Annotated in this window: 49 protein-coding genes and 1 tRNA gene (1 of these 50 cut by a window edge); 29 read left to right on the top strand and 21 right to left on the bottom strand. The window is 37.2% G+C overall.

What is annotated here, in order from left to right; all coding sequences use genetic code 11:
* Positions 1-10 precede the first annotated feature (10 nt).
* The 5 genes from ilvG (at position 11) to ilvA (ending at position 6,491) form a co-directional block, all read left to right on the top strand.
* Entirely contained in the window at positions 11-1,687 is a 1,677-nt protein-coding gene (gene ilvG, locus J3T98_RS07050; protein ID WP_267331725.1) for an acetolactate synthase 2 catalytic subunit, read from the top strand.
* Positions 1,688-1,690: 3 nt separating this feature from the next.
* Positions 1,691-1,921: an acetolactate synthase 2 small subunit gene (gene ilvM, locus J3T98_RS07045; RefSeq protein ID WP_065563395.1), complete on the top strand. Its 231-nt coding sequence runs from the start codon at positions 1,691-1,693 to the stop codon at positions 1,919-1,921.
* A gap of 141 nt (positions 1,922-2,062) precedes the next feature.
* Positions 2,063-2,992, top strand: a complete 930-nt coding sequence (locus tag J3T98_RS07040; RefSeq protein ID WP_065563394.1) for a branched-chain amino acid transaminase — start codon at positions 2,063-2,065, stop codon at positions 2,990-2,992.
* Between the two features lie 114 nt (positions 2,993-3,106).
* Positions 3,107-4,957 (top strand): dihydroxy-acid dehydratase, encoded by a 1,851-nt coding sequence (gene ilvD, locus J3T98_RS07035; RefSeq protein WP_065733774.1) that lies wholly within the window; start codon positions 3,107-3,109, stop codon positions 4,955-4,957.
* Entirely contained in the window at positions 4,950-6,491 is a 1,542-nt protein-coding gene (gene ilvA / locus J3T98_RS07030) for a threonine ammonia-lyase, biosynthetic (protein ID WP_267331726.1), read from the top strand. Before ilvD ends, ilvA begins: the two co-directional genes overlap by 8 nt.
* 298 nt (positions 6,492-6,789) lie before the next feature.
* Here ilvA and J3T98_RS07025 read toward each other — a convergent pair whose 3' ends face one another.
* Positions 6,790-8,091 carry a hypothetical protein gene (locus J3T98_RS07025; protein ID WP_267331727.1) on the bottom strand — a complete coding sequence of 434 codons (1,302 nt, stop codon included), beginning with the start codon at positions 8,089-8,091 and terminating at the stop codon, positions 6,790-6,792.
* 1,061 nt (positions 8,092-9,152) lie between these two features.
* Here J3T98_RS07025 and J3T98_RS07020 point away from each other — a divergent pair.
* Positions 9,153-11,516: a membrane-bound PQQ-dependent dehydrogenase, glucose/quinate/shikimate family gene (locus tag J3T98_RS07020; RefSeq protein WP_267331728.1), complete on the top strand. Its 2,364-nt coding sequence runs from the start codon at positions 9,153-9,155 to the stop codon at positions 11,514-11,516.
* Positions 11,517-11,915: 399 nt separating this feature from the next.
* A complete protein-coding gene (locus J3T98_RS07015; protein ID WP_267331729.1) occupies positions 11,916-12,776 on the top strand; it encodes a hypothetical protein in 861 nt (286 codons plus the stop codon).
* Between the two features lie 249 nt (positions 12,777-13,025).
* Here the strand turns inward: J3T98_RS07015 and J3T98_RS07010 are convergent, their stop codons facing one another.
* Complete coding sequence (locus tag J3T98_RS07010) at positions 13,026-13,946, bottom strand: L-lactate dehydrogenase (RefSeq protein ID WP_065733765.1); 921 nt, start codon at positions 13,944-13,946, stop codon at positions 13,026-13,028.
* Between the two features lie 330 nt (positions 13,947-14,276).
* Between J3T98_RS07010 and J3T98_RS07005 the strand changes: the two genes are divergently transcribed.
* From J3T98_RS07005 to J3T98_RS06990, 4 genes are read left to right on the top strand one after another with little or no spacing between them, the layout of a single operon-like run.
* Positions 14,277-15,197, top strand: a complete 921-nt coding sequence (locus tag J3T98_RS07005; protein ID WP_065563387.1) for a metal ABC transporter substrate-binding protein — start codon at positions 14,277-14,279, stop codon at positions 15,195-15,197.
* Positions 15,197-16,093, top strand: coding sequence for a manganese/iron ABC transporter ATP-binding protein (locus J3T98_RS07000; protein ID WP_081303320.1), 897 nt, complete (start codon positions 15,197-15,199; stop codon positions 16,091-16,093). Before J3T98_RS07005 ends, J3T98_RS07000 begins: the two co-directional genes overlap by 1 nt.
* Entirely contained in the window at positions 16,094-16,948 is an 855-nt protein-coding gene (locus J3T98_RS06995) for a metal ABC transporter permease (RefSeq protein WP_220225774.1), read from the top strand.
* Positions 16,945-17,775 (top strand): metal ABC transporter permease, encoded by an 831-nt coding sequence (locus J3T98_RS06990; protein WP_220225773.1) that lies wholly within the window; start codon positions 16,945-16,947, stop codon positions 17,773-17,775. Before J3T98_RS06995 ends, J3T98_RS06990 begins: the two co-directional genes overlap by 4 nt.
* A gap of 35 nt (positions 17,776-17,810) precedes the next feature.
* Here J3T98_RS06990 and dnaB read toward each other — a convergent pair whose 3' ends face one another.
* From dnaB to J3T98_RS06975, 3 genes are read right to left on the bottom strand one after another with little or no spacing between them, the layout of a single operon-like run.
* The gene (gene dnaB / locus J3T98_RS06985; RefSeq protein WP_267362479.1) at positions 17,811-19,238 is read right to left on the bottom strand and encodes a replicative DNA helicase; all 1,428 of its coding nucleotides are present in this window, start codon (positions 19,236-19,238) and stop codon (positions 17,811-17,813) included.
* A 33-nt stretch (positions 19,239-19,271) separates the two neighbouring features.
* The gene (gene truA / locus J3T98_RS06980; RefSeq protein ID WP_267362477.1) at positions 19,272-20,063 is read right to left on the bottom strand and encodes a tRNA pseudouridine(38-40) synthase TruA; all 792 of its coding nucleotides are present in this window, start codon (positions 20,061-20,063) and stop codon (positions 19,272-19,274) included.
* The gene (locus J3T98_RS06975; protein WP_267362475.1) at positions 20,050-21,057 is read right to left on the bottom strand and encodes an aspartate-semialdehyde dehydrogenase; all 1,008 of its coding nucleotides are present in this window, start codon (positions 21,055-21,057) and stop codon (positions 20,050-20,052) included. The genes truA and J3T98_RS06975 overlap by 14 nt, the downstream gene beginning before the upstream one ends.
* A 174-nt stretch (positions 21,058-21,231) precedes the next feature.
* Between J3T98_RS06975 and J3T98_RS06970 the strand changes: the two genes are divergently transcribed.
* Complete coding sequence (locus tag J3T98_RS06970) at positions 21,232-22,278, top strand: LacI family DNA-binding transcriptional regulator (RefSeq protein WP_267362473.1); 1,047 nt, start codon at positions 21,232-21,234, stop codon at positions 22,276-22,278.
* A gap of 25 nt (positions 22,279-22,303) precedes the next feature.
* Here J3T98_RS06970 and truB read toward each other — a convergent pair whose 3' ends face one another.
* The 11 genes from truB to J3T98_RS06915 all read right to left on the bottom strand — a co-directional run bounded on the left by truB (position 22,304) and on the right by J3T98_RS06915 (position 35,412).
* Entirely contained in the window at positions 22,304-23,194 is an 891-nt protein-coding gene (gene truB / locus J3T98_RS06965) for a tRNA pseudouridine(55) synthase TruB (protein ID WP_267362472.1), read from the bottom strand.
* 64 nt (positions 23,195-23,258) lie between these two features.
* Entirely contained in the window at positions 23,259-23,636 is a 378-nt protein-coding gene (gene rbfA / locus J3T98_RS06960) for a 30S ribosome-binding factor RbfA (RefSeq protein ID WP_065733757.1), read from the bottom strand.
* 64 nt (positions 23,637-23,700) lie between these two features.
* On the bottom strand, positions 23,701-26,349 hold the full coding sequence (gene infB, locus J3T98_RS06955) for a translation initiation factor IF-2 (RefSeq protein ID WP_065563379.1): 2,649 nt from the start codon (positions 26,347-26,349) through the stop codon (positions 23,701-23,703).
* 17 nt (positions 26,350-26,366) lie between these two features.
* Positions 26,367-27,842, bottom strand: a complete 1,476-nt coding sequence (nusA, locus tag J3T98_RS06950; protein WP_267362471.1) for a transcription termination factor NusA — start codon at positions 27,840-27,842, stop codon at positions 26,367-26,369.
* A gap of 16 nt (positions 27,843-27,858) precedes the next feature.
* Positions 27,859-28,320 (bottom strand): ribosome maturation factor RimP, encoded by a 462-nt coding sequence (gene rimP, locus J3T98_RS06945; protein WP_065563377.1) that lies wholly within the window; start codon positions 28,318-28,320, stop codon positions 27,859-27,861.
* 185 nt (positions 28,321-28,505) lie between these two features.
* Positions 28,506-28,582: transfer RNA gene (locus J3T98_RS06940), tRNA-Met, on the bottom strand.
* 218 nt (positions 28,583-28,800) lie between these two features.
* On the bottom strand, positions 28,801-29,607 hold the full coding sequence (gene trpA, locus J3T98_RS06935; protein ID WP_267337732.1) for a tryptophan synthase subunit alpha: 807 nt from the start codon (positions 29,605-29,607) through the stop codon (positions 28,801-28,803).
* Positions 29,604-30,797 (bottom strand): tryptophan synthase subunit beta, encoded by a 1,194-nt coding sequence (gene trpB, locus J3T98_RS06930; protein WP_267362470.1) that lies wholly within the window; start codon positions 30,795-30,797, stop codon positions 29,604-29,606. Before trpB ends, trpA begins: the two co-directional genes overlap by 4 nt.
* Positions 30,798-30,820: 23 nt before the next feature.
* Complete coding sequence (gene trpCF / locus J3T98_RS06925) at positions 30,821-32,203, bottom strand: bifunctional indole-3-glycerol-phosphate synthase TrpC/phosphoribosylanthranilate isomerase TrpF (RefSeq protein WP_065563374.1); 1,383 nt, start codon at positions 32,201-32,203, stop codon at positions 30,821-30,823.
* Positions 32,204-32,218: 15 nt separating this feature from the next.
* Entirely contained in the window at positions 32,219-33,850 is a 1,632-nt protein-coding gene (trpD, locus tag J3T98_RS06920; protein WP_267362469.1) for a bifunctional anthranilate synthase glutamate amidotransferase component TrpG/anthranilate phosphoribosyltransferase TrpD, read from the bottom strand.
* Complete coding sequence (locus J3T98_RS06915; RefSeq protein ID WP_267362468.1) at positions 33,850-35,412, bottom strand: anthranilate synthase component 1; 1,563 nt, start codon at positions 35,410-35,412, stop codon at positions 33,850-33,852. The genes trpD and J3T98_RS06915 overlap by 1 nt, the downstream gene beginning before the upstream one ends.
* Before the next feature lie 565 nt (positions 35,413-35,977).
* Here J3T98_RS06915 and J3T98_RS06910 point away from each other — a divergent pair.
* Positions 35,978-36,886, top strand: coding sequence for an SPFH domain-containing protein (locus J3T98_RS06910; RefSeq protein ID WP_065563371.1), 909 nt, complete (start codon positions 35,978-35,980; stop codon positions 36,884-36,886).
* Between the two features lie 73 nt (positions 36,887-36,959).
* A complete protein-coding gene (locus J3T98_RS06905) occupies positions 36,960-37,424 on the top strand; it encodes an NfeD family protein (protein WP_065563370.1) in 465 nt (154 codons plus the stop codon).
* A 157-nt stretch (positions 37,425-37,581) separates the two neighbouring features.
* Here J3T98_RS06905 and bglX read toward each other — a convergent pair whose 3' ends face one another.
* From bglX to dapD, 3 genes are all read right to left on the bottom strand, one after another.
* The gene (bglX, locus tag J3T98_RS06900) at positions 37,582-39,843 is read right to left on the bottom strand and encodes a beta-glucosidase BglX (protein WP_218059975.1); all 2,262 of its coding nucleotides are present in this window, start codon (positions 39,841-39,843) and stop codon (positions 37,582-37,584) included.
* Between the two features lie 266 nt (positions 39,844-40,109).
* Positions 40,110-40,601, bottom strand: coding sequence for a YajQ family cyclic di-GMP-binding protein (locus tag J3T98_RS06895; protein ID WP_267362466.1), 492 nt, complete (start codon positions 40,599-40,601; stop codon positions 40,110-40,112).
* A gap of 93 nt (positions 40,602-40,694) precedes the next feature.
* Complete coding sequence (dapD, locus tag J3T98_RS06890; protein ID WP_267362465.1) at positions 40,695-41,519, bottom strand: 2,3,4,5-tetrahydropyridine-2,6-dicarboxylate N-succinyltransferase; 825 nt, start codon at positions 41,517-41,519, stop codon at positions 40,695-40,697.
* 218 nt (positions 41,520-41,737) lie between these two features.
* On the opposite strand from dapD, the gene J3T98_RS06885 reads away from it, so the two are divergent.
* The 4 genes from J3T98_RS06885 to J3T98_RS06870 are packed head-to-tail and all read left to right on the top strand — an operon-like array spanning position 41,738 to position 43,526.
* Positions 41,738-42,214, top strand: a complete 477-nt coding sequence (locus J3T98_RS06885; protein WP_267337728.1) for a prepilin-type N-terminal cleavage/methylation domain-containing protein — start codon at positions 41,738-41,740, stop codon at positions 42,212-42,214.
* Positions 42,208-42,771 (top strand): prepilin peptidase-dependent protein, encoded by a 564-nt coding sequence (locus J3T98_RS06880; protein ID WP_267331035.1) that lies wholly within the window; start codon positions 42,208-42,210, stop codon positions 42,769-42,771. The genes J3T98_RS06885 and J3T98_RS06880 overlap by 7 nt, the downstream gene beginning before the upstream one ends.
* Positions 42,755-43,195, top strand: a complete 441-nt coding sequence (locus J3T98_RS06875) for a DUF2509 family protein (protein WP_065563364.1) — start codon at positions 42,755-42,757, stop codon at positions 43,193-43,195. Before J3T98_RS06880 ends, J3T98_RS06875 begins: the two co-directional genes overlap by 17 nt.
* Entirely contained in the window at positions 43,188-43,526 is a 339-nt protein-coding gene (locus J3T98_RS06870) for a type IV pilus modification PilV family protein (protein ID WP_176701543.1), read from the top strand. The genes J3T98_RS06875 and J3T98_RS06870 overlap by 8 nt, the downstream gene beginning before the upstream one ends.
* Here J3T98_RS06870 and J3T98_RS06865 read toward each other — a convergent pair.
* Positions 43,498-44,385 carry a LysR family transcriptional regulator gene (locus J3T98_RS06865; RefSeq protein WP_267362464.1) on the bottom strand — a complete coding sequence of 296 codons (888 nt, stop codon included), beginning with the start codon at positions 44,383-44,385 and terminating at the stop codon, positions 43,498-43,500. The two genes, J3T98_RS06870 and J3T98_RS06865, sit on opposite strands and share 29 nt — an antisense overlap.
* A gap of 202 nt (positions 44,386-44,587) precedes the next feature.
* Here J3T98_RS06865 and J3T98_RS06860 point away from each other — a divergent pair, with 202 nt between their 5' ends.
* On the top strand, positions 44,588-45,289 hold the full coding sequence (locus J3T98_RS06860) for an HAD family hydrolase (protein ID WP_267362463.1): 702 nt from the start codon (positions 44,588-44,590) through the stop codon (positions 45,287-45,289).
* Here J3T98_RS06860 and J3T98_RS06855 read toward each other — a convergent pair.
* Entirely contained in the window at positions 45,286-46,029 is a 744-nt protein-coding gene (locus tag J3T98_RS06855) for an alpha/beta fold hydrolase (RefSeq protein WP_267362462.1), read from the bottom strand. The genes J3T98_RS06860 and J3T98_RS06855 overlap by 4 nt on opposite strands.
* A gap of 123 nt (positions 46,030-46,152) precedes the next feature.
* Here J3T98_RS06855 and J3T98_RS06850 point away from each other — a divergent pair, with 123 nt between their 5' ends.
* The 10 genes from J3T98_RS06850 to dxs form a co-directional block, all read left to right on the top strand.
* The gene (locus J3T98_RS06850; protein ID WP_267362461.1) at positions 46,153-48,096 is read left to right on the top strand and encodes an exoribonuclease II; all 1,944 of its coding nucleotides are present in this window, start codon (positions 46,153-46,155) and stop codon (positions 48,094-48,096) included.
* Between the two features lie 192 nt (positions 48,097-48,288).
* Positions 48,289-48,528, top strand: a complete 240-nt coding sequence (locus J3T98_RS06845) for a YecH family metal-binding protein (RefSeq protein ID WP_065563359.1) — start codon at positions 48,289-48,291, stop codon at positions 48,526-48,528.
* A gap of 166 nt (positions 48,529-48,694) precedes the next feature.
* On the top strand, positions 48,695-49,351 hold the full coding sequence (locus J3T98_RS06840) for a hypothetical protein (RefSeq protein WP_065563358.1): 657 nt from the start codon (positions 48,695-48,697) through the stop codon (positions 49,349-49,351).
* Positions 49,352-49,370: 19 nt separating this feature from the next.
* A complete protein-coding gene (locus J3T98_RS06835) occupies positions 49,371-50,930 on the top strand; it encodes a glucan biosynthesis protein G (RefSeq protein WP_065563357.1) in 1,560 nt (519 codons plus the stop codon).
* Positions 50,931-50,951: 21 nt separating this feature from the next.
* Complete coding sequence (gene mdoH / locus J3T98_RS06830) at positions 50,952-53,306, top strand: glucans biosynthesis glucosyltransferase MdoH (RefSeq protein WP_267362460.1); 2,355 nt, start codon at positions 50,952-50,954, stop codon at positions 53,304-53,306.
* A 63-nt stretch (positions 53,307-53,369) separates the two neighbouring features.
* Entirely contained in the window at positions 53,370-54,344 is a 975-nt protein-coding gene (gene epmA, locus J3T98_RS06825) for an elongation factor P--(R)-beta-lysine ligase (RefSeq protein ID WP_065563355.1), read from the top strand.
* A gap of 2 nt (positions 54,345-54,346) precedes the next feature.
* Positions 54,347-55,702 (top strand): DNA recombination protein RmuC, encoded by a 1,356-nt coding sequence (gene rmuC, locus J3T98_RS06820; RefSeq protein ID WP_065563354.1) that lies wholly within the window; start codon positions 54,347-54,349, stop codon positions 55,700-55,702.
* A 76-nt stretch (positions 55,703-55,778) separates the two neighbouring features.
* Positions 55,779-56,018: an exodeoxyribonuclease VII small subunit gene (gene xseB / locus J3T98_RS06815; protein WP_065563353.1), complete on the top strand. Its 240-nt coding sequence runs from the start codon at positions 55,779-55,781 to the stop codon at positions 56,016-56,018.
* On the top strand, positions 56,011-56,880 hold the full coding sequence (gene ispA, locus J3T98_RS06810) for a (2E,6E)-farnesyl diphosphate synthase (RefSeq protein WP_267362459.1): 870 nt from the start codon (positions 56,011-56,013) through the stop codon (positions 56,878-56,880). The genes xseB and ispA overlap by 8 nt, the downstream gene beginning before the upstream one ends.
* Before the next feature lie 15 nt (positions 56,881-56,895).
* On the top strand, positions 56,896-57,671 hold the 5' portion of the coding sequence (gene dxs, locus J3T98_RS06805; RefSeq protein ID WP_416380629.1) for a 1-deoxy-D-xylulose-5-phosphate synthase. Its footprint extends 1,087 nt past the window's final position; the window shows 776 of its 1,863 coding nt (coding positions 1-776); its start codon is at positions 56,896-56,898; the stop codon falls past the right edge of the window.

The raw sequence follows: 57,671 nt of genomic DNA, 5'->3' as shown, positions 1-57,671 counted from the left end.
TGAGGAATGAATGTTAGGAACACAGTGGATTGTAAAAACCTTAAAAGAAAAAGGCATTACTACCGTTTTTGGATATCCTGGTGGTCAAATTATGCCTCTATACGATGCGCTTTATGATGGCGGAATTGAACACGTACTTTGCCGTCACGAACAAGGCGCAGCCATGGCAGCCATTGGTTATGCCCGTGCCACCGGCAAAATTGGCGTTTGCATTGCCACATCAGGCCCCGGTGCAACCAATATAATTACCGGCCTTGCGGATGCATTAATTGATTCTGTACCAATTATCGCACTAACCGGCCAAGTTCCAACGACACTTATAGGCACTGATGCCTTCCAAGAAGTTGACGTTTTAGGATTATCTTTAGCGTGCACCAAACATAGTTATTTAATAGATGATGCCACCCAGTTGCCAAATACCTTACAAGAGGCCTTCAACTTAGCCAATTCGGGCAGGCCGGGACCAATATTAATTGACATCCCGAAAGATATCCAGCTTGCCGACCATGATTACCAAACCTATTTAACGCCAACATCCATAAAAACGCCTTCTGATAATGCTCAACTCTACCCAATCTCACCTGATGAGATAAAACAAGCCAAACAAATGATCAGCCAAGCCAAAAAACCGATGCTCTATATTGGTGGCGGTGTTGGGCTTTCTGGTGCTATCAATGAACTACGCGAATTTATGACGCTAACCCAAATTCCTAGCGTATCGACCTTAAAAGGGCTTGGCGTTGCTGACCTTAACAACCCTTATTACTTAGGACTTATCGGGATGCACGGCGCCAAAGCGGCTAACTTAGCCGTACAAGAGTGTGACTTACTGATCGCTTTAGGGGTTAGATTTGACGACCGCGTTACTGGCAAACTTAACGAATTTGCTAAACATGCAAAAGTGATCCATGTCGATATTGATCAGTCCGAAATCAACAAACTACGCCAAACCCATTTAGGTTTACAAGGTGATATTAAACACGTATTACCGATGCTTAACCAAACGGTCTCAATTGATGACTGGCATAACAAAATAAAACAACTGAAAGCCCAGCATCCAACACGTTATGATCATCCGGGTGACGCCATTTATGCGCCAGCACTGCTCAAACGCATTTCTGAGCGCAAACCAGCTAACACCGTCATCACCACCGACGTAGGTCAGCACCAAATGTGGACAGCGCAACACATGTCCTTTACCCACCCACAAAACTTTATTACCTCAAGTGGGCTTGGCACTATGGGCTTTGGATTACCAGCGGCAGTTGGCGCACAAATGTCTAGACCAAACGACATGGTAATTTGCGTATCGGGTGACGGCTCATTCATGATGAATGTACAAGAATTAACAACGATTAAACGCAAAAAATTACCCGTCAAAATCGTTCTTATTGATAACCAACGCCTAGGCATGGTAAGGCAATGGCAAGAGCTATTTTTTAATGAAAGATATAGTGAAACCAACTTATCAGATAACCCCGACTTTTTAATGCTAGCCAAAGCCTTTGATATACCAGGGCAAACCATCAGCAAAAAATCGGAAATCGAAGGCGCACTCGATAACTTATTCAATTCGAAAGGTGCTTATCTACTGCACGTATGTATCGATGAGCTAGAAAACGTATGGCCACTGGTACCACCGGGCGCGGCAAACGAAAACATGTTAGATAAAAGTAACAAGGAGTAAGTGATGAATCAAAAAGCGACACATCAATTTACCATAACTGCCAATGATAAATTGGGTTCACTTGAACGCATTTTACGCGTTGTTCGCCACCGTGGAGGCCATATCGAACAGATGCAAATGCAATCAATTGACAATCAATTATTCACCTTGACACTGACATTAACAACCGAACGAACGCTATCGTCACTGCAAAACCAAATTACCAAATTGGAGGATGTGATAACGGTAGCGTAGTAAAGAACAAATAGATTCTTTTGTAAAAAAGACAAATTAAATTAATAAACTATAGCAGTTAAACAAAGTTATGTATAATGCACAAATTAATAAAAGCAAAATACATGCTTAATAAAAGTAAATTTAAGAGGAAAACAAAAAATGGGTACTACAGCAAAATCTGATTATATTTGGCTAAATGGCGAAATGGTTCCATGGGCTGATGCAAAAATACACGTAATGTCACACGCCCTACACTATGGAACTTCAGTATTTGAAGGTGTTCGTTGTTATGAAACTAACAACGGCCCAGCAATTTTTCGCCATAAAGAACACGCACAACGCTTACTAAACTCAGCCAAAATTTATCGTTTTCCTGTCCCTTATTCTCTTGAAGAGATCATGGAAGCAACTCGCCAAGTCATCAAAAAAAATAACCTAAAAAGTGCATACATTCGCCCATTAGTCTTTATTGGTGATGTGGGTATGGGCGTCATTCCTCCTGCTGGTTACAAAACTGATGTCATGATTGCAGCATTCCCATGGGGAGCCTACCTTGGTGAAGATGCGTTAGAACAAGGTATTGACGCAATGGTATCATCATGGAACCGTTTTGCACCAAACACTATCCCAGCAGCAGCTAAAGCGGGTGGTAACTACTTATCATCACTTCTTATCGGATCAGAAGCGCGAGCTAATGGCTTCCAAGAAGGCATCGCATTAGACGTAAACGGTCAGCTTTCTGAAGGTTCTGGCGAAAACTTATTTATCGTCAAAGATGGCATATTATTTACCCCATTACTATCATCATCAGCACTACCTGGTATCACCCGTGATGCAATCATCAAACTTGCACATGATCTAGGCATTGAAGTACGTGAACAAACTCTATCACGTGAATCACTCTATCTAGCTGATGAAGTATTTATGACCGGTACCGCTGCCGAAATCACACCAGTACGTAGTGTTGACCGAATCCAAGTTGGTATTGGTCGTTGTGGCCCAATCACGAAGAAAATCCAACAAACATTCTTCGGATTATTTAATGGCAAAACTGAAGACAAATACGGTTGGTTAGATCCAATTAAATAAAATAAATACACCGCAGCAAAAACTGCGGTGTCGTCATTATTTAACGATTTATTAATCATAGAAATACGTACCGAAAGAAATCGGTCGCTTGCATAAAAAAATTGGGAGCAACAAATGCCTAGATATCGTTCAGCAACCTCGGTTGAAGGTCGCAACATGGCGGGCGCCCGCGCTTTATGGCGTGCAACAGGCGTAAAAAATGAAGACTTTGGTAAACCCATTATCGCGGTGGTTAACTCATTCACACAATTTGTACCGGGTCATGTTCACTTAAAAGATATTGGTCAACTGGTAGCAAAAGAAATTGAAGCGTGTGGTGGCATTGCCAAAGAATTTAACACAATTGCTGTCGATGACGGTATCGCCATGGGGCATGGCGGTATGCTTTACTCACTACCCTCACGAGAACTGATTGCCGATTCCGTTGAATACATGGTTAACGCCCATTGCGCCGATGCCATGATCTGCATATCAAACTGTGACAAAATCACCCCCGGCATGTTAATGGCGTCACTACGTCTAAACATCCCAACTATATTTGTATCAGGCGGACCGATGGAAGCGGGTAAAACCAAACTATCTGATAAAATCATCAAACTCGACTTGGTTGATGCCATGATCCAAAGTGCCAATCCAAATGTTAGTGATGCTGATAGTGAAGCAATTGAACAATCGGCTTGTCCAACTTGCGGATCATGCTCAGGCATGTTTACTGCTAACTCAATGAACTGCTTAACCGAAGCATTAGGTTTATCATTGCCGGGTAATGGTTCACTGGTTGCGACACACAAACAACGTGAAAAACTCTTCTTAAATGCCGCTAAACGCATTGTTGAAATCACCAAAAGTTATTATGAACAGGATGATGATTCGTACTTACCGCGATCAATAGCCACCAAAGCGGCCTACGAAAATGCCATGTCGCTCGATATTGCCATGGGGGGGTCAACCAATACCGTATTGCACTTACTTGCTACTGCACAAGAAGGTGAAATCGACTTCACCATGTCAGACATTGACCGACTATCACGCAAAGTCCCTCACCTATGCAAAGTAGCGCCAAGTACAGCTATCTATCATATGGAAGATGTGCATCGCGCTGGTGGTGTCGTCTCCATATTATCAGAGCTGGACAAAGCAGGATTACTTAACCGCAATGTCCACAACGTGCTTGGTCTAAACTTACAAGAAACGTTTGCAAAATACGACATCACCCAAACCACTGACGAAGAAGTCAAAAAAATGTATCGCAGTGGCCCAGCAGGTATTCGCACTACCAAAGCTTTCTCACAAGATTGTTACTGGGATACGCTTGATGACGATCGCCAAAACGGCTGTATCCGCGACAAAGCACATGCTTATAGCCAAGATGGCGGACTAGCAACCCTATACGGTAACGTAGCCGAAGATGGCGCAATCGTTAAAACGGCAAGTGTTGCAGCTGAAAATTTAGTCTTCCGTGGCCCAGCTAAAGTCTATGAAAGCCAAGAAGATGCGGTTGATGCAATCTTAGGTGGACGAGTCGTTGAAGGTGATGTAGTCGTCATCATCTATGAAGGACCAAAAGGTGGACCAGGGATGCAAGAGATGCTCTACCCAACCAGCTACCTAAAATCAATGGGTCTTGGCAAAGCTTGTGCATTAATTACCGATGGTCGATTCTCTGGTGGTTCATCAGGCTTATCCATTGGTCACATATCGCCAGAAGCCGCCAACGGTGGCGTGATTGGTTTAGTTCGAGATGGAGATATTGTCGATATCGACATCCCAAATCGAAAATTAAACATCCTCGTACCTGAAGATGAATTAGAACGTCGTCGCGTAGCTGAACTCACTCGCGGTGATAAAGCCTTTACACCTCATAACCGTAACCGTTATGTCTCATACGCACTAAAAGCTTATGCAAGCTTAGCAACCAGTGCTGACAAAGGTGCGGTGCGTGATAAAAGTAAATTAGGTGGTTAACGTGAATAATAACAAACTAACCGGCGCTGATTATCTAAAAGCCACGCTATGTAGTGCGGTATACGATGTCGCTCAAGTGACACCACTAGAACATATGGAAAAAATCTCCTCTCGCCTAAAAAACCAAGTGTTTGTTAAGCGAGAAGATCGCCAACTCGTTCACAGCTTCAAAATACGGGGCGCGCAAGCCATGATTGCCAGCCTAACGCCGGAAGAACGTAAATGTGGCGTGATTGCTGCATCAGCCGGCAACCATGCGCAAGGTGTCGCGTTTTCAGCCACAAAATTAGGCATCAATTCCCTCATTGTCATGCCATTAACCACAGCAGATATTAAAGTCGAAGCGGTAAAAGGATTTGGTGGAGAAGTGCTACTTTATGGAGCCAACTTTGATGAAGCCAAAGCCAAAGCAATGGAATTAGCCAAAGAACAAAACCGTATATTTATTCCCCCTTTCGACCATCCCCTTGTCATAGCAGGGCAAGGCAGTATCGCCATGGAACTACTGCAACAAAATGCCAAACTTGACCGCATCTTTGTCCCCGTTGGGGGTGGAGGGCTTGCAGCCGGTATTGCCGTATTAATCAAACAAATCATGCCATCAATTAAAGTCATTGCGGTTGAACCTGAAGACGATGCCTGCCTAAAAGCAGCACTCATTGCTGGTCATCCCGTTGACCTTGATCGCGTGGGCTTATTTGCTGAAGGCGTCGCGGTTAAACGAATTGGTGACGAAACATTTAGACTTTGCCAACAATATATCGACGACATAATCACTGTCGATAGTGACGAAATTTGTGCCGCCGTTAAAGATCTATTTGATGATGTGCGCGCCATTGCCGAACCGTCTGGCGCAGTGGCGTTAGCGGGAATGAAAAAATATGTTGAACAAAACAACATCTGTGGCGAAAACTTAGCCCATATTCTATCCGGCGCTAACTTGAACTTCCACAATCTACGCTATGTATCAGAACGTTGCGAGCTAGGCGAAAAACGCGAAGTCCTGTTAGCGGTCACGATTCCAGAACAAAAAGGCAGCTTCCTCAAATTCTGCCAACTGCTCGGTGGTCGTGCTGTGACCGAATTCAACTACCGTTATCATGACGACAAATCAGCTTGCGTGTTTGTTGGCGTTAAAATTGCCAAAAGCAACGAAAAAGACGAAATCATGCAAGAACTGACCGCAGCCGGTTATCAAGTTGTTGATCTAACCGATGACGAAATGGCAAAACTGCATGTCCGTTACATGATTGGAGGCAAACCGTGCCAACCGATTAATGAACAAGTCTACAGCTTTGAATTCCCTGAATCACAAGGCGCACTACTCAAATTCTTACAAACCTTGGGTACCAATTGGAATATCTCAATGTTCCATTACCGTAGCCACGGCACCGATTATGGTCGCGTGCTAGCCGCCTTTGAAATCGACAACGCCAGCCACAGCACCTTTACCAAACATTTAACTGAATTGGATTACGGTTTTAATAACGAAACAGAAAATCCTTCACTTAAACTATTCTTAACCGGTAAATAATTCAACCGCCCCAATCAGGGGCGGATTTTGTCTCAACACATTATAGATTAACGATTAACTAATTATTAACCATGCTATTTTATTATTGATAAAAAGATTGGATTAATTTTAGTCAGATCAATGACTGAAAAACCCCGCTCCTTAACTTTTTTCTTCAAAACGTCTAGAAATTAATCCTCATATCAGGTAGTTCAAGCATCTCTACAAAATCGCATTTCATCATTAACTATATGACTAAACTACACTTTTTAACGCTATAGTTCCTTCCCCTATTCCCTCTTTCAAGAAATTAAAAAGGCTAAGGCGAGACACAGAGCATGGGACTAGAACTCTTAATGGAAAAACGTGTTATCGAACCATTTCTCGGACTAACGGCAAATTTACGGTTCTGAGTAGGAGTTATTGATGATTTACGGCCTTTTAAAGGAGGCATTATTCCATCACTAGTCCAGTAGTAACTGAGGTCAAAAAAACCGATGTTATTATATGAGTGCGTTGAGCCCCACTCACTAAACAATCCTGCACCAATTATACGCTGAAAGTAATTATTAGGTGATGAAGGTATTGCGCCGACGGCACCTTTACACTCACTACGAGAATTTATCCCATTACAAGAAGCATTAGTTAAATCTTTAACCGTAGCTAAACGTAAACGTTGATCACTACAGATAGATGATGCTTTATCATAAGTATAAGCTTGGTTAGAAGGATAAAACCACTGCTTTAATACAAAACCATATTTAATGACAGCTTTACCACTATTATCGCGACCGACTAACTCGAATGTTTGTGGCAATGTAGGCGGCTTAATTGCAGGAATCTCAACAGCAAAATTGCTAGAATTCCATCGGGATTTAGTTAAAACCGGACCGGTTAAAGTGACGCGTACACCTGTCGCTGTAGAACTAGTCATAGTAGCAGTGATGCCATCATGCGAGACAGGAGCCCAAGATAAAGCCTGATTACTACCAGCAATGTCTAAGTCAAAATACAAATTGTTAGTGCCAGTAGTTGGAAAATTTAAACCATAAGATGACGGCGTAATTGATTGAAGTAAAAAGCCCTTAGCAGGGTTCCAAATAGAAGCAGGACCAGATACGTGATTAAAATAATGATATTCATTCTCAATAATTAAATATCTTAAGTTAGGCCTAGCAAAACAAACCACAGCCCCTGCTTGTGGATTGATATAATAAGTAACATTACTTGCGCTGAAAATACGACTACTTGGAACGCCATAACGAGTACTTAATGTGCCGTCAGTGCTAGCTAATTTAACCTGATAAGGCGCCTTGCAAATATCTGGAACAGTATGACGCGTGACAGGTTGATTATTTTTATCAACGATAGATAAACTTAAACTACCAGTAGCGGTAACGTCAGTATCACCATCATCATCTCCCCAATAATTATAAGGTGGGCCGATAAGAGAGCTTAAAGCGACTGAATTAGTATAAGCAGGAACCAACATATCAATATCAGCAAAACTTTGACCCGCAACAGGCAACACGATTGGCGTTGTAACGGAAGTATTAGTTGAAGGCGTATATTTAACACCATTAGATAACGTAATCCCAAGCAAAGCATCAGTATCAACCACACGAGTACGACCACCATCAAAGGTTAAATAAGGTGCGCTACCTTGAATCGGATTTTTTGTAGTCTGTGAAGTTAATGCGAAGCTAGAAAAAGGATGTAAAATAACCGAACCTAAAAGAATCCACCAAGATAATTTAAAAGAATAAGAGGATCGAAAAGCGGATCGCGCGATAATTCGCAGAATTCCACATAATTGCGTGGAAAAATAAATCTCGGTGTAAAATGAACGTTGGAAGCTGAACTTAGACGAATTTAAATTAGAGGTTAGCCAAGTTGCCTGTTGCCTGTTGCCTGTTGGAAATTATAAAACATTTGCGACAATCCTGTCAAGTAATTTTATGATTTATTTGAAATTTTATACTTTTACATTAAATTTTAGTTTCTTAACTAAAACCGTGTAAAAAGTATAGTGATTGGAAAAACACGATGCAACACTTTTTTTCACTCAATTACGTTAGCTTTCGTAAATATGATCTAAAAAGGATCTGACTATTAATTGGTTAATTACTGTTTTAATTAAATATATTGCAATTACAAATCTTTAAAATTTGGTATGTTTATCCTGAAAAATTTTATTTTAGTGTTTAAAATCGTCGTTTTGATCATTTAATAACTTTTTAAAGTAGAATTTATAACCTAAAAAACCTGCTCCTCAACTTTTTTGAGTTATAAAAAAATCAAGAAATCCTTTCAGTTTGTTTAAACTGGCGAAACATTCAATCAGACTAATATGCTTTATATGATAAAAGTATGCGTTAACTTTATGCTAATAATTTGATTTTTAACCATAAAATTTATTATTTTGGGATATTAAAATACGTGAATTTTAATCGCAAAAAAGTCAAAAAAATTTTTCATGCCCCTATTGTTTTTCTCAATGATTGAGAGCATATTAATTGCATATTTATCAGACAAGTTTTTGCCTTGTTGATGGATGATGATAAATAATTAAGGAGTTCATCTTTTACCCCCGTCGTTTTCTACCATTACTCATTAAACATCGTCAAATTAACTGAGAAATTTAATCAATAGTAAGATTAATATTAAGTATAAGGATTATTCATGATAAAGATAAATGGTGCTAAAAAATTTTATTTATGGCTTGTTGCCACAATTTTATTAATCAGCGGGCTGTTTTTGACCATTAACGGTGTGCGACTTGTTGCCGTTGGTGGTAGTTGGTATTTTTTATTAATGGGGTTGGTGCAAATCGTTTCCTCATTTCTTTTATTTAAGCAAAACACTAAAGGTGCATGGCTTTATGCTTTAGCTTATGCCTTAACAATTGTTTGGGCATTATATGAAGTTGGTTTGCAGTTCTGGCCGTTATTTTCTCGTTTAATGGTATTTGGTGGTTTTGCAATGCTTATTGCATTTGCTTATCCAACATTAAAGAAACATGAAACAGGCGATAATAAAGCTGGCAAAGGTGGGTATGCTGTCGGTATTTTTATTTTTGTTGCGCTTTGTGTTTCGCTCGGATTTATGTTCCAGGAACATAATGTGATTAAAAATGCAGTACCTTTAGCCAACAATCAATTGAAACCTACAGACAATCTGCTTGATTGGAGACAATATGCGAATACCACTAAAGGGACGCGTTTTTCCGGAGCGGATCAAATTAACAAAGAGAATGTAAAAGATCTTCAAGTCGCATGGACTTATCGTACCGGTTATGTGCCTTATAACAGCGGTTCAGGTCCGGAAGATCAAAATACGCCATTACAAATTGGCCAAAATGTTTATCTCTGCACCCCAACAAATATTGTGATTGCTTTAGATGCAGATTCAGGTCAACAAAAATGGCGCTATGATCCTAAAGCATCAACTCCAAACTGGGAGCGTTGTCGAGGCTTAGCTTATTATGAAGATAGTTTAGATAATGTTAGCAATAGTAATGCGACTTGTTCAGCTAGAATCATTATGAACACTATTGATGCCCGTTTAATGGCAATCGATGCCAATACCGGTAAATTATGTGAAGATTTTGGTGATAAAGGTGTTGTGGATCTTAAGAAAAATATGGGTGATATTCCGCCAGGCTATTATGAACCGACTGCTGCACCGTTAGTAGCCAAAGATGTTATTGTTGTTGGTGGACGGGTTGCCGATAACTTTTCAATCAATGAACCTGGCGGGGTAGTTCGAGCTTTTGATGTTCATTCTGGTAATTTGGTTTGGGCGTGGGATCCAGGTAATCCAAATATCACCGATGTACCACCTGCAAATGAAACTTATACTCGCGGTACCGTTAATGTTTGGGCAACAACAGCTTACGATCCAGAGCTTGATCTTGTATATGCTCCAACCGGTAATGCAACCCCAGACTTTTTTGGTGGTGGCCGAACTCATTATGATGATGATTTTAATTCGTCTATTGTGGCTTTAGAACGTAAAACCGGACAAATTCGTTGGACATTTAGAACGGCTCATCATGATTTATGGGATTATGATTTACCTTCTCAACCATTACTTTATGATATTCCAAATGAAAATGGTGGCGTGACTAAAGTCATTGTGCAAACCACAAAATCCGGTCAAATTTTTATGCTTGATCGCGTAACGGGTAAACCTGTTGCAGAAGTCCAAGAAAAACCAGTTCCGCAAGGTAATGTTCCGGGTGAATATTATTCTCCGACTCAACCATTCTCAGTGGGGATGCCTTCAATTGGTAATGAAACCTTAACCGAGTTCGATATGTGGGGAGCAACACCATATGATCAGCTTCTTTGTCGTATTGACTTTGTTGGTTCTGAATATCATGGTCTGTTCACTCCGCCGGGTATGACTAAAACGTTACAATATCCAGGATCGTTGGGTGGTATGAACTGGGGTAGCGTGGCAGTTGATCCTCAAAACAATTTAATGTTTGTTAATGATATGCGTATTGGCTTGAAAAATTGGATGATTCCTCAAGATCAAATTCCGAAAAATTCAAGCGGGATTGAGATGGGTATTGTTCCACAAAAAGGAACACCATTTGGTGCAATGCGTTTAAGATTTACCTCACCTCTTGGCGTTCCATGCCAAAAACCACCGTATGGTACAATGACAGCTATTGATCTTAAATCACGTCAAGTAGTTTGGCAAAAACCTTTAGGCACTGTTATGGATACGGGTATTTTAGGTATACCTATGCATTTACCTGCTCCAATCGGTATGCCGACCATTGGTGGACCAATGGCGACTAAGTCAGGTTTATTATTCTTTGCTGCTACGCAAGATTTTTACCTAAGAGCCTTTGATTCGGTTACAGGTGAAGAAGTTTGGAAAGCGAGATTACCGGTGGGTAGTCAAGGTACTCCAATAACCTATATCTCACCAAAAACAGGTAAACAATATATTGTGATTTCCGCTAGTGGCGCAAGACAATCTCCTGTGCGTGGCGATTATGTTATTGCTTATGCATTGCCAGATAAAAAATAGTTTTTGGCAAAATAGATAAAATAAGCTTAATCTAGAAATGCCATTATATCGTTTAGTGTTAACGATATAATGGCAAATAAAATACAATCTAGTCAGTTTAATTTAACTATTCTATTCAACTAAACCTGATACCTTTCTTAAATTCATTGGCGAAATTGCTGCTATCACAACACCACTTTCCATTATTTCTATAATTTCCAATAATTATCCCATTACTAAATGCTTTAGTCTCGATCAATAAGATAAATCTGGATTTTTGGTCAAAACTAATGCCATAATTTATCTACATAATTAAATAGTTATGAAGATGTAACATTGCAGAAAGAAAAACTTATTTCATGAAATATACTGACTGCAAAAATTGTAAATATTTAGCAATAAAAAGGATTTTATAGGAAAATGAAAAAAATAGTTTCTACTTTATGTTTAGCCATATTTTTTACTCTGTTTAACACTCATGTAGTGTTTGCCAATGATAACTCATATAATCATAGAAAGCATTTTGATTCCTTCGATGACTTCTATCAAAGTTTACCTGTTTTATCTATGCCTATTGATAGCAATAATACCGTCACTGGAATATATGTTGATAGCAAATTTTTCCATTTCGATGATGATGATTATAGCTATTATGATAAGCCTATTGTTGAAACCGACAACTATTTTACGCTAAAAAATCTAAAAGCTATTGGTCGCTTTGAAATGGGTGATATCAAATTCATACTCTATGATTTTACTTTTGATGGTATAGGCGAAGGTTTCAACGAAGATATCAAATTAATTAATGCTTTTGACAAAAATGGAAAATATCTAGATGAATTAATGGTAGCGGGAAAAACTGGACATGAAGATCACATATTTTACTTTTCATCCACGATTAAAGATCAGCTATTTCATATCAAACTAGACGCTGTTTATGAACTCGGCTATGTAGCGGAGGTAAAAGACGATATCTATCAATATAAAAAAGCTATTGATTTAACTTATCAGTTTCATGACAATCAGTTTTGGTTACAAGCCTCTCCGGTAAACTGTCAAACTGAAAATTTACAGCAATATTTGAATAAACTTACCAAGCAACAGTTTGCCGATATTGATGATATCGTGTCATTTAGTCATTATATTGACTGTTATCCTATATCCGATAATTTACAAACATATAAACAAATAGCTGATTATATTAAAAATTCTATTAATTATTTTCTAAGTACTGCTGAATTGAAAAAATTGCAGGAAACAATTCATCTTATTGAGGAGTAAGAACGTCATTATCCAAAGATGGCGCACTGACTGGTTATCTCTTTGAGTGTGTTCAATGTGGTAAGAAAAGATTGCATATTAATTGCAACAAAATGACTATAGACCATTTTTATGACGTTAATTTACCCAATCATCAAAAATCAAATTGTACAAGAAGCCGATTTATTAATCGGCTTTAAATAGAATCAGATAAAATGCTTATCGCTATTGGCTGATAAAAGTATGACATAAGTTTTAACTTTAATAAGATTAATTAATATGTTGAATATAACCTTTCACAATATTAATACTTGTATCAAATAGCTGTTTTTCCTGATCGTTAAAATCAAGTTGTATCACTTTTTTAATACCATGCTGATCTAAAATTGCCGGTACCCCTATAGCGACATCTTTATACCCATATTCACCCTCTAAAATACAACTTAATGCTAATGCTCGATGGCTGTTGGTGAAAATGTGTTGGCAAATTTCAGCAATCGTGCTGGCAATGCCGTATTCGGTGCAGTGTTTGTATTTGACGATTTCAAAGCCTTTATTTTTAGCTTTAGTACCAATGTCAGCAAAATTAATTTTATTTTTTTCAAGTTGATTAAGATTTATGCCATAAATTGAAGAGTGTGACCATACCGGAAATTGTGAGTCACCATGTTCTCCCACAATAAAAGCATCAATACTTTGTGGTCCGATATCCATTTGTTCGCCGAGTAATCGTCGCAGGCGAACTGTATCGAGCCAAACACCCGTACCAATGACGCGATGACGAGGTAAACCAGATAGTTTCCAGACTTGATAAGTAATTGCATCACACGGGTTTGTGGCAATTAGGAATATGCCTTTGAATCCGCTTTTCATCATGTTGGGAATAAGATTAGCCATGATTTTAGATGTGCCTGACAGCTCTTCTGCCCTGCTTTTTTGTGCCAGTCCTGAGGTGACAGTAATAATGGCTATATCGATATCAGCACAGTCCGTCGATTCACGTAAACTGACTTTTATCATGTTTTGGCGATAAGCGGCGGCATCGAGTAGATCTTGTGCGTGACCGTAGGCTAAGTCTTTATTAAGGTCGACTAGTGCGATCTCTTCACAAAATCCACGATTGACTAATGTATAAGCGGTGGTTGAACCGACATTTCCTACACCAATAATCATTACTTTACGTAGTTTCATATTTAGCCTCGTTATTTATAAGTTGTCATTCTACTTTTTTGATGGAGTGCGATATCATCTCCAGTTTAACACTACATTATCTATCGTTCTAATAGATGTAGCTGGCTACGCTTTTTTTGTATTTTTGTTTAATATTGAGTAATAAAAAATTTGACTTTTATTTTATTAATGATAATAATTCTCATTAACATTTAAAATATCATTTTTGCATTTTTAAAGTAATAAGGAGTGATCTAGAAAAGGATTTCGTACATTTCTGATCGTTTATCTACAGCTTATTTTCTGTACTTGATTGAGTTCGAACAGATAGTATACAATAAGGATTAATCAATGAAATTCAATTTTTTTAAAAGCCGTAAGACATTATTAAATGCGATTTTAGCATCGCTACTGGTTTTGACGGGTCTGACCAATTCATCATCAGCTGATGAGAAAAAATTTAAAGTAGTTACCACATTTACTGTTATACAAGATATTGCCCAAAACGTGGCTGGTGATGCCGCGGTTGTGGAGTCAATCACTAAAGTTGGCGCCGAAATTCATGAATACGATCCTACACCACAAGATATTAATAAAGCACTGTCTGCCGATTTGGTGTTGTGGAATGGTTTAAACTTAGAACTTTGGTTTGAACGCTTTTTTGAAGATATTAAAGATGTGCCTTCAGTTGTCGTAACAGAAGGCATTGAGCCAATGCCGATTCAAGAAGGTAGCTATAAAGGTAATCCAAATCCTCATGCTTGGATGTCACCAACACTTGCTTTAACTTATGTCGAAAATATTCGTGCGGCTTTGGTTAAATATGATCCGAAAAACGCCGAAATATATAATAAGAATGCCGCAGAATATGTGGCAAAAATTAAGGCGCTTGATGCCCCACTTCGTGAGCGTTTAGCTAAGATCCCTGAATCACAGCGTTGGTTAGTGACCAGTGAAGGCGCTTTTAGTTATTTAGCACGTGATTATAATCTTAAAGAGGCGTATCTCTGGCCAATTAATGCCGAGCAACAAGGTACACCTAAACAAGTTAAGCATCTTATTGATTTAGTACGTGCTAATAATATACCTGTTTTATTTAGTGAGAGTACGATTTCTGATAAACCTGCTAAGCAGGTAAGTAAAGAAACTGGCGCTACTTATGGTGGTGTGTTGTATGTTGATTCACTTTCTACTAAAGATGGCCCTGTTCCTACTTATATCGATTTATTAAAAGTGACGGTTGAAACAATCGCTAAAGGATTCGAAAAATAATGACTCAAATTTGCTTAAATGTTGATGATATTACCGTGACCTATAATAATGGTCATACAGCAATTCATGATGCGAGTTTTCGTTTGAATGGTGGCACTATCTGTGCACTTGTCGGCGTTAATGGTAGTGGGAAATCGACACTATTTAAAAGCATTATGGGGATGATAAAACCCACTAAAGGACAAGTGACGTTTAATGATATTTCGGTAAAACAAGCATTAAAGCAAAATATTATTGCCTATGTTCCTCAAACTGAAGAAGTCGATTGGGATTTTCCGGTTTTGGTATCGGATGTGGTGATGATGGGGCGTTATGGTCATATGTCTTTTTTACGAATACCAAGTAAGGAAGATAAAAGACAAGTCGATCTGGCACTAGAACGAGTCAATATGTTGGATTTTAAGCATCGCCAGATTGGTCAACTTTCTGGCGGTCAAAAAAAACGTGTCTTTTTAGCTAGAGCTTTGGCTCAACAAGGTAAGGTGTTATTGTTAGACGAGCCATTTACGGGCGTTGATGTGAAAACCGAAAATGCCATTATCGATCTGCTTAAAGATCTTCGTGATGAAGGCCATTTGATTTTAGTTTCTACCCACAATTTAGGTAGTGTGCCAGAGTTTTGTGATCAGGTAGTGTTGATTAATCAAACCGTGTTGGCTTTTGGTGAAACTAAAACAACATTTACCCCACAAAATTTGATGATGACATTTGGTGGCGCACTACGTTATTTAAGCTTGTCTGGTGAACAATTACACCAAGATGAAGATCCTCGTAAAATGTCTATTTTAACTGATGATGAGCGGGCAGCTATATTTTATGGTGAAGGCAATGATGACTCGGCTCACAAAGATTTTCTAGTCGAACCAACTGTTATTGAAACTAAAGGGCAACACTAAATGGAACTGCTTCTTGAACCTTTTACTTATGGCTTTATGTTAAAAGCCATTTGGGTAAGTAGTATTGTTGGTGCAGCTTGCGCATTTTTGTCGGCGTTTTTGATGTTAAAAGGCTGGTCTTTAATGGGCGATGCCCTTTCGCACTCAGTAGTGCCCGGTGTGGCGGGTGCTTATGCGCTTGGCTTACCTTATTCAGTGGGCGCTTTTTTTACCGGTTTGTTAGCGGCTTTATCAATAACAATTGTACGTGCTTTCACTCGTTTAAAAGAAGATGCCATTATTGGTTTTATCTTTTCGACCTTTTTTGCTATCGGTCTTTTAATCATTTCACTAAATCCAACTTCTGTTAATGTGCAAACTATTATTTTTGGTAATATTTTGGGAATTGATGATAGTGATATGTGGCAAGTGCAAATTATTATTTTAGTTTCACTGATTTTACTACTGTTTTTTTGGAAGGATCTGTTAGTGGTCTTTTTTGATGAAACTCATGCTCGTTCAATTGGCTTAAAACCATTACAGTTAAAGATTCTTTTTTTTACTATTTTAAGTGCCTGTACTGTTGCTGCACTGCAAACGGTCGGTGCAATCTTGGTCATAGCGATGGTAGTAACCCCTGGCGCGACGGCTTACTTACTTACCGATAGATTTTCACGGTTGTTAATTATTTCAGTTATCATCGGTGCGCTGACGAGTGCAATTGGCGCTTGGATCAGTTATTTCCTTAATGGTGAAACAGGTGGTGTGATTGTGACATTACAAACTTTAGTCTTTTTGGCAGCATTTTTATTTGCACCAAGACAAGGGTTGATTTCACGCCGAATCAGCCAAGCAAGACAAGGAGGTTCAGTATGATATGGGAACTTATTTATCATCCTCTTACAATTCCTTTTGTTCAACGTGCCATTCTAGCTGCGCTAGCTACTGGTATTGTTTGCGCCCTACTGTCATGCTTTTTAGTGTTAAAAGGCTGGTCGTTGATGGGCGATGCTATTTCTCACGCGGTATTACCCGGTATTGTACTTGCTTATTTAGCTGGGATCCCTTTAATAATTGGTGCATTTGCGTCGGGGTTATTTTGTTCGGTTGCTACTGGTTACATTAAAGATAACAGTCGAATAAAGGAAGATACTGTAATGGGCATCGTTTTTTCGGGAATGTTTGCTTTTGGTTTAGTGCTGTTTTCTAAAGTGGAAACGTCGCAACATTTGAATCATATTTTATTTGGTAGTGTGTTGGGAACAAGCTATCAAGAACTCATCCAAATTATTACGATTGCAAGCATTGTTTCGATTTTAGTTATCATTAAACGCCGTGATTTGATGCTGTATTGTTTTGATGCCGTGCAAGCAAGAGTAGTTGGTTTGCCAGTTAAATTATTACATTACGGTTTATTAAGTATTTTAGCATTGACTATTGTTGGATCACTTAAAGCTGCAGGTGTTATTTTAGTTATTGCGATGTTAATTGCGCCTGGCATAACCGCATTTTTATTGACTAAACGTTTTGAAAAGATGTTAGTGATTGCAGTAATTGTATCGGTATTTTCGACAGTAACTGGTACTTTAATCAGTTTTCATATAGATGCGTCAACCAGTGCTTGTATTGTGATTTTACAAGCAGTGATTTTTACTCTTGCCCAGTTTTATCGGATCTACGCTAATAAAAAAATAAGGCGTTAATTGAAGTATTGTTTTTCACATTTACGATACTTCAATTATTCGTCATCCAAATATTTACCCGCATCAGCGTAATTATCAAACCTTGAGAATTGACCTTGGAAAGTTAAGCGTACTTTACCAATTGGACCATTTCGCTGTTTACCTAAGATGATTTCTGCAATACCTTTATGTTCTGATGCTTCGTTATATACTTCGTCACGATAGATGAACATAATTACATCGGCATCTTGTTCGATAGATCCTGATTCACGTAAGTCGGAGTTAACAGGTCGTTTATCGGCGCGTTGTTCTAAGCTTCGGTTTAGCTGTGAAAGAGCGACGACCGGAATTTGTAACTCTTTGGCTAATGCTTTTAATGAGCGGGAGATCTCGGCGATTTCAAGCGTTCGGTTTTCTGATATGTTTGGTACTCGCATCAGCTGTAAGTAATCGACCATGATCATACTTAATCCTTTATGTTCACGGTAAATTCGTCTTGCTCGTGAGCGTAGTTCCATAGGAGTTAATCCTGATGAGTCATCAATGTAGATGTTTTTCTTTTCCAGCAGTAATCCCATGGTGCTCGATATTCTTGCCCAATCATCATCTTGTAGTTGGCCTGTACGAATACGAGTCTGATCAACACGTGATAACGAGGCCAGCATACGCATCATAATCTGTTCTGATGGCATTTCTAAACTAAAGATTAGTACCGGCTTATCTTGCATCATAGCGGCGTTTTCACAAAGGTTCATCGCAAATGTGGTTTTACCCATTGATGGACGAGCTGCAATAATAATTAAGTCTGAACGCTGTAATCCTGCGGTTTTTTTATCTAAATCAAGGAAGCCGGTTGAGACCCCTGTCACGCCATCATGTGGACGCTGGAATAACTCTTCAATTTTTGCGACAGTAGCTTCTAGCACATCGGTAATATTTTTCGGTCCTTCACCCTGCTTAGTACGGCTTTCGGCAATTTGGAAGATTTTGCTTTCAGCTAAGTCTAAAATTTCGGTACTGTCTCGGCCTTCAGTTGAGTAACAGTTATCAGCAATTTCATTTGAAGCACTAATCAGTTCCCGCAATATCGCTTGCTGGCGGATAATATCGGTATAGGCCACTACGTTAATGGCGCTTGGTGTGTTTTTCGATAACTCAGCTAAATAAGCAAATCCCCCCACATCAACAAGTAAGTCTTTACTTTCTAAGCTTTCAGACAAAGTGATTAAGTCAATCGGGGTACCACGACTGACTAAGGTATGCATTTCTGAAAATATGAGTTGGTGATGACGAGAATAAAAATCACGGTCGGTAATCATTTCAGCAACAACATCCCAACGCTGATTATCCAGCATTAGGCTACCAAGCACAGCTTGTTCTGCCTCGATTGAGTGAGGTGGTAATTTTATATTTTGTACTTTTGATTTTTTTGCGTCTTGATTTTTGAGTTCTTTATTTGAATCATCAGTATTCATTGCATTCATCTTTTTATTTAATTTAATCTATAGCTAATTTGCTTACTTTATAAATAATGGCCCTAAAGCGCAATCAGGAATTTGATATTCTAATGGATAATCTACCTGAACCAAATATAAACCTTCAGGTTTCGCGGTTGCTGCAGCTTGAGTACGATCTTTCGCTTTTAATAGCTCATCAATCCACTGCGGTGGTTGATTACCTGCACCAACTTCTAACAAACTTCCGACAATATTGCGTACCATATGATGTACAAAGGCATTTGCTTTGATATCGACAATAACATATTCACCCTGTCTTGTAACTTGAATATGATGAATATTACGCCAGGGCGTTCGCGATTGACACTGTGCAGCTCTAAATGATGAAAAATCATTTTCACCTAATAAATATTGCCCCGCTTGGTGCATCAGTTCTTCATTTAATGGCAGATAATAATGCGTTACGCCTTTGGACAAAATTGCTGGACGATAACGATGATTATAAATCACATATCGGTAACGCCGAGCCGTTGCGCTAAATCTAGCATGAAAACTGTCATCCACACTTTTTGACCACCGTACAGCGATATTGTCAGGAAGATGAGAGTTTACGCCCATTATCCATGCTCCCTCACCGCGCTGAGCGTTGGTTTCAAAATGAATTACTTGCCCTGTGGCATGTACGCCAGCGTCGGTTCGGCCTGCACAAAATACGGCTATTGGCTCGTTAGCTATGACAGACAAAGCCGATTCTAATCTTTCTTGAATAGAGTCAACGTGCTGTTGTCGTTGCCAACCAAAATAGCCACTACCATCATATTCGATACCTAATGCAATTTTAGAGGTAGTCATTAATCAGGATCTCAAGTGTCTCGATTAACATTAGTCCACCTAAGTAACGGATATTATCTGCTACTGACCAAAATTGAATTTGTTCATAATTTCCATAGCTGTGTCGTAAATTAGCGAGTTTAATGGTTAAGTTCTTTTCACCTTCGGTATTGACTTCGGTTACTGGGGTTGGTAAATCTTCACTTTTTACTTCAACGCCAAATTCACTAAAACGAGCCATGTCTAATTCAATGGGTAAGCTACTGGAAACATTCACCGCTTGAGCTAGTCCATAAAATACCGGCACAATAACAGATTCAATTGAGATAGGTAAATCATAATTACTTATCACTTTACGAATTTGGTTAATTTGAGTGTGTTCACCTAAACTTTGGTGATCAGACTCATGCGAAAGCGGTAATAAGTTAAAGGCAAGTTGATTGTCAAATAGCTCGTTATCAACTGGCATTCCATTGAGTAATCTAGCGCTTTGTCCTGCCAGTTCATCCACACCTGGCTTGCCAAATAATGATGAAGGAATAAAGCTGGTTAAATGAAGATTAGTCAGTAATTGAATATCGGTTAGTGATGCAACGCAACGTAATAATTGAGATACGGTTGGGCTTGCAACAGCAATGATATTTTCATTGCGATATTCGGTTAATACGCTGTTATTTACTTTAGGTACAATTAATGGGATATGGTCTTGATCAGCAAAAAATCCGCTCGCATCAATAACGATACAGCCTGCTTGAGCAGCTGTTTGAGCATATTTTTCGCTAGTTTTAGTACCTGCAACAAAAAAGGCAAAATGGCATTGGCTCCAATCCATTTGCTCGCTATCAATGACGGTTAAATTTTTACCGGCAAAACGAACTACTTCGCCAGCGCTGTTATCGCTACCGACTAAATAAAGATTTTCAATTTCAATAGTTATTGAGTCATTTAATAACTCAATTAGCGCAGAACCTACTTGTCCTGTCGCACCAACAATGGCGATATTCCATGCAGACATATGATAAACCCGAATTAAAGTATTTAATGGCAATTATACCACTTTATTGTTAAAGATTTTGGAAAAAAGATATTTTCTAAATTTTGGAATCTTGCTCGAAAAATTGAATTTTAGTTGATTACAATTTTAATAATCCTCGTTAAAGTAATTTTATATTTAACTAAATTTATAATTATGGCGAAGATCTCATTATCAATGATAGCGAAAGAGGCAAAGGTTTCAATCGCATCTGTATCAAGAGTATTAAGAACACCCAACCTAACATCTCCACAAACTCAATTTCTGGTTTATCAGGCGATGAAGGCTTTAAATGTTGATCTATCAAAAAATTTAAAAGATTATCAACCCGTTCATGAAAGCAATAAAATTTTAGTTGTTGATAATCAGCTTATCTCTAAAAGCTTAATCAATTTTGGTATAGAGCAAGTTTTACATGAAGCTGGGTTTCAACTGTTTTATTTACAATTTCCTTATAAGGTTAAAAATGATCTCTATTATTTAATTCAATATATTAAGCAAAATTGTTTTATTGGCATTATCATTATAAATCAAGCTCCCTACCTTACCCAGCTATATAGTTATAAAAATTCATTACCACCCATTGTATTTGTTAATCATTTTAAGAAGAATTTTACCTGTGTTCATTTCGATCATCTGACAATTGGATATCAAACCACTCAGCATTTAATTGAGCAGGGGCATAATAAGATCGCAATTTTTATTAATAGCGATAAAAATACTAACTCCTCATTTTTCTTGCAAGGCTATCAACAGGCTTTTCAACGAATCAATATGCCGATCGATAGTGATTATGTCATTCAAGGTTGCCTTACGTATGAAAATGGGCGAGATGCCATTAAGACACTACTTCAAAGCAATAAGCCGCCGACAGCCGTTATTTTTGAGGATTTGAGTAGTCTCTCTTGTTATGATTGTTATCATACGCAAAATTATTTATCGAATTATCGTTCACTTTTTGGCGCATTACACCAAGTCAAAAAGAGCCAATCACAATTACTACATCCGCTGGCGATTACTTATATTAGCCATACCAATGATCTTCAATATAATGAATTAGATCAATTGAGTAGAGTCAATAAGCCTTTATACAAAATGGGATGTAAATCAGCACAATTGTTATGTGATCTTCTTGAACATAATATGACATCATTATCACAATGCCATACTATTGATACCGAAATGTTTTTTACTAATTGCTAATATTTTAAATTGATTAACGATTTAATTAGGATGTTGAAATTAATCTTTTAGGTGACAATTTATTAAGGATTTGAGTTCCTGCACCAATAAATTGTTGGCCTTGATAAATTCTTACTAATGTTTCAACACTTACACTGTTTTCAACAATTACGGTTCTACCTAATAAAATGTCTTTACCTTGGCTTTCACTTAATACCACTTTAGGGCGGTCTTGTAGTGGGCTATCGACTGGCATAAGCAATGGTTCATTTTGCAATTCATCTAGGGTGATCATGTTATCGATAGGATAATTTGATACTTGTAGACGTCTTAAATAAATTACATGTGCACCACAGCCAAGTAATTCACCTAAATCATCAACAATGGTACGAATATAAGTCCCTTTTGAACAATGGATTTCTAAGGTTAATTCGTGCTTAGTTGAATCGTATTGGATAAACTGGTTGTCATAAATTGTAATGGGTCTAGCTTCTCGCTCTATAACAATACCTTGGCGAGCATATTCATAAAGTGGTTTGCCTTGATATTTTAAAGCCGAAAACATGGTTGGAACTTGTAAAATATCACCGCGAAAATGAGTTAATGCTTCTTCGATTTGTGATTGAGTAATATTAACCGATCTAGTTGAAATTATTTGACCATCCGCATCAGACGTGTCAGTACGCTCACCCAATTTGGCGATCACGCGATAGCGTTTGTCAGAATCTAATAAGTATTGTGAAAATTTCGTCGCTTCACCAAAACAGATAGGTAACATCCCAGTGGCTAATGGATCTAGCGCGCCAGTATGCCCTGCTTTTTTTGCGTTGAATAATCTTTTCACTTTTTGTAAGGCATCATTAGATGTCATGCCTTGTGGTTTGTCTAATAACAAAACGCCGTGAACATCACGGCGAGTTTTTTTTATATTCATCATCGATATTTTATTTGAAACGGATCACACTCCTCAATATTTTTTACAATATTGAGCAATTTTATTATTAATCTTTATGACGTTCGTTATCTTGTTTAATAACATCAGATACTAGAGTAGACATCTGCATACCTTTAACAAGTGATTCATCATAAAAGAATTTAATTTCAGGAATAATTCGTAAACGCATTGCTTTACCAATGAGTGTTCGAATATACCCTTTAGCATCATTTAAGACAGTCAATCCTTGCTCGATAACTTGTGGATCATCATCGTTCAAAAACGTTACAAACACTTTTGCATAAGAGAGATCACGCGAAATATCTACACCCGAAACCGTTACCATGCCTAAACGTGGATCTTTGATTTCACGCTGTAAAATAATCGCAATCTCTTTTTGTAATTCGTGTCCGACCCGAGATGATCGATTAAATGCTTTTGCCATATCTATTTTCCTTAAAATGTGAATAAGCAAGGTTTATAAAAACCTTGCTTATTTAGCGTATTAACTAAATAGTACGCTGGATTTCGACAGTTTCAAAGACTTCGATAGTATCGCCAACGCGAACATCATTGTAGTTACGAACACCAATACCACACTCCATGCCGTTACGAACTTCGTTAACGTCATCTTTGAAGCGGCGTAATGATTCAAGTTCGCCTTCATAGATAACCACGTTATCACGTAATACACGGATTGGGTTATGACGTTTAACTACGCCTTCAGTTACCATACAACCAGCGATTGCACCAAATTTAGGTGATTTAAATACATCACGCACTTCAGCAAGACCAATAATCTCTTGCTTGTATTCTGGAGCAAGCATACCGCTCATGGCTTGTTTAACTTCATCAATTAAGTCATAAATAACTGAATAGTAACGTAAATCTAAGTTTTCAGCTTCAACAACTTTACGCGCTGAAGCATCGGCACGAACATTAAAACCAAGGATGATAGCATTAGATGCTGCTGCAAGTGATGCATCAGTTTCGGTAATACCACCTACGCCTGAACCAATGATTTTAACTTTAACTTCATCTGTTGATAGTTTAAGTAATGAATCAGAAATTGCTTCAACCGAACCTTGTACGTCAGCTTTAAGGACGATATTAAGTTCAGATACGTCACCTTCAGTCATGTTAGTAAACATGTTTTCAAGTTTCGCTTTTTGTTGACGTGCAAGTTTAACATCACGGAATTTACCTTGACGATATAAGGCAACTTCACGAGCTTTCTTTTCATCACGTACAACTGTTGCTTCATCACCTGCTGACGGTACACCTGAAAGACCTAAAATCTCAACCGGAATTGATGGGCCCGCTTCGGTAACTTCTTTACCTAATTCGTTGCGCATTGCACGAATACGACCATATTCAAATCCACATAATACGATATCACCTTTACGTAAGGTACCTGATTGAACAAGTACTGTAGCAACAGAACCACGACCTTTATCAAGGAATGATTCGATAACGACACCGCTAGCCATACCTGATTCATAAGCAGTAAGTTCAAGTACTTCTGCTTGTAATAAAATCGCTTCAAGTAGTTGGTCAATTCCCGTACCAGCTTTTGCTGAAACATGAACGAACTGAGTATCACCACCCCAATCTTCTGACATCACGCCATATTGAGCAAGTTCACCTTTGACACGTTCCGGATCGGCTTCTGGTTTATCAATTTTGTTTACTGCAACAACGATTGGTACATTTGCCGCTTTCGCATGTTGAATCGCCTCAATAGTTTGTGGCATCACACCATCATCAGCTGCAACAACTAATACCACGATGTCAGTTGCTTTAGCACCACGAGCACGCATTGATGTAAATGCAGCATGGCCTGGAGTATCTAAGAATGTGATTTCTCCGCTTGAGGTTTTAACATGGTAAGCACCGATGTGCTGAGTAATACCACCAGCTTCGCCTGAAGCAACTTTTGCTTTACGAATATAGTCAAGTAGTGAGGTTTTACCATGGTCAACATGGCCCATGATAGTCACAACAGGTGCGCGAGAAACTTTTTCTGCACCAGTATCACGGTCGCTCATTAGTGATTCTTCAAGTTCGTTTTCACGACGAAGTACCACTTTGTGTCCCATTTCTTCAGCAACAAGTTGAGCGGTTTCTTGGTCAATAACCTGATTGATGGTTGCCATTGCACCCATTTTCATCATAGTTTTGATTACTTCTGAACCTTTTACTGCCATTTTGTTAGCAAGTTCGGCAACAGTGATGGTTTCACCAATAACCACATCGCGGTTAATTGCTTGTACTGGTTTAGTAAAGCTTTGTTGTAAAGTACTTTTGCCTTTCTTCTTGTGGCTACTACGCGTTACAGCACGCGCTTCTTCACGTTCTGCTTTACCTTCTGATAATTTGCTCGATTTTTTCTGTTTAGTCTGTTTACTACCGCGTCCACGACCACGACCACCTTCAACTTCACGGTCGGTATCATCTTCAGCTGCACGAGCATATTTAGATGTAGTGACATGATAGTCATCATCATCACTGTTATCTGTTTCGTCACTATCGCTATATTGTTCAGCAAGTTTGCGCGCTTCTTCCGCCATACGTTTGGCTTCTTCTTCAAGTTTACGACGGTTTTCTTCTTCCGCTTTACGCTTGATTTCGTTTGCTTCAGCTTCTAAGCGAGCTTTTTCTTCTTGCGCTTTTTTCACTTTTGGATCAGCTGCTTGTTCTTGAGCAACTTTCGCTTTTTCTTCTTGATTGCGTTTTTTAGCTTCGGCTTCTTCGCGTTTCTTCTGTTCTTGAGCCTCTTGTTTAGCTTTTTCTTCAGCCTCTTTACGTGCTTTCAATTCAGCTTCTTGTTTCGCTTTTTGTTCCGCTTCAAGACGCGCTTTTTCTAATTCAGCAGGATCTTGTTTCACGATAGTGCGTTTTTTACGAACTTCAACTTTGATTTCTTTACTTTTGCCACCACCGCTTGACACATTTAGTGTTGAATGTGTTTTACGTTGTAAAGTTAATTTTGTTGGGCCTTGCTGAGGTTTTAAATGCGCAAGCAAAGCTTCTTTTTCCTTTTGAGTAACAGTATCTGATGCAGTCTTTTTCATTCCGGCATCAGCAAACTGTTGCAAAAGTGTTTGCACTGGTGTATTTATTTCTTGAGCCAGTGTTTCGATTGATACTTTGGTCATGTATAACTTTCCCTCAATTATTCATTTGCAAACCAACAAATATTACGGGCAGCCATAATAAAATCGCCAGCTTGTTTGCTTGTTAAACCTTCAATGTCTGTAAGATCATCTGTACCTTGTTCAGCTAAATCTTCTAGAGTCACAATATCTTGTTGTGCTAATTGATAGGCTAATTCTTGTGTCATACCTGGTAGATCTAATAGATCTTGTGCAGGTCGTTTATCACCACTGTGAGCAAGTGCGATAGTCGTTAAGGCATCTTTTGCTCGATTTCTTAATGCATCAACCAGTTCTTCATCAAGTTCTTCAATTTCAAGTAACTCATCTACTGGTACATAAGCAAGCTCTTCAAGTGAAGTAAATCCTTCTTCAACTAAAAGTTGTGCAAGATCTTCTTCAATATCTAAATGTTTCATTAGGTTATTGATTGCTGCGAAAGATTCTGCTTGGTGTTTTTCTTGAAGATCTTCAGTACTCATGACGTTTAACGTCCAACCAGTAAGTTGTGATGCTAAACGGATATTTTGTCCATTACGGCCGATAGCTTGCGGTAAGGTATCTGCATTAACGGCAACATCCATAGTGTGCTTGTCTTCATCAACTACGATAGATACTACATCGGCTGGTGCCATAGCATTAATAACATATTGAGCTGGGTTATCATCCCATAAAACAATATCAATACGTTCACCACCAAATTCATTCGAAACAGCTTGAACGCGAGCACCTCGCATACCAACACATGCACCAACAGGGTCAATACGGCGGTCATTACTGCTAACAGCAATTTTAGCGCGAGAACCTGGATCACGAGCAACACTTTTGATGTCGATCATCTCTTCGCCGATTTCAGGTACTTCTATACGGAATAGTTCTTCCATCATTTCAGGATTTGAACGACTAACACAGAGCTGTGCTGGTTTATTATCTTGTTCTACAAGATATAAAATACCTCGAACACGGTCACCAATTCTGAAGTTTTCACGTGGTAACATATCATGGCGAGACATCATTGCATCAGCGTTATTACCTAAATCAAGGATAACACTATCACGGTTGGTCTTTTTAACAATACCCGTTACGATATCACCAATTCGGTTTCTAAACATGTCAATAACCATAGCACGCTCAGCTTCGCGTACTTTTTGAACGATGACTTGTTTAGCTGTTTGTGTTGTAATGCGGTCGAATGCGACTGATTCAATTTGTTCTTCAACATAGTCACCTACTTTTACATTAGGATCTTCAAATTGAGCTGCTTCCAATGTGATTTCTTTAGTAGGTTGAGTCACTTCATTAACCACTAACCAACGACGGAACGTATCATAATCACCCGTTTTGTGGTCAATTTTTACGACAACATCTATATCAACAGTATGTTTCTTTTTAGTGGCCGTTGCTAACGCGGTTTCTAGCGCTTCGAAAATTTTGTCACGTGTAAGTGCCTTTTCATTAGATACCGCTTCAACAACAGCTAAAATTTCTTTATTCATCCTTTACACCCGTACTCTATTTAAGGTTAAAATTAGGTACAATGTTCGCTTTTTGTATATTACTAAAAGCAAACACTTCATCATTTTCATCCACGATTAATGTAATCATTTCATTATCAATGGATTTAATCTTTCCTTTCCACTTGCGGCGATTGGCAACAGGAATACGCAAACTTATTGTGACTTCTTCACCAATAAAACGTTGGTAATGTTCAAGCGTAAACAAAGGTCGATCCATACCTGGTGAGGAGACCTCAAGATTGTAAGCATCTTTAATTGGGTCTTCTACATCAAGTACCGCACTAATTTGTCGACTAACATCAGCACAATCATCAACGGTAATACCATTTTCACTATCAATATATACGCGCAAAACTGGGTAACGACCACGAATGTATTCAACCCCAACTAGCTCAAAGCCAAGTGCATTAACAGGCTCTTGGATGATTTCGGTCAATTGCTGTTCTAAATTAGCCAAACAAACCTCCACTGCAGAAAATAAAAAAGGGCATAAAGCCCAACATTCCTTTTAAACTAACGTTTAAATCATATAAAAAAACCCCGACAAGCGAGGCTACATATAAAACATAATATAATGAAGCCACTTGATTCGAACTTTCAGACAATAAAAATAGGATAGATTAATATGAATGAAAATTTAAGTGGTTGCGGGGGCTGGATTTGAACCAACGACCTTCGGGTTATGAGCCCGACGAGCTACCAAGCTGCTCCACCCCGCGATAGATGGCTGAAGATTATACTGTATTTTGTAAAAATTGCAACCCAAAATCATATCAGAATTCACAAAAAGCTTAAAGTTATTGAAACTAAGGGGCTATGATTTTTAACTGGTGAACAATTATGATTAATCTATAGTTAGGTTTTATATATGTATAATTATTCGTTTTTCAAGTGAATTAATCCGCCTAATATTCAGCGGATTAATCATTGGTTAATGTTACTTTTGCGTTGCTGCTTTCATGGTTTTAACGAAAGTTGATAATTCACTCAGCATTTTGTCTGGATTATTAAGATTGTTTTCAATGATTTTAACCGTTGCCGATCCAGCAATAGCTCCCGCTGCACCCGATTTAATTGCTTCACTAACTTGAGCGGGTTCTGAAATACCAAAACCTTGAATTGCTGGTGGTGCTTTAAATTCAGTTAGTTTTTCGAGTAAATGAGTGAGTGGTTTATTAGCACGGTTTTCTGTACCGGTTACTCCTGCTCGTGATACTAAGTAAGTATAACCTTTGCCTCGTTTAGCAATATTTTCAATCACTTCATCGTCCGCATTAGGTGGACAGATAAATATTGGTGCGATGCCATGTTTTTCAGCAGCACCCGTAAACTCTTCGGCATACTCTACAGGTAAATCAGCAATTAATACTGAATCCACCCCTGCTTTAGCACACTTCGCATAGAAGTTATCAATACCATTTTTAAATACTAAATTGGCATAGATTAATAATCCAACTGGAATATCAGGATTGTTTTCGCGGATTTTGGTTAAGATTTCGAAGCATTTGGCAACGGTTATGCCACCATTAAAAGCACGAATATTAGCATTTTGTATAGTTGGACCATCTGCCATTGGGTCAGAAAAAGGAATGCCTAGTTCTAACGCATCAGCCCCTGCATCAATCATTGTTTGAATAATTTGATAGGAAAGCTGTGGATTAGGGTCACCAACTGGAACAAAAGGAACAAATGCACCTCGTTTTTCGACTGTTAAGCGGTCAAACAGTTTTTGATAACGGCTCATTCTATTTCTCCTTTTGCTTTTAATACATCGTAAACCGTAAAAATATCTTTATCGCCACGACCTGATAAATTGACAATTAATAGTTGTTCTTTGTTTGGATTTTCTTTAATCATCTTAAGTGCATAGGCTAAGGCATGAGATGACTCTAAAGCCGGAATAATTCCTTCATTGCGTGATATGGCCTGAAACGCTTCAAGCGCTTCATCATCAGTGATAGAAACATAATCTGCCCGACCAATACTATCTAAATAAGCGTGTTGAGGTCCAACAGCTGGAAAATCAAGGCCTGCAGAAATCGAATAAGACTCTTCAATTTGGCCTTCTTCGGTTTGCATCATTGGGGCTTTCATACCGAAGTAAATACCGAGTTTACCATGTTTAAGTGATGCACCATGTTCGCCACTTTCGATGCCATGACCTCCTGGTTCAACCCCAATTAATTTTACTGACTTATCATCAATAAAATTAGCAAACATCCCAATTGCGTTTGAACCGCCACCAACACAAGCGATGACAGCATCAGGTAATCGACCCTCTTTTTCCAAAATTTGTTGTTTCGCTTCACGGCTAATTATTTGTTGGAATTCACGCACTATGCTCGGGAATGGGTGCGGTCCAGCAGCTGTACCTAACATATAGTGAGCGGTTTCATAACTACCAGACCAATCTCGCAATGCTTCATTACAAGCGTCTTTCAAGGTTGCAGAGCCGGTTTCAACCGGAATAACTGTTGCCCCCATGAGTCGCATTCTAAATACGTTCGGAGCTTGGCGTTTAACATCTTTAGCCCCCATATATATTCGGCATTTTAAACCCAATAATGCACACGCCAATGCTGAAGCAACGCCATGCTGACCTGCGCCAGTTTCGGCAATAATTTCAGTTTTACCCATTCTTTTAGCGAGTAATGCTTGGCCTAATACTTGATTAGTTTTATGCGCACCACCGTGAACTAAATCTTCACGTTTTAGATATAGTTTTGTTTTGGTCCCTGCGGTAAGATTTTTACACAGTGTTAATGCTGTCGGGCGACCAGCGTAGTTAACCAAAAGATCGTTAAATTCTTTTTGAAAACTTGGATCGTGTATCGCCGATATAAAAGCATCCTCAAGTTGTTCAAGCACAGGCATCAATATTTGTGGCACATATTGACCACCAAATTTGCCAAAATAAGGATTTAATTTAGACATAACCATTCCTTTAATGTAATCAGTTAAATTTGTTCAAATACTAATTTGATTTTTTGTTTATCTTTAATTCCTGGTGAAACTTCAACGCCCGAATTAAGGTCAACACCAATAACATCGGTAGTGAGCGCCTCACTCACATTTTGCGGATTAATACCTCCAGCCAAAATGACATTACTTAAATCTTTGTCACGCAAAAGTGACCAATCAAAACTTTTACCTGTTCCACCGGCACCATTATCAAATATGTAACGTGATACTAGTGGGTTATCATGATTTGGGATGTTATCGCTAATACTTAACGCTTTCCAGATCTGACAGGTTGAGGGTAATTTTTGGCGAAGTGTTTTGATATAGTTATCATCCTCATGACCATGCAATTGCACTGCATAAAGTGATAGTTGTTTAGCTATTTCGCATACTTCATCTATATCACTATCTTTAAAAACACCAACCCAATTCAAGGGTGCCGATGCGATAACACTACGCGCTTTAGTCGGTGTTATATATCTTGGTGATTTAGGCACAAAAATTAATCCACCATAAACCGCACCAGCTTGGTAGACGGTTATTGCATCTTGTGGTTGGGTTAAGCCACAAACTTTATTTTCACCTAGCATTACTTTACGGATAGCTAAGGTTAAGTTTGGCTCAGACATAAGTGCACTACCAATTAAAAAACCGTTAGCATAATGGCTAAGATCTTTAACTTGATTGTGCGTATAAATACCTGATTCACTAATAATGATTCGATCATCAGGGATTGTTTTTGATAAAGTTTTTACCCGATTGAGATCAACCGACAGATCGCGTAAATTACGGTTATTAATACCAATCACTTTAGCGCCAAGTTTGATAGCTCGTTCAACTTCTTGTTCGGTACTAGCTTCCGTCAGTACCCCCATATTAAGTTGGTGAGCAACTTGGCTTAAGTGGCGATATTCATCATCATTGACTACCGATAACATTAACAAGATGGCATCAGCCTGATAATAACGTGCTAAGTAAATCTGATATTCATCGATAATAAAGTCTTTGCAAAGTACGGGTTGGGTGACTTCATTACGTACTATTGGTAAAAACTCAAAACGACCTTGAAAGTATTTTTCGTCAGTTAAAACTGAGATTGCCGAAGCATAATCTTTGTAAACTTTGGCTATACTTGCTGGGTCAAAATCATCTCGAATTAATCCCTTGGATGGCGATGCTTTTTTACATTCTAAAATAAATACCGTTTTCGGTTGATTTAACGCTTGGTAAAAATCACGATCACTAGGTACAACTTTATTTTTAAAATTAGCCAGTGGATTTTTAATTTGTTGCTCGGCAAGCCATAGCTGTTTATCTTCAATGATCTTTTTTAAGACCGTTGCCATTTCAACATTTTCAGTTAATGCTGCAATTGCCATCTTATTCTCCACTCATTATCTTGCTGCTAACTTTTGTAATAGCTCATAAGCTTTACCGCTACGCATTAATTCTATTGCACGCTTAGCATTTTGTTTTAAGTCTGGTTCACCAAATAGGCTAATTAACATCGCCACATTTGCAGCAATAGCTGCTTCATGCGCGGGTTTACCATGTCCTTGTAAAATCGCTAACAATAAATCACGATTCATTTCTGGTGTTCCACCTTCAATATCTTTCAAAGTATATTGCTGTAGACCAAAATCTTCTGGTGTCAAAGTAAAATAGCGAATTTCACCATTTTTTACTTCGGCAACTTGAGTTTCGCCATGAATAGCGACTTCATCCATCCCTGAGCCATGTACCACATAAGCATGGGTATAGTTTAACATTTTTAATGTTTCTGCAATCGGTTTTATCAAGTCAGGATGATAAACACCAAGTAAAATACGTTTTGGTCGTGATGGATTAATCAACGGCCCAAGAACATTAAAAATTGTTCGTGTTTTAAGTTGCTGACGTACTGGTGCAGCATGGCGGAATCCTGAGTGATATTGCTGAGCAAACAAGAAACACACACCTAATTCATCAAGCGCTTTTCGAGATGCTTCCGCTGACATGTTTAGTTTAATACCTAAAGCGGATAAAACATCTGATGATCCTGATTTGCTCGACACACCACGGTTACCATGCTTAGCAACTTTATACCCTAATGCCGCAGTAACAAAAGCACTGGCTGTGGAGATATTGATGCTGTTAGTTCCATCTCCACCAGTCCCAACGATGTCGGTAAAATCATAATCAGGCACTTCAAATGGATCAGCATTTTCAAGTAAGGCCTGAGCTGCTCCGGCAATTTCATCAGGTTTTTCACCCCGAACTTTCATACTAATGATAGCGGTTGCTAGTACCGTTGGTTCTATTTTACCTTGAATAATTAAATTAAACAGTATTTTACTCTCTTCTTGAGACAATACTTGCCCTAAGTACAATTTATTTAAAATCGGTTGAATATTGTATTCTTGCTTATCAACAATGGCTTCTTGTTTTGCTTCTGGCTGTTTTTGTGGTGGATTCAGTGCCCATTCAATGGTTTGTTCTAATAATTTTACCCCTTGAATCGTTAAAATTGATTCAGGATGAAATTGAAAACCGCAAACCCGATCTTGGTCATTACGTACTGCCATAACGATGTTATTACACATGGCATTGACGGTTAATGTTTTCGGTATGTTTTCACCTTTTAATGAGTGATAGCGCGCAACCGGTAATGGATTGGGTAAGTCTTTAAACATCGCTTGCCCATCATGTTCAATTAATGAAGCTTTTCCATGTAAAATATCGCCCGCAGGGACAATCATACCACCATAAGATTCAACAATCGCTTGATGTCCAAGACAGATACCAATGATCGGTAATTTACCTTTTAAACGTTTAAGTAATTCAGGCATTGAACCTGCTTCACTCGGTGCTCCAGGTCCTGGTGATAACATTAGGATAGGATTTTGTATTTGTGATAATTTTTCGATGATCACATCAGCTGGAATTGTGTTGCGATAAATTGTCACGTTATGTTGATTGTGACGTAACTGATCGACTAAGTTATAAGTAAACGAATCAACGTTATCAAGAAATAAGATATTAGCCATTAGAATACACCTTCTACATTATGTGCTGCCATAATCGCGCAAACAACAGCACGTGCTTTGTTACGTGATTCATCCGATTCTGCTTGTGGTTCTGAATCTAAAACCACGCCACATCCAGCTTGTACGGTTGCAACACCATCTTCCACATAAGCACTGCGAATAACGATACAAGTATCAAGATCACCATTGGCAGTAAAATATCCAACTGCCCCACCATAACTACCCCGTTTTATTTTTTCCGATTCGGCAATTAACTGCATTGCCCTAACTTTTGGCGCTCCAGTTAATGTTCCCATGTTCATGGTAGCTTGATAAGCATGTAGTGCATCAAGATCTTGACGTAGTTGACCAACAATTCTTGAAACTAAATGCATAACGTAAGAATAACGATCAACTTTTAATAACTCTTTGGTATATCGCGTCCCTGGCTGGCAAATTCGAGCTAAATCATTTCGTGCTAAATCGACCAACATTAAATGTTCAGCTAACTCTTTTTTATCGGTGCGCATTTCCAACTCTAATCGACTATCCAAATCGTAATCAATCTCGCCATTAGTGTTTAAACCACGTGGGCGAGTACCAGCAATTGGATAAATTTCAACTTGATTATTGGCTTTATTATATTTGAGTGCACTTTCAGGTGAGGCACCAAATAAAACAAAATCCTCGTCTTGCATATAAAACATATAAGGGCTTGGATTATTATTTTTTAAGACTTGATATGCAGATAATGGTTGAGGACAAGGTAATGAAAAACGTCTAGATGGAACAGCTTGGAAGATTTCACCTTGTTGAATCGCATCTTGCATTTTCTTAACAATGGTATTGAAATCATCATCACTCTTATTACAAGCAACATCCATTTCAGCCAACGATTGCCTTTTAATTGTGCTCATTGGTTGATTGAGTTTATTTTGAAATTCATCTAATCGTTGATTTAAGCGTGCAATCTCATCAGTGCAAGAAGTAAAGGCCGTTGCTTTTAATAATGAAACGCGATCTTTGTGATTAATTTCCAATAAAGTTTCAGCTAAATAAAAACGAAAATCCTGACAACGTTGTTCAGTTGGTAATATTGGTAAATGTTCAAAATTTGTCACTAAATCATACGCAAATAATCCACCGACAAAAACGGCATCTGAACTCGCTTTTTCGGGAATATTAACGATATTTAATAATGTTCTTAATGCATCAAAAATAGATAATGACTTCAAGCGAGAATCTTCATCTTGCAAACCATCAATAGGTGGAAACACTAACTTAAGATTATGTTCATCTATTTTTGTTTTAGTGACGTTATCAGGAAATGCTTGCTCTAACAAAGGTAATAATTTTTGTCCGTTGCTGGTTAAAGCTTGAAAAGTCACTTCGTTGTTTAGGGCCGAAATAGTTAAAGCGCTATTAATGATCATTACGCTTTTAATCCCCTGTTTATTATCAATTTCGGCAGATTCAAGCAACAATGTTGCCGGTTTATTATCACAAAGTTGATAAAATACCTGAGTCGGATCCTGATAATAACCAATGGTTTTGATTATTTGTGTTAATGTAGGCTTATTCATTGTTGACTCTCTTTATATAAAATTATTTTTTATCTTTTTTTTAAACTAAAAAACCCGCATTTAGCGGGTCTTGTGAAAAAAGGACATCATCACATCACCCGCAGAAAGTGATGCGCCACCAACTCAAAACAGTAGTTTTTTTATAGTGAGTTAAAGGATTTTGATGATTTATCATTATTATATCTGCTTAAAAAAGATGTTGTACTATTAAACTAGTTCATTAGTGTGTTGTCAAGCGAATATTTTATATTCAATAAATAAAATTAGCCTTTATAAAAAATAGGTTTATTTAGACTCATTTTTTAAATTAATGACATTGATGATTGAACGATTTTAACCTATATGATTTCAGACCAGCGAATAAAGCAGTGCTCAATAACTTATGATGAAATTAAAATCGAGGAGCTAGGTTGATCTTTTCAAGATAATTTTCCACGTTGCCGTATTTAACAAATGATCTATTAGGCTATTTTGATTTCACATGGTTAAAAACTAATAGTTTGTCAAATATCCTAATACCAATTAGAATAATCAATACATTAATAAAATTTAGAGATTTTGATATATGCCAATATTTTATATTCTTATTGCGATAATAGTTTTATTAGCTATCGTAACCGTTTTTAAAGCTATTACCATTGTTCCACAAGGATACCAATATACCATCGAGCGTTTTGGTAAATACACTCATACGCTTGAGCCTGGCTTAAACATCATTATCCCATTTATGGATGGTGTGGGTCGCAAAATTAATATGATGGAACAAGTTCTTGATATCCCATCTCAAGAAGTTATTTCTAAAGATAATGCGAATGTACAAATTGATGCGGTTTGCTTTATTCAAGTACAAGAAGCTGCAAGAGCTGCTTACCAAGTTAATCAACTTGAGCGTGCGGTTATTAATCTGATGATGACAAACATTCGTACCGTACTTGGTAGTATGGAACTTGATGAAATGTTATCACAACGTGATCACATCAACTCAAAACTTCTTAGCATTGTTGATGATGCAACTAGCCCTTGGGGAATTAAAATTACCCGTATCGAAATTCGTGACGTTCGCCCACCAGCAGAACTTATTGCAGCCATGAACGCGCAAATGAAAGCTGAACGTAACAAACGTGCTGAGATCCTTGAAGCAGAAGGTATCCGCCAAGCGGCTATTTTACGCTCTGAAGGTGAAAAACAGTCAGAAATATTAAAAGCAGAAGGTGAAAAACAAGCTGCATTTTTACAAGCAGAAGCGCGTGAACGTGCTGCCGAAGCCGAAGCAAAAGCTACACAAATGGTTTCAGAAGCGATTGCTGCTGGTAACATTAATGCGATCAACTACTTCGTTGCTCAAAAATATACTGAAGCTTTACAACAAATCGGTGCTTCAGATAACAGTAAAGTAGTGATGATGCCACTAGATGCTTCTAGCTTAATGGGTAGCATTGGCGGTATTGCAGAATTAATTAAAAACTCTAAATAATTTGCTTTAGTGAAACAATTCTTCCTAATCTAATTAGGAAGATATTATATTTCAATAAATTAGGTAACAATCAATGACTGATTTTTTAACGGTTATTTATGATTATCCTCACTGGGTATTTATTGCTTTAGGTGGTATTTTACTGATCCTTGAGCTATTGGGAACTTCCGGATATGGGCTTTGGAGTGGAATTGCAGCCATTGTTGTTGGTTTAATAGCTTGGGTTGTCCCTTTATCTTGGCCAATTCTATGGATTTTATTTGCTATTTTTACTTTGGTATCGGCTTATCTTTGGTGGGTGTGGTTAAAAAAACATGGTAAAGATAAATCTGGTAAAAGTGAAATAAATCAACCCCAACAAGAATTAATCGGAATCAAAACCATCGTTACCGAGGCTATAATTAATGGTTCGGGTCGGGTAAAAATAAAAGATGGCACATGGTCAGCAAAATGTAACCAAGATCTAGAAGTTGGACAACCTGTTGAAGTGATTGCTGTTGATGGATTAGTTCTGAAAGTAAAAGCACTCAATAGATAATTGTAATAATAAATGGATTAAATACGAGTCATTGACTCGTATTTTTTTACCTTAAAAACGTAAACGATATCAGTAAATAATCTTATATATTAGTCTTAAAGGTTGAAAGATTGAATAAAAGAACTAAACCGTCGATTAAAACCGACGGTTTTTGTATTTACTTATCAAGTAAAGTGAATGTTTGCTTTTGTTTGGTTGTCGAATCTGAGCCTACAAACACATTAAATTTACCTGGTTCTGCAACATATTGCATTTTGTCATTCCAGAATTTTAACATGTCATATTTGATAACAAATTTTACTTGGCCTTTTTCGTGAGGTTTAAGTGCTATTTTCTCAAATCCAACTAACTCTTTGACAGGACGGCTAACTGAAGCAGTCACATCTTGCAAGTATAATTGGACAACTTGCGTCCCCTCTCTATCACCAGTATTTTCTACATTGGCTATCACTTCGATTTCACCATTTGGCGACATTTCAGTTTTTGATAGTGAAAAATCAATCGTAAAATTGGTATAACTCAAACCATAACCAAATGGAAATAACGGTTCGTTTGGACTATCAAAATAAGAAGTGGTGTATTTACCCATATTGACCGTACCATGAGGTCGACCAGTATTTAATTGACCATAATAAACAGGAATTTGACCAACATTATCTGGGAAAGACATCGGTAATTTACCTGATGGGTTATAATCACCAAAGAGAACATCAGCTACAGCATTACCACCTTCAGTACCTAAAAACCAAGTTTCAAGCATCGCATCGGCTTGTTCATATTCTTCTTTCACGGTAAGTGGGCGCCCATTCATCAATGCAATAATTAGTGGTTTACCTGTTGCTTTTAATGCTGTAATTAAACGTTTTTGGCTTGCTTGTAAATTGAGGTCAGTTCGGCTTGATGATTCATGCGCCATCCCTTCGGCTTCACCAACAAATAAAACAACAGCATCTGATCTTTTAGCTTGAGCAACCGCTTCGGCAATCATTTTATCAGCAGGTCTTTTATCAAATTTAGTGATCTCTTCATATAAATTTAAGAATTTATAAAGATTTGGATCATCTGAAATATTGGCACCCCATGCATAGCTAACTAATTTTGGATTAACCACAGCATTCTTAATCCCTTCCAAAGGGGTTACGGCTAAATTAGCTCGCCCAGCACCAGACCAACTACCCAAAATATCGCGTTTTGAATCTGCTAACGGTCCAATCACCGCAATTTTTTTATTTTTGCTCAACGGTAAAACATTGTTTTCATTTTTTAACAATACAATACTACGACGCGCAACATCCCTTGCTTCTGCACGATGTAAACGATCGTTGGCGAACATGGTTTCAATATCAAAATTAGGATCTAAATTTCGATGAGGATTTTTAAATAATCCCATATCATATTTCAGTTCTAATACATGACGACACGCTTGGTTAATCTGCTCTTGAGAGATTGCACCTTCATTAACTAGTTCTGGTATAAACTGTAAAAAATACTCATCATTCATACTGATATCAATACCAGCTAGGATCGCAATTCTAACTGCATCTTTAGCGTCTTTTGCCACACCGTGATTAATTAATTCACGAATAGCACCATGATCACTAACCACTACACCATCAAAATGCCATTGATCACGCAGTACCTCGGTTAATAACCAATGATTAGAGGTAGCAGGAATACCGTTTACACTAACAAGTGCAACCATAACCGCTCGGCTGCCTGCATCTACAGCCGCTTTATATGGTACAAGATATTCTTGGAACATTTTTCGTTCACTCATATCCGTACTATTATATTCACGACCAGCTTCAACCGCACCATATAGCGCAAAATGCTTAACGGTTGTCACTAATGATTTTTTATCCTCAAGAGACTGTTTTTGCATTTTTTCGACAAAAATACGTCCTGCTTCCGACGCTAAATAAGGATCTTCACCAAATCCTTCTGACACTCGGCCCCACCTTGGATCTCGCGTAATATCAACCATTGGCGCCCAAGTTACATTAAGTCCATCAGAAGTTGCTTCATCAGATGATACTTCAGCAACTTTACCTATCGCATCACGATCCCAAGTTGCAGCAATCCCTAAATTAATAGGAAATACCGTACGATGACCGTGAATAATGTCAAAACCAAAATAAACAGGGATTTTATTCGGCGATTTTAATGCTCTTTCTTGCATTCGAGATAGATCAGGCTCAACTACAGTATTAAAAATACCACCAATTTCACCCGCTTCAATTTGGTCAAGGACTTTGTCTAGTGTAAGATCACCACCCACACTGATTAATCGCAGTTGCCCTACTTTTTCTTTAATCGTCATCTTTGACATCAAGTCATCAATAAACGCTTTCTTTTCTTCACTATTGGGATTTTGAGCAAATAAAGGGGATGAAAAAATAAAAAAAACGAAAAATAACACGAATTTTTTCATAATAATAAGTATTTTTAAATTTAAGAGGATAGACAAGCGGATAGCATAACGTATTTAACTAAAAAAATCTCGTTATTTAGAAATAACATCCCTAAAAATAAAGATAAAAGCATTTATTCTTAAAAATATAAGCTTCAAAAAGTGCGTTCCTCAAATTTTTTTAAGATTTATTAAGAAAATAGATAAAAAAATATTGCCGAAAAATGCTTTAAAAAGGAGTCATCAAGTCGGCAATAATCATGAATGAAGATCTATTAATCGCGGAAATTAGTAAATTGGAAAGGTTGCCCTAATTCACCATTTTTGACTAATGCCATGGCAGCTTGTAAATCATCACGAGACTTACCTGTAACGCGAACCTGCTCACCTTGTACTTGAGCTTGCACTTTAAGTTTACTGTCTTTAATCAACTTAACTATTTTTTTAGCTAACTCTTTATCGATACCTTGTTTTAGTTTGACCGTAATACTATAAAATTTTCCGCTATGTTCCAGCTCTTCAGGAATTTCTAGCGCTCGGCCATCAATACCACGTTTGGCCAATTTATCACGTAAAATATCCAATAGCTGTTGAACTTGGAAATCGGATTGGCTAGTTGCTTTGATAGTTTCATTTTTTTCATTGAGCTCAAAAGATGCTTCGACATTTTTGAAGTCCCAACGAGTAGTCAGTTCACGAGTCGCATTGTCGACACCGTTTTTAACTTCTGGCATTTGAATTTCTGACACAATATCAAAAGAAGGCATAAATTTTCCTCTTCTAATCGTTATAAGTATTACTTATTTTAAACAACTCTTTTAATTGCCGCCACAATATTTACGGCGGCATTATTATTAAGATTAATCGATAGTACGAAGTAATTCGTTAATACCAACTTTACCTAAAGTTTTAGCATCAACTTTTTTCACAATAACAGCACAATAAAGGCTATATTTGCCATCTTTAGTTGGTAAGTTACCTGATACCACAACCGAACCAGCTGGAACACGTCCGTAATGAACTTCACCAGTTGCTCGATCATAAATTTTAGTACTTTGACCAATAAATACGCCCATTGAGATCACACTGCCTTCTTCAACAATCACACCTTCAACGATTTCACTACGAGCACCAATGAAACAGTTATCTTCGATAATAGTTGGGTTTGCTTGTAATGGTTCTAACACACCACCAATACCAACACCACCAGATAAGTGAACATTTTTACCAATTTGTGCACATGAACCAACTGTTACCCAAGTATCAACCATCGTGCCTTCATCAACATAAGCACCGATATTTACGTAAGATGGCATTAATACGGTATTACGAGCAACATAAGCACCTTTACGCGCAATTGCTGATGGAACTACACGGAAGCCTTCTTGTTGGAAGCGAGCTTCATCATAATCAGCAAATTTTAATGGCACTTTGTCATAATAATTTGTTGCGCCACCATCAATAAGTTGATTTTCATTAATACGGAAAGAGAGCAATACCGCTTTTTTTAACCATTGATGAGTCACCCAATCGCCATTAATCTTTTCCGCGACACGCATTTTACCGCTGTCTAATAGAGCGATACATTGATTAATTGCATCACGTGTTACAGTATCAACATTCAAAGGCGTAATTTCAGCACGACGTTCAAATGCTGCCTCAATAATAGTTTGTAATTGTTGCATTTCTCGTTTCCTTTAACTTTAAGTCCGTTAGCAAATTTAATTGGGCAAACAGTATAATATAATATGAAGTTATTTTTAAGTGGTTTATCGTATCAGTGAGATTTCTCAAAAAGGATAAATTATTTGGAATACCTTTCACAAAATCTGAACAATATTTAATACAGTTGTTTTATTTGAATATAAAGTTGAATCCTCATTAAATCTTATAACAAAAAATAATGCAAAACGATGGATTTTCTTTAGTAGAACTTTTATTTGTTATCTGTATTGGTGCTATTTTGGCTTCAATAGGTGTGCAACATTGGAAGGAATTACAGCTCCGTAACGAACTTACTACTACCACAAAACAGCTAGCCTATTTTCTGGAGGAAGTCCAAGCCAAAGCTTATAACGCTAACGAAAATGTCCACATCTATTATTTTTTGACGCCTTGGTGCTTAAGCATCAGCAAAGGCGAAAAACCAGCGACTTGCCAAGAAGGCTCTAGCTATTTTATTAAACCCAACAATTCTGTTGAATTAAATGATTTAGCCGATAAAAAAACCATCTCTTTTTGGGGGAGAAAAAATATGGCTCAAACCGGTACATTCGAATTGCATAATGCCATTGGCACCACACAAATTATTATTTCATATCGAGGGCGGATTCGGTTTTGTAAGAAAAATAGTTATTTACCAGGGCTGCCGCGATGTTAAAGCAAGATGGATTTTCGTTATTCGAAATGATGTTAAGCATCACCTTTTCTAGCTTAATTTTCATTGGCATCACAGCTTTTTATAGTAAATTACAATCGATTATACTTCAGCAAAATCTTAATACCCATCTACAAAGGAATATTCATCAAGGTATTGTTAGTATTTCCAAAGATTTGAAACGTGCTGGATTTATCGCCAATAAACCAGAAAAGATGAGTCAGCAACCAATTGAAATCAACCCAGCAAAAAATTGCTATATCTTCCGTTACGATAGCGAGATCCGCAATGATTGGGTTCATAATACGGCTATTCCAACCAAATCAGATATCTTTGCGTATCGGCTTTATAATAATAATTTGGAATATAAGGTTGGAACAATCAATTGCGAAGGTGTCAATTGGGAGAAAATTTTCGATCCTCACGACATTAAAATCACTCAATTTTCAATCAAAAAACAAAATAATCATTTTGAGATAGATATTAGTGCTCAATTGAAGAAAAACAAAAAAATTAAATATCAAACAACAACCATTATTAAAAATGAAAATCCCTTTTAATCGTTCAGTAACTCAATATGATGGCTTTAGCACGCTTTTGATGGTGATCATATTGACCATTGTTGGACTTCTTTTGCTAACGGGGTTTCAAATTACCATTGATTCGATAAAAAGGAGCTATTTGATTGAAATCCAATATTATCGTCAATTTAATCAAGCTAGTTCCAGTTTAAATTGGGCAACCAAACAAATTTGGCAACCGCCAACCGAAGAGTGGCAATGCTTATCTGATACTCAATATCAATTAAAAGCATGTATAAAAAAATCGCGATTAAAAGTGGATAACTACACCCTAGTACGTGGACAGGCTAATGATGATTATTACCTTTATATGTTAACGCATTTTGAAGATAACCAACTTATTGTTGAAAAAGGTCATTGGTTAGATTATTGCCCTGAAAAGAAGATGATTGATTGTGAATAGTAAAAATATCAGTAATAACAAAATAGCTGGATTTAGTTTAATTGAAGTTATGTTGTCATGTTTAATGTTTGCCATCATCATGCTGGGTTTTATTCGTTATTTAACCTCAATTATTCATCAACACCACTATTTTCATCAACATTTCAAAGCACAGCAAATGGCATTTGCTTTACTTGATAGTTACCCTCATACGGTAGATAAAATCATACCAAAAGAGTGGCAATATCAAGTTTACAGCCAACCTTATATTGCACCTTGTAAAATGGTTTTTATTGATATCACCCCACCGAATCATAAAACGATTAAACAACAACGTTTGTTATGTGATTGATGTTCATTTCTAAAAATAAATTACGCTGTTTATTTTCAATTTTTTCATTCCATGCAACCGCAATATCCCATCCCGTTTGAGCTAATTCAAGCGTGACAAGTTTTACACCTTTAGGTAGAAAATGATAAACACTAGCGGGCACAAAAGCAATGCCATTTTTGGCAGCAATTAAAGCCAAAAGAGAGGGAAGATCATTCGTCGCCCCACCCTGTTTTGGTATAGCGTTTATAGCCTCAAGTAATAATTTTGTTTGCTCGGTCAAACAAGGCGCCAAGCAGGGGTTTATATGTAATAAGGGATGCGTTTCTAGTACATCTTTAAGATTGTTCCTACTGACTTTTAGATTATTTGGAACTGCTAGCACGATATACTCTTTAAATAACATAATTGAACTCAATGACTCTGGCACAGGCATACGGAGAAAACCAATATCTAATTCCCCCTGCATTAGCAGAGTAATTTGCTCGTTTGAAGGAAGTTGTTTTGCTGAAACATGGCATTGCGGATTTCTTTCAGAAAAAGTTCGAATCCATTTAGGAACATGTTGAAAACAAGATATGCCAAAACCGATTGAAAGAACTCCATTCATGTTTTTTTTAATATTATTAGCAAAGAGTAAAAATTTCTTATTCTGTTGTAATAGCTTTTTTACTTCAGGATATAGCACCTTCCCAACTTCAGTTAATTTTGCGCCATTTCGACCACGAATAAACAGTCTTCGATCAATTGCTCGTTCAAATGCTTGAATTTGTTTAGTTAACGCGGGTTGTGTTATAAATAATTGCTCAGAAGCGATACGGTAATTCCCTACCTCTACAAGTGCGACGAAAGCTCGTAGCAACTTCATTTCAATGTCCATATCCATTCCTAATTGTTATCAAATCAGTCATTTTTTTCATTATACATAATTACTTTTACTATTTATATTAATTTCAATAAGCACAATTAGTTATGAATAAAATTAAGATATTTATTGTTAAATGGACTCTCTCCTATAGCCCAAAGATTCAATGTAAATAGTTAAATTCTTGGCTAAGGTTAACGCACGGAGTAAAAAACTTATGAGTAAGTCAATAAAAAAAATTTCTGCGGTTTTATTTGATATGGATGGGGTTCTAATTGATTCAAATACCGTTATTGAAAAAGCATGGATTGAGGCTGGCAAGTTATATGAAATAACCGTCAAGGATGACGATATTGTTAAACATATTCATGGCCAACCCGGGCCACATACGATTAAAGCACTGTTTGGGCATCTATCAACTGAAGCGCAAAAATGTGTTCAAGACTATATCATGCACGCTGAAAATACTGCTGATTATGATCCAATACCAGGTGTTGCACAATTAATACATGCCTTAGCGAAAGCTAAAATTAGGGTGGGGATTGTAACCAGTGGTTGGCGCGACAAAATAGATCGAATAATGGCAATGTTGAATATTCAGGAATGTATTTCTGTGATAGTGGAACGAAACGATGTGGCTCATGGAAAACCCTACCCCGATCCTTATCTTCTTGGCGCTAAACGCCTTATGCTACCACCCGCTGAAACGTTAGTATTTGAAGACTCAATAAGTGGCGTGACTTCAGCAGTTGAAGCTGACGCCTATTGTGTTGGAATAGGCGATGCTGAGCTTATCAAACACGGAGCACAAACTGCGATCCCAGACTTTTCAAAAGTTAAAGTGATAAATGATAGCATTATTGTGTTGGATGACGACCATAAGCTCATTTTAAACAATGCATCAACCACAATCGATTAGATGAAGCTTTTAATGTTTGTATGTAAAAGTTGTAAAACTTGCTGAGTTTTTTCTGCATGAACATTATGACCAGCACCTTCTACTATTTCAATTTGAGCATTTGGAAATTGGCTAAATATTGCTGGATAATCCTTATCAGTAATATAGTTTGAATTTCCACCTCGGATGAATAATGTCGGTACGTTACAAGGTGAAATTGTGTGCCAATCGCATATATTGTCATATTGATCAATAATGACTTGAGCATTAAACAACCAATGCTGATGTTTAAAAGATTTAAGTAAAAATGAAATGGTCGGGGCACTTAAATCATGCATAAGTTCAATAATCTGCTTTTTATCAGTTAATTGTTGATTAATACATTTTTCTAAAGCGTTAAGAACAGGTGCATTTGCCGTTTGAGTATATTTAACTGGCGCAATATCAATGACACAGATTTTAGAAACAGGAATAAGTTGGCTTAATTGCATGGCAACTTTTCCTCCAATTGAATGGCCGATTAATATAATATTTTGTAACTGCAAATCATGACATAACTCAGCAACATCTTCAGCCATCACTTCATAATTCATGACATTTGACCATGGAGATTGACCATGATTGCGCAAATCAACCTGAATAGTTTGGTAATGACTAGACAGATCTTTAGCTAACATATTTAAATTATCTAGGCTTCCAAATAAACCATGCATCAATAAAATTGGTTGATTATCACCCTGTATTTTATAGTTTAATTTCATTATGCCACTCTACAATTTATTGTAATTAAGAATGTTTCGTCATCACTAATAAACAATTCAATAACCCCAAAAGCATAACTATGATAGAATTTAGTTCAAATTTTTCAATTAATATTAAAAACTATGTTTCAAAATAACCCTTTACTAGCCCAACTAAAAAAAGAATTATATGAACAAAAACCTCGTGTTGAAGGTATCGTCCGAGCACATGAAAAAGGTTTTGGCTTTCTAAATGTTGACAACAAAACTGACTACTTTATTGCTGTTTCGAAAATGAAAATGGTTTGTCATGGTGATAAAGTTTCTGGCACTATTTCCACCATTAACGATAAAACATCATTTGAACCTGAAGTATTAATTGAAAGTAGTTTACAAAAATTTATTGGCAAAATTGGTTTTTTAGATAATGCGATGGTCATTTATCCCGAAAATATACCTGTCAATTTTGTCATTCGCTGTAAAGTTAATCCTGAAGTAACGCAAAAATTAAAGGAAGGTGATTGGGTTGTTGCCACCTTACAATCTCATCCATTAGAAAAAAATAAAAATCATTTTCTTGCTGAAATAACAAAATTTATTGCCAGTGCTGATTCAATTTATCAACTATGGCTTAAAACTTTGGCTCGTTATAATTTAGAAGACAAAGCTCCACAAGCTGAATCTTTAACAATTTCAGAGACTGAAAAAGAAAATCGTCAAGATTTAACGGATATTCAATTTTTTACAATTGACAGTGAAAATACCGAAGATATGGACGATGCGATTACCATTTCACAAGATGATATGGGTAATTATAACCTGATGATAGCCATCGCTGATCCAACCGCATATATTGAGCAAGATAGTGAAATCGACAATATCGCAAAAAACCGAAACTTTACCACCTATCTGCCCGACTTTAATATTCCAATGTTACCAAAACAGTTAGCGGACGATCTTTGTTCATTAAAAGCTAATCAAAAACGTCCAGCTATGGTTTGTAAAATTAAAATTGATAAAAATGGCGAATTTACGAATGATGATATCAGTTTTTTACCCGCATGGATTGAATCGAAAGCTAAGCTTTCTTACCACAATGTGTCTGAATTTTTAGAGAATCGTGGTGATTTAAATATCGATGACGCGGCAATAAAAAACCAACTAAAATTATTATCAGAATTGGCAAAAACACGGATAAATTGGCGCCAACAAAATGCGTTAGTTTTCAAAGTGAACAATGATTATCGATTTATCCTTGATAATAATCGTCAAGTAAAAACAATCATTAAAGAATCACGTGGCATCGGCAATAATATTGTTGAAGAAGTGATGATTATCGCTAATTTAGCGCTCACCATGTATTTGAAAGAAAACGTAGGTACTGGCGTATTTAACACTCATTCAGGCTTTGATACCAAATACATTGAACAAATATTAAAAATATTAGCAGACAATGGCATTACAGATTTTGATAAAGAATCTCTTACTTCATTTGAAGGCTATGTTAAATTCCGCCGATTAAGTGATGATAATGACTTCTTATCAACACGATTAAGAAAGTTCCAAACACCTGCTGATTTCTCTATAAAACCAGAACCTCACTTTGGTTTAGGATTTGATGCTTATGCAACATGGACTTCACCAATTCGAAAATATGGTGATATGATAAACCATCGTATACTTAAAGCCTCGCTTAAAGCAGAAGCCTTAACAGCTCCATCCAACGAACAATTAGAGAGCATGGCTGATAGACGTAAAAAATTACGTTTAGCTGAGCGTGATATTGCCGAAAACCTTTATTGCCAATATTTATCTAACAAAATAGGACAAGAGTTCGCAGCGGAAATATTAGATATCAACCGTGGCGGAGCAAGAGTTCGTTTAAATGATATTGGCGCATTAGCATTTTTACCACTGTCAATGATTCATGCCGTACGCGATGAAATATCAACTAGTCCGGATGAAGGGCTAATTAAAATTAAAGGCGAAACTGCATACAAAACTGCTGATTTGATCACTGTTAAAATTCATGAAATTAAAATGGAAAATCTATCGGTTATTGTGAAACTGAATGAATCTAACTCTTAAATTCCCTAGTCAATTTAATCAGTTACAAACTATGATTAATAACCCTGATAATTATCAGGGTTAAGCTAAAAAATATTAATAATATTTTTAACATTTATCCTCTTTTTTTTAATAATAATATCTGCTATCTTTCACCGCTCAAAAAAATAAAAAATAAAGCTAGTTTAAACTGCTATATGGAGAGGAAAAAAGATGTCAATTCACGGCCACGAAGTGTTACAAATGATGGATGGGAATGATTATACTGAATCATCTTTACTTGAAGCCATACACAAAAAATTCGGTACCGAGGCTAAATTTCATACCTGTTCCAACTCCGATATGAATGCCGAGCAACTTATTGCCTTTTTAAAAGCAAAAGGAAAATTTAAGCCGGCTTCAATTGATGATTCACAATTTACCGTCGATGTTCGAAAAATATGTCGACATTAATAAAAACTTACAAAAGAATAATAAATGCGTTTTTATAAATTTAATGTAATCATCTAGTGTTTTTAAAAGAATAAGAGTATATAATTTCGCGCTACGGCTCCACTAAAAAGTGTAAGTTGCTCATCCTGAAATTACAACTCAAGAATATGTTCGTGGAATTTGATATATGAAAATAAGTAATATCCTTACATGCGCCATTGTCTCTATTCTTGCCGCAGGCTGTGTAAAAAACAATACGTCTTCAACCGATGGTAAAACTGAAGTTGATCAGTTAGCGATTTTAAAGCAACAATCTGAACAAAATAATTCGTTTGTTGTGGACGCAAAAAAACAATTACTTCAACTCGTTGGAGACAAACACTTTGACAGCTATATAACCAAACACGGTATTTTAAACTGTAAAGGTGACAGCAACCAATCTTCCTGTGTCCTTAATTTTTATCTCAAAGAATTCTACAAGCTAAAATATGACATTCAACTTAAAAGAGTCGTCGAGGAAAACCAAGCTGAACATAATCTTGAGTTGAAAAAAATCACACCAACTGATGGTAATGTTAAAAATTACTGTCAATGGTCAGCAGATTTTATTGAAGCAGTTTATACCAATGATATCAATAATATAACCCAAAGTTATCAAACTTTATTTAAGATGTCAGTGCAAGATTTGGCCGCTTTAAAAGCTAAAATTCTCAAAGATAACTACTCTCACTTTTTGATTGATGAAAACCCAAGTATTCTTCAAGAGATGAGAAGCGACTTTATGGAAAAATGCTTAAGTAGCCCTAAAGACAATATTATCAATTACAACAATATTTTTAGATAATACTCAAGTGAGTCTTTTTATGTACAATTTATTACCTATTAGTCGATTTAGTAAAACATTAACTTGCAAGATAGTTTGTATCGCATCTTTATCTTGTTTAAGTTTTTCTTCATGGGCTTTTACATTTAACGATGTTGTGACACAAGCAGAAAAACTATCAAAAAAAGCTTATGTCCAACCATCTAAAAATATTCCTAGTGAATTATCGTCACTACAATTTGCCGATTATCAAAAGATTTATTTTAAGCATGATAAAGCATATTGGAGCGATCGCAAAAGTCGTTTCAAACTCGAATTTTATCATGAAGGCATGTATTTTGATGTACCTGTCAAAATTAATGAGATTGTAAACAATCAAGTTAATGAAATTAAATTTAGCCCAGATTACTTCGATTTAAGTCCTATTAATTTAGATAAGTTAGATACTAAAAAACTAGGCTTTGCTGGATTTAAAGTGCACTATCCAATCAATAACCCAGCAAAAACCGACGATGAAATATTTACCGCACTAGGTGGTAGCTATTTCCGTGCTGTTGGTAAAAATCAGCATTATGGTCTTTCAGCGCGAGGGCTTGCGATTGATACAGGCGAAATGTCTGGCGAAGAGTTTCCACGTTTTAAAGAGTATTGGATTGAACGCCCAGAACCAAATCAAAAACATTTAGTCATTTATGCCCTACTTGATTCTAAAAGTGTAACAGGGGCTTACAAAATTACCTTAATCCCAAGTGTTGATACTACTATTACTGTAGAAGCCAAAGTATTCTTCCGTGATTCAGTTAAAAAACTTGGTGTGGCACCATTGACTAGTATGTTCTTATTTGGCCCTAACCAACCATCACCACTATTAAACTATCGTCCAGCAATGCACGATTCTAATGGACTTTCAATCCAGGCCAAAAATGAGTGGATTTGGCGTCCATTAAATAATCCTAAACGCTTATCTTTTTCATCATATAGTTTAGAAAGCCCTAAAGCATTTGGTTTAATCCAACGTGACAAAGGTTTTGATGACTATCAAGATCTCGACGACCATTACGAACTTCGTCCAAGTGTATGGGTTGAAATATTGAATGATTGGCATAAAGGTCGAGTTGAATTGGTTGAAATCCCCACCGCAGATGAAACCAACGACAACATCGTTACTTACTGGGTACCCGAAAAACAATATAAAGCTGGTGATGTGTTAGATGTTAAATATCGATTACATTATTCACTCAACGAACAACAACGTTATCCAAAAAATGAAGCTAGAGCAGAAAGTACGCGCTTATCATTAGGTGATATAAAACAAGCAAACTTAATACGTAAACTTGATGGTTCTAATGCTTATGTTGTGGATTTTGTTGGTCCAAACTTATCAGAGCAAGACCCAGTTGACGTTATTTCAAGTATTAATAATGGTTCAATAGTTAGCTGTGATACACAATACAACTCTGTAACAAAAGGTTGGCGAGTACTAGTGCGATTCAACGTTGAAGATAACAAAAAACCAACTGACATTCGCCTTCAATTATCGTCGAAAAAATCACATACGATCGTGTCCGAAACTTGGAGCGGACAATTTCCGGCTCAATGATCTTAATAATAAGCACATAACATGAAAAAAGATTATTTCGAAAACCTATCTGACGCCGAATATTGGCGTCAGAAATCGGAAGACTTGCCAAACGATAAACTCGAATTTCTAAAATATCGACTCAATCAAGTTGGCAATACTGATCATTTTAATGATGAAAGAAAACAACAACCAACTTATCCAAAAGTTGAGCGTGTTTCGGTTCAACCACAAATTTGGAATGAACGTTATAGTCCTCAATCCAAACCTGGTCTGAATATCATCGCACTTATTCGTCGTTTAATTATGTTTGTGCTTATTGCCATACAAACTTATTACGGCACAACTTACTTATCAACCTTATTACCTTATCAAAGCTGGCAACAAATCAATTTTATGGCAAATTGGGATATCAACCCAGAACTTGCCATTTACAGCATCATTCCTTATATCATACAAGGTTTTATCATTGCCTTATTTGCTATCCTATTTTGTTGGATTTCAATAGGATTTTGGACTAGCATCATGGGGCTTATTTTGGCGGTGATCAAAAAAGATCGCTACACTATTGCCATCCCCAATGATCCTGCTAACCACATTGACGCCAAACATCGTACTGCATTAGTCATGCCAATTTGTAATGAAGATGTTTCACGGGTATTTGCAGGGCTAGAAGCAACTTATGAATCGCTAGTTGAGACAGGACATGCGCAGTGTTGTGATTTTTATATTCTAAGCGACACCAATGATCCCGATCTCTATGTCAATGAATTAAAAGCATGGGCTGAATTTAACGCTAAAAAAGCTGACAATGGTTGTAATATCTTTTATCGCCACCGTAAGCGTCGCGTAAAACGTAAAAGTGGTAACATCGATGACTTCTGCCGTCGTTGGGGGCACCAATATGAATACATGATGATTCTTGATGCCGACAGTATTATGACCGGTGATTGTATCTTAAAAATGATCGCAATGATGGAAATGAATCCAAAAGCAGGTATTTTACAGTCTCCGCCTAAATCGGTCAGAATGACAACCTTATATGGTCGTATTCAACAATTTGCCAATCAAATATACAGTGATATTTTTTGCTCAGGTACTCACTTCTGGCAATTAAGTGAAGCCCAATATTGGGGTCACAATGCTATGATTCGCCTAAAACCATTTATTGAGCACTGTATTTTATCGCCATTACAAAAACGTAAAGGCCCTATTCATATCTTATCGCACGATTTAGTTGAAGCGACGTTAATGCGTCGTGCGGGTTATGGCGTATGGATTGCGTATGATATGAATGGTAGTTATGAAGAGCTACCAGGAAACATGATAGAAGATCTCAAACGCGATAATCGCTGGTGTATGGGTAATTTGATTAATTTGCGATTAATCTTCAAAAGTGGAATTACTTTAACTCACCGTGTAATGTTTTTAACCAGTGGTATGGCTTACATCTCGTCACTATTGTGGTTAATCTTCTTGATCTTCTCAACACTCTTATTATTAGTGTTCAATATATCTGAACCACAATACTTCTTCCAACCTAACCAATTTTATCCAACGTGGCCAAAGTGGGATGAACAATTAGCTATTCAATTACTTTCAACCACAATGGTATTACTTTTTGCACCTAAACTGTTTAGTTATGGCATTATTATTGCTCGAACAGGTGCAAAAGATGTGGGTGGAATATTCAAATTATCATTATCGATTTTAATTGAAATGGTATGGTCGATGATCCTTGCACCAATCCGCATGATCTTCCACAGCAAGTTTGTGGTTAAAGCATGGCTGGGTAGCAAAATTCAATGGAAATCACCAGCAAGAAACGATGATGCCTTAACTTGGGGCGAATCATTCTACTTCTGTTGGCCATTATCGCTACTAGGCATAGTTTGGTTATGTGTGATTATTTGGTTAAATCCTCAATTTACTTATTGGTATATAGCGATATTAATTCCATTAACCATTTCACCATTAGTTGTTCGTATTTCAGGCTTATCAAGTATTGGTATGAAAGCCAAAAAAGCAGGGTTATTCTTAACACCGGAAGAAACCCATCCGTCGCGAGCAGTAAAACTAACTGGTGACTATTTAGTCCAAACCGAAGCTGCTTTTATTGAACATGGCTTTATTATGGCGCTTGTCGATCCTATTTATAATGCGTTAGCCTGTGCATTATCGACTTCTCGTCATTTACCTAACTCAAAAAATCAGCAGTTGCGAAAACAACTCATTGAGCATTATCAACAAGTAGATTTAGAAAAAATTAGTAAAGAACAACAATTAGCGATCTTAGAAGATCCAATTATTCTTTCTGCACTTCATCGCCATATCTGGCATCAACAAGAAAAATACGACAATTTGTTCACATTGTGGCAAAATGAATGCCAGAAATAAGAAATAGGGCTTAATGCCCTATTTCGTCTTTTAGAAATTAATCAATATGCATGGATATTTTTTATGACTTGGCAACCTACTGCATCTATTAATAATTTACTTAAGCGCGCTAAAATTGTATCTAAAGTAAGACAGTTTTTTGCTGACCGCTGTATTTTGGAAGTGGAAACCCCGACCCTAAGTCAATATGCGGTAACCGATGTACATCTTAGTTCATTTCATACCTTATTTTTAAAACCTGGTGAAAACGATGAACAACAAGGGCGAAAAATGTCATTAATCACCAGCCCTGAATATCATATGAAACGGTTATTAGCTGCTGGCAGTGGACCGATTTATCAAATCTGTAAATGTTTTCGCAATCATGAAGAAGTAAGCCGTTATCATAACCCTGAATTTACAATGCTCGAATGGTATCGTATTCAATTTGATATGATGCAAATGATCAACGAAGTCGATGATCTACTGCAAAGCATCCTAGATTGTGAACCTGCGGAACGAATCTCTTACCAAAAGGCATTCCAACGTCATCTTAATATTGACCCACTAGAAGCTGATCACGCAACTTTAGTTGAAGCTATCAAACAGCTAAATATTGAACTCAATACTGATGATTATGATCGCGACACCTTATTACAATGTTTATTTAGTTTTGGCGTTGAACCGCATATTGGACAAGAAAAACCTATCGCTGTTTATAACTTCCCTGCCTCACAGGCAGCTTTAGCAGCGATCAGTTCAGAAGATCATCGTGTAGCAAGCCGTTTTGAGTTTTATTACAAAGGGGTTGAACTAGCTAATGGATTTAAAGAACTTACCAATCCGCAAGAACAAAAGATGCGTTTTGAACAAAATAATATTGATCGAGCAAATCAAAACTTACCACCACAAAACATCGATATTGAATTAATCGCGGCTATGGAAGCGGGTTTACCCGATTGTGCAGGTGTTGCCGTTGGGCTTGACCGCTTAATTATGTTAGCACTTGATGCAATGAATTTAGATGATGTGATTTCATTCACGTTTGAAAGGGCTTAATCATGTTAGGAAGTTTAGGCTTAAGTGAATGGGCAGTTATAATTATTGCCATTATCGCCTTTGTTTTACTAATTGCCATGCTAAAAGCGCAATTTAAAGCGAATAACCTACATGCCATATATGATTTACAACTTAATCAAAGAAATAAAGAAAATCAGTCATTAATGGCAAATATCACTCAATTAGAACAAGAGTTGAGCCAATACCAACAACAAAATGTTGCTCAAAATATCAAAATTAGTGAATTAAAAACGCGCTTAGAAGAGATTATCAATGCCGCTCATGAAAAACAGACAGTTTTAGAACAAAGCGAGCAACGATTAACCACGCAATTTGAAAATTTAGCAAATCGAATTTTTGAGCACAGTGGCAAAAAAATTGAGCAACAAAATAAACAAAGCTTAGAGTTTTTACTCTCACCACTTAAACAACAATTAGAAGGCTTTAAAAAGCAAGTTCAAGATAGCTTTGGTCAAGAAGCCAAAGAACGCCATACCCTAACTCACGAAATTCGCAACTTGCAACAGCTCAACGAACTCATGACGAAAGAAGCCACCAATTTAACCAATGCGTTAAAAGGCAATAACAAAACCCAAGGTAATTGGGGTGAATTTATTCTTAGTCAAATATTGGATAATTCCGGATTGCGTCAAGGTTACGAATATCACACTCAAGTTAATCTAACTAATGAAGATAACCGACGTCTACAACCAGATGTAATTGTTCACTTACCCCAAGGCGGTGATGTGGTCATCGATTCCAAAGTCACCTTAGTTGCCTATGAACGTTATTTTAATAGTGATGACGAAGAGACAAAAACTAGAGCCATTGCTGATCATTTAATTGCTGTGCGTAATCACTTAAAACAACTTAGTCAAAAAGATTACCATAAACTAAATGGCATTCAATCATTAGACTACATTCTAATGTTCATTCCTGTCGAACCGGCATTTTTATCCGCCATCGATCAAGATCCGTCATTAATCAATGATGCATTAAAAAGTAACATCATGATTGTTAGCCCAACTACCCTATTGGTTGCCTTGCGAACTATTCATAATTTATGGCGTTTTGAATACCAAAATCGCAATGCTGAGCTTATTGCTGATAGAGCCAGCAAACTATATGACAAAGTACGTGGATTTATCGAAGATATGGAAAATCTAGGCAACTGTTTGGATAAAGCCCAACAAACCTATCAAAACTCAATGAACAAACTCTCGAAAGGGCGTGGTAACGTGATTGGTCAAATAGAACGATTTAGGGAATTAGGGATTGAAGTAAAAAAACCAATTAATCCAGATATAGCTCAACTATCAGTTGATGAACTTGAAAATGAAAAAGAACAGCTTAGTTAAATTGTTAACTAAAACATCTTAATTCACCATCATAAAAAATACGTGTATACTCATTTGGTATAAGAAGGAGTACGATATGTCAAACAATAATGAAGTCAGTTTCGAAGAAACCATCAAGCAACTTGAAGCAATTGTCACTCAACTTGAAAATGGTGATTTACCATTAGATGAAGCACTAAATGAATTCGAAAAAGGCATCAAACTAGCTCGTTCTGGTCAAAAACAACTTAATGAAGCTGAGCAACGCATCCAAATTTTATTATCTGAAAACAGTGATGCACAATTATCTGAATTTTCCATTGATAATAATGAATAGCCTAAAACCATTACAAGAACGTATTGATAACTATCTAACAACATATATTTCGCAGTTTGCACCATCTAATTTGCAACAAGCGATGAGTTACAGCCTGCTTGCTGGTGGCAAGCGAATACGCCCTATTCTGGTCTATTTAACCGGACAAATGTTTAATTGTCCGCTAACCAAACTCGATTCAGTTGCTGCTGCCATTGAATCGATGCATACCTACTCATTAATTCATGATGACTTACCCGCAATGGATGATGATAATCTAAGGCGAGGAAAACCAACCTGCCACATAAAATTTGGCCAAGCACAAGCCATCCTCGCTGGTGATGCACTACAATCACTAGCATTCAGCCTATTATCCGAAAACCAACAAATCAGCAACCAAAGCAAAATAAAAATGATTACTGAACTAGCAAGTGCAAGTGGCCTTGCTGGAATGTGTTTAGGTCAATCACTGGATTTACAAGCAGAACACCAAACAGTCACGTTGGAACACTTACAAACTATCCATAACTATAAAACTGGCGCCTTAATTCAAGCGGCAGTAAGACTCGGTGCTTATTCATGCGATGAGGTAGCTCAACCCTATTACCCAATGTTAGACAACTATGCTAAAGCAATTGGACTAGCATTCCAGATACAAGATGACATATTAGACGTCATTGGTGAACAAGAGCTGATGGGTAAACCACAAGGCTCTGATCTTAAGTTGGAAAAAAGCACTTATCCAGCATTGATGGGTTTACAAAATGCCATCGACATGACACACAAGTTATATCAACAAGCTATCGATAGTCTGACGCAAATACCTTATAATAGCCAACCATTACAAGACCTTGCTGGTTTTATTATTAATCGAAATAGTTAACTAAATAACTAGATGATAAAAATGAATTTAGACAAATATCCTCTATTAAAGCAAATCAATTCACCTGCGGATCTTAGGCGATATCCGCTCGCACAATTGCCAGCAATTAGTCAGGAACTACGACAATTTTTATTAGACAGTGTCAGCCAATCTAGTGGTCATTTAGCTTCAGGTCTTGGTGTGGTCGAATTAACAGTCGCGTTACATTACGTCTATCAGACACCATTTGACAAAATTATATGGGACGTAGGTCATCAAGCTTATCCACATAAAATTCTAACGGGTCGCCGCGAACAGATGCTAACTATTCGCCAAAAAGGGGGATTACACCCGTTTCCTCACCGAAATGAAAGTGAATATGATGTATTAACAACAGGACATTCATCAACCTCAATAAGTGCAGCGCTGGGTATTGCGATCGCAGAGCAAAAAAAACAGTCAGGTAAAAAAGTCGCCGCTATTATTGGTGATGGGGCCTTAACTGCTGGTATGGCATTTGAAGCGATGAACCATGCTGGGCACATAAAACCAGATATGCTAGTTATCGTTAATGACAATGATATGTCCATTTCAGAAAACACAGGTGCACTTAATCAACACTTGGCACAAATATTATCAAGCAAAGCCTACACCTCACTTCGTGAAAGTGGCAAAAAAGTGCTTTCCAATATTCCACCATTAAAAGAACTATTCAAAAAAACGGAAGAGCACCTAAAAGGCTTAGTCACTCCGGCTATTTTATTTGAGGAATTAGGTTTTAACTATATTGGCCCTGTTGATGGACATGATAT

It is taken from the genome of Gilliamella sp. B2772 (genome assembly GCF_026536985.1).
Taxonomy (GTDB): Bacteria; Pseudomonadota; Gammaproteobacteria; order Enterobacterales; family Orbaceae; genus Gilliamella; species Gilliamella apicola_E.
The sequence above is the reverse complement of the archived record's forward strand: the minus strand, read 5'-3'. Positions and strand labels throughout refer to the sequence as shown.

Bases quoted from the DNA above. Each gene is read 5' to 3' on its own strand.
- trpD (WP_267362469.1), bottom strand. From the start codon at position 33,850: ATGGCTAATATCTTATTTCTTGATAACGTTGATTCGTTTACTTATAAC.
- J3T98_RS06990 (WP_220225773.1), top strand. From the start codon at position 16,945: ATGATATGGGAACTTATTTATCATCCTCTTACAATTCCTTTTGTTCAA.
- trpB (WP_267362470.1), bottom strand. From the start codon at position 30,797: ATGTCTAAATTAAATCCTTATTTTGGCAAATTTGGTGGTCAATATGTG.
- nusA (WP_267362471.1), bottom strand. From the start codon at position 27,842: ATGAATAAAGAAATTTTAGCTGTTGTTGAAGCGGTATCTAATGAAAAG.
- J3T98_RS06910 (WP_065563371.1), top strand. From the start codon at position 35,978: ATGCCAATATTTTATATTCTTATTGCGATAATAGTTTTATTAGCTATC.
- trpCF (WP_065563374.1), bottom strand. From the start codon at position 32,203: ATGGCAATTGCAGCATTAACTGAAAATGTTGAAATGGCAACGGTCTTA.
- J3T98_RS06865 (WP_267362464.1), bottom strand. From the start codon at position 44,385: ATGGACATTGAAATGAAGTTGCTACGAGCTTTCGTCGCACTTGTAGAG.
- J3T98_RS06995 (WP_220225774.1), top strand. From the start codon at position 16,094: ATGGAACTGCTTCTTGAACCTTTTACTTATGGCTTTATGTTAAAAGCC.
- J3T98_RS06885 (WP_267337728.1), top strand. From the start codon at position 41,738: ATGCAAAACGATGGATTTTCTTTAGTAGAACTTTTATTTGTTATCTGT.
- J3T98_RS06915 (WP_267362468.1), bottom strand. From the start codon at position 35,412: ATGAATAAGCCTACATTAACACAAATAATCAAAACCATTGGTTATTAT.
- J3T98_RS07040 (WP_065563394.1), top strand. From the start codon at position 2,063: ATGGGTACTACAGCAAAATCTGATTATATTTGGCTAAATGGCGAAATG.
- ilvD (WP_065733774.1), top strand. From the start codon at position 3,107: ATGCCTAGATATCGTTCAGCAACCTCGGTTGAAGGTCGCAACATGGCG.
- J3T98_RS06840 (WP_065563358.1), top strand. From the start codon at position 48,695: ATGAAAATAAGTAATATCCTTACATGCGCCATTGTCTCTATTCTTGCC.
- J3T98_RS07020 (WP_267331728.1), top strand. From the start codon at position 9,153: ATGATAAAGATAAATGGTGCTAAAAAATTTTATTTATGGCTTGTTGCC.
- J3T98_RS06895 (WP_267362466.1), bottom strand. From the start codon at position 40,601: ATGCCTTCTTTTGATATTGTGTCAGAAATTCAAATGCCAGAAGTTAAA.
- rmuC (WP_065563354.1), top strand. From the start codon at position 54,347: ATGTTAGGAAGTTTAGGCTTAAGTGAATGGGCAGTTATAATTATTGCC.
- J3T98_RS06835 (WP_065563357.1), top strand. From the start codon at position 49,371: ATGTACAATTTATTACCTATTAGTCGATTTAGTAAAACATTAACTTGC.
- J3T98_RS07010 (WP_065733765.1), bottom strand. From the start codon at position 13,946: ATGAAACTACGTAAAGTAATGATTATTGGTGTAGGAAATGTCGGTTCA.
- J3T98_RS06970 (WP_267362473.1), top strand. From the start codon at position 21,232: ATGGCGAAGATCTCATTATCAATGATAGCGAAAGAGGCAAAGGTTTCA.
- J3T98_RS07005 (WP_065563387.1), top strand. From the start codon at position 14,277: ATGAAATTCAATTTTTTTAAAAGCCGTAAGACATTATTAAATGCGATT.
- trpA (WP_267337732.1), bottom strand. From the start codon at position 29,607: ATGAGCCGTTATCAAAAACTGTTTGACCGCTTAACAGTCGAAAAACGA.
- infB (WP_065563379.1), bottom strand. From the start codon at position 26,349: ATGACCAAAGTATCAATCGAAACACTGGCTCAAGAAATAAATACACCA.
- ilvM (WP_065563395.1), top strand. From the start codon at position 1,691: ATGAATCAAAAAGCGACACATCAATTTACCATAACTGCCAATGATAAA.
- ilvG (WP_267331725.1), top strand. From the start codon at position 11: ATGTTAGGAACACAGTGGATTGTAAAAACCTTAAAAGAAAAAGGCATT.
- J3T98_RS06855 (WP_267362462.1), bottom strand. From the start codon at position 46,029: ATGAAATTAAACTATAAAATACAGGGTGATAATCAACCAATTTTATTG.
- J3T98_RS06975 (WP_267362475.1), bottom strand. From the start codon at position 21,057: ATGTCTGCATGGAATATCGCCATTGTTGGTGCGACAGGACAAGTAGGT.
- J3T98_RS06850 (WP_267362461.1), top strand. From the start codon at position 46,153: ATGTTTCAAAATAACCCTTTACTAGCCCAACTAAAAAAAGAATTATAT.
- truA (WP_267362477.1), bottom strand. From the start codon at position 20,063: ATGACTACCTCTAAAATTGCATTAGGTATCGAATATGATGGTAGTGGC.
- xseB (WP_065563353.1), top strand. From the start codon at position 55,779: ATGTCAAACAATAATGAAGTCAGTTTCGAAGAAACCATCAAGCAACTT.
- dnaB (WP_267362479.1), bottom strand. From the start codon at position 19,238: ATGAATGCAATGAATACTGATGATTCAAATAAAGAACTCAAAAATCAA.
- epmA (WP_065563355.1), top strand. From the start codon at position 53,370: ATGACTTGGCAACCTACTGCATCTATTAATAATTTACTTAAGCGCGCT.
- J3T98_RS06905 (WP_065563370.1), top strand. From the start codon at position 36,960: ATGACTGATTTTTTAACGGTTATTTATGATTATCCTCACTGGGTATTT.
- J3T98_RS07000 (WP_081303320.1), top strand. From the start codon at position 15,197: ATGACTCAAATTTGCTTAAATGTTGATGATATTACCGTGACCTATAAT.
- ispA (WP_267362459.1), top strand. From the start codon at position 56,011: ATGAATAGCCTAAAACCATTACAAGAACGTATTGATAACTATCTAACA.
- J3T98_RS06880 (WP_267331035.1), top strand. From the start codon at position 42,208: ATGTTAAAGCAAGATGGATTTTCGTTATTCGAAATGATGTTAAGCATC.
- dapD (WP_267362465.1), bottom strand. From the start codon at position 41,519: ATGCAACAATTACAAACTATTATTGAGGCAGCATTTGAACGTCGTGCT.
- J3T98_RS06875 (WP_065563364.1), top strand. From the start codon at position 42,755: ATGAAAATCCCTTTTAATCGTTCAGTAACTCAATATGATGGCTTTAGC.
- J3T98_RS06845 (WP_065563359.1), top strand. From the start codon at position 48,289: ATGTCAATTCACGGCCACGAAGTGTTACAAATGATGGATGGGAATGAT.
- J3T98_RS07015 (WP_267331729.1), top strand. From the start codon at position 11,916: ATGAAAAAAATAGTTTCTACTTTATGTTTAGCCATATTTTTTACTCTG.
- truB (WP_267362472.1), bottom strand. From the start codon at position 23,194: ATGATGAATATAAAAAAAACTCGCCGTGATGTTCACGGCGTTTTGTTA.
- rbfA (WP_065733757.1), bottom strand. From the start codon at position 23,636: ATGGCAAAAGCATTTAATCGATCATCTCGGGTCGGACACGAATTACAA.
- mdoH (WP_267362460.1), top strand. From the start codon at position 50,952: ATGAAAAAAGATTATTTCGAAAACCTATCTGACGCCGAATATTGGCGT.
- J3T98_RS06860 (WP_267362463.1), top strand. From the start codon at position 44,588: ATGAGTAAGTCAATAAAAAAAATTTCTGCGGTTTTATTTGATATGGAT.